The following is a 57,671-nucleotide window of genomic DNA, read 5'->3' as shown; positions in this document are numbered from 1 at the left end:
GTCAGATTCTCAGTCGCAATACCAATATCTGCATCGCCTAAAAGTAACATTTCAGTGATTTCAGTTGGGCTTGCTTGTTGCAAAATCAAATGAACTTTCGGAAATAATTTTTTGAATGAATTTACGATAGGTGGTAATACATATCGCGCTTGAGTATGAGTGGTTGCGATGGTTAATGTACCTTCATCTACACGATTAAAATCATCGGCTAATCTTTTAATATTGTCTGCATCGACCAGCATGCGCTCTACGATACCGAGCAAAGCTTGACCAGGTTCAGTTAACCCTAATAAGCGTTTACCTTTTCGGATAAATAGTTGAACGCCTAATTCATCTTCTAAATCTTTAATATGTTTACTTACGCCTGATTGAGACGTGTAAAGGGCAGCGGAAGCTTCCGTTAAATTAAAATTTTGTCTGACGGTTTCTCGAATAATTCTTAATTGTTGAAAGTTCATAGTCTTTGTTACCTTTAAAATGATGGGGCTATATAAAAGCCCCATCTACACATTTTTATGCGTTTTCTTGTGCAAATAAGTGCAATGTATTAGTCGTTAACCAAACCGATTGATTTGGGCGGAATTGATGCAGTTTAGCTTCATCTGGAGTGAGTAGAATTTCGATGTGATTGCCATCTTGACCTTGAAGTTCGGCAACCACTTTTCCTGCAATCCAAACTTCACGTAAGAACGTTGCTTGAATTGCATTGTCTGTAGGTTGAGCATGAATTTGGAACTCATCTGGTCGAATGAAGGCAATCACTTTACCTTCAGGTGCATCTTTAGCTAAAGGCAGTTGAATGCGATCATTTCCGATCTGTACGATTCCCGCTTGATTATGACCTTCGAACTTGTTGGCTTGACCTAAGAAGTCAAATACAAAAGGCGTTGCCGGTTTTTCATAAACTTCACGAGGTGAGCCAATTTGTTCAACATTACCTTTATTCATTACAATGATTTGATCTGCAACTTCAAGCGCTTCTTCTTGATCGTGGGTTACAAAAATCGAGGTGATGTGGAGTTCATCATGTAAAGTTCTCAGCCAGCGACGTAATTCTTTACGAACTTTTGCATCAAGTGCGCCAAATGGCTCATCCAGAAGTAGTACACGAGGTTCAACTGCAAGCGCACGTGCAAGTGCAATACGTTGACGCTGTCCACCAGACAATTGTGCTGGATAACGATCTGCTAAGAATCCTAATTGAACTAAATCGAGTAGTCGTGTAACCCGTTTTTTTATTTCAGATTCTGAGGGGCGTGTAGAACGTGGACGAACACGTAAACCAAAAGCAATATTGTCAAATACTGTCATATGACGGAATAAAGCATAATGTTGGAATACGAAGCCAACTTGACGTTCACGGACATGAACATTCGTTGAATCTTGACCTTCGAGGATCACTTGACCGCTGTCGGCAGATTCAAGACCAGCAATAATGCGAAGTAGAGTTGTTTTACCGCAGCCTGAAGGTCCTAATAATGCTACGAGTTGGCCATCAGGAAAATCTAGGGAGATATTGTTTAGTGCATGGAAAGCACCAAAGTGTTTTTCAATATTTTTAACTTGAATACTCATCGGATACTTCCTTTAAACTGTAGAATCTTCATTACGTTTGCTTAATTTCTCTTGGCGAATTTCGACCCATGTTTTAAGAATCAATGTCACAATCGCCAATAAAGCCAAGAGGGATGAAACAGCAAATGCTGCACTAAAGGTATATTCGTTGTAGAGAATCTCTACATGCAGTGGCAATGTATTGGTCTCTCCACGAATATGACCCGATACTACAGAGACTGCCCCGAATTCACCCATTGCACGTGCGTTACAAAGAATAACCCCGTATATCAAGCCCCATTTAATATTTGGAATCGTGATTTTCCAAAAAGTTTGCCAGCCTGAAGCACCTAAAACGATTGCCGCTTCCTCTTCTTCTGTACCTTGAGCTTCCATCAGTGGGATGAGCTCACGCGCCACAAAAGGAACTGTAATAAAGATGGTTGCTAGTACAATTGCTGGAACGGCATATAGAATCTTAATGTCGTTATCTATCAGCCATCCACCGAACCAACCTTGAGTACCAAACATCAATACCAACATCAAACCTGCGATTACAGGTGATACTGAGAAAGGCATATCGATAATCGTGGTCAATATGGATTTACCACGGAAATTAAATTTCGCAACAGACCAAGCCGCCGCCACACCAAATACTACGTTGAGCGGTACAGCAATTGCAGCTGTTAGTAAGGTGAGCTTTACAGCCGACAACGTATCTGGATGGACTAAAGCTTGCGTATAAACGCCGACACCCTGTTTGAATGCTTCAACAAAAACTAAAATCAAAGGCAGGATTAAGCAACTGAGGAAGAAAATCATGGCAACGACAATAAGTGTCCAACGAACCCAAGTCGGTTCTCGCGTCGCATCACGAGATTGCAATTTTTCCGCTAAAGCATTGCTATTTGTATTCAAACTCATTGTGCAGTTCTCCCTGTACGACGACTCGCCCATGCTTGTAACAAGTTAATCAAGAACAAGATAGCGAATGAAATAAGGAGCATGACAACGGCGATCGTAGTTGCACCTGCATAGTCATATTCTTCCAATCGAGAAATAATCATTAATGGCGCAATTTCAGTTTCGAAGGGTTGGTTACCTGCAATAAAGATAACTGAACCATATTCACCCACGCCACGGGCAAAAGCGAGAGCAAATCCTGTGATTAAAGCAGGGAAAAGAATTGGTAAAATCACTTTGGTTACAATTTGCAGTCGATTTGCACCCAATGCTGACGCTGCTTCTTCAAGTTCAGTCTCTAAGTCACTCAGTACAGGTTGTACTGTACGAACCACAAAAGGTAAGCCAATAAATATCAGGGCTAATGTAATCCCAATAGGACTATAAGCGACTTTAATGCCTAAGGGTTCAAGATATTGACCAATCCAGCCTGTCGGAGCATATAAAGATGTTAATGCAATCCCAGCAACAGCTGTTGGTAACGCAAAGGGTAAATCAACCAATGCATCAACAATTCGTTTACCAGGGAAACTATAGCGCACGAGACACCAAGCGAGTAATAAGCCAAATACAACATTAATGAAGGCAGCAATAAGTGCAGCACTGAAACTTAGTTGTAATGATTTTAAGATACGCTCAGAGCTTAAAATCTCCCATAAACCTTCCCAGCCAATACCTAAAGACTTAATAAAAACAGCCGACAAGGGTATGAGCACAATTAAAGATAAATACGCTAGGGTAAAGCCTAGAGATAGACCAAATCCTGGCAGCACTCGGGATCGCTGCGACATGACTACTCCTCAAATGAGAGAAAAAGCTTACCGAAATCAATAAGCAATTGAATTGAAAAATTTATCAAGAATAAGTGGCGAACTTTAAATTGCAAATTTGTAATACAACTTGCCATTATCAATACTATTGATATAGTTCGACAGCTTATCATGAATCAAAAAATCGAAGATCTCTGGAAATGGTCCAAATCCTGAATCAACATTAATATGACCAACTTGACCTAAGTTAATCGGTTTTACACCCCATGATTTTGCTAGTTTTTTTGCATCCTCAAAACCTAACCACGGATCATTTTCACTGATGAGCATTTTTGTGGGAACGCTAATCTTAATTTGATGAAAGTAAAAACTATAATCAGTCAAACTCAAACGAGCAAAACCATTCTCACCAAAACGACTTGGATTGGCTGGTGCAACTAAAACCAGTTGTTTAACTTTCTGTGCTATTTCTGGGTACTGATGCAGAGCAGCGACAGACGTTAAACAGCCAAAACTATGTGCAACAATCTGTACGGGTGCATCTATCTGCGAAATTTTTTCTACAAAACGATGGATCCAATCTGAGAGTAAAGGAAAGTTCCAATCATCTTGTTGAACACGTGAGCATGGCATGACTTGACGTTGCAACCATGATTGCCAATGATTTTCATCACTTCCGCCGACGCCGGGTACAATGAGTGTATGTATCATGTCATGCTCCATTGGTTATTTTTTTGTGTTATTTGCTTTGGTAATTTGGTCAAAAATACCATTATTCTCAAAATGAGCTTTTTGTACTTTCGCCCAGCCACCAAACTCTTGATCAATTGTGACCAATCTCAGTGGCTTAAATGTTGATGAATATTGTTTTAATACAGTTTGATTACGGGGACGATAGAAATTCTTTGCGACAATATGTTGTCCTTTAGGCGAGTAAAGGAAATTCAAATAACCTTGCGCCAAATATTTATTGCCTGATTTTTCTGCATTTTTTTCAACGATTGCTACAGGTGATTCAGCAAGTATAGAAAGTGATGGCGTCACGATTTCAAATTTACCGGGTTGTTCACGCAGTGCTAAATGAGCTTCATTTTCCCAAGCAAGCAAAACATCGCCAATACCGCGTTCAGCAAAAGTTGTAGTTGAGCCACGAGCACCTGAATCTAAGACCTTAGTTTGTTTATAAATTTGCTGAACAAATTGTTGTGCTTTGGCGTCATTTCCACCTGGTTGGTGTTTGGCCCATGCCCAAGCCGCTAAATAATTCCAACGTGCGCTACCTGACGTCTTAGGGTTTGGTGTAATAATGTCCACATCCGGTTTTACTAAATCACCCCAGTCTTTAATATTTTTTGGATTGCCTTTTTTGACTAAAAACACGATGGTTGAGGTATAGGGTGTAGAGTTCTGTGGGAATTTTTTCTGCCAGTCTTTTGGTAATAAATTGGTTTTTTCAGCAATCGCATCAATGTCAGCTGCCAGTGCGAGAGTCACGACATCTGCATTTAAACCATCAATGACTGCACGCGCTTGTTTACCTGAACCGCCATGTGACTGACGAAAGTTGACGTTTTGCCCAGTCCGAGATTTCCAATACGCACCAAATTCTTTATTTACTTCTACGTAGAATTCACGAGTAGGATCGTAAGAGACGTTTAATAAATCTTTAGCGGAAGCGCTAAGCGAAGCAGCTGAAACAAAAGCTGCGAGAACCCCAAGTTTTAATTTAGCTGAAAAGCGCATGGCAACCTCAAAAGAAAATATTCTGTTACATGGCGCTAGAATAAATCTAATCTTTATGCATAAAAAATAATAAAAAATGAATTTTATATGAAAAAAAAAGATTTAGGTGTATTGTTAAAAAAATGCCGATCATGAATATGATCGGCAAGCGATAAGTTAATGCTTAAATCTTAATTTATTTATTACTGTTTGCTTTGACAATTTGATCAAATATCCCGCCATTATCAAAATGTTGTTTTTGGACTTTTGTCCAACCTCCAAACTCTTTATCAATCGTGACTAATTTTAAAGGTTTAAACACGGATTGATATTTTGAAAGTACCGTTGCATTTCGTGGTCGATAAAAGTTTTTGGCAGCAATGGTTTGACCAGCTGGAGAATACAGATAATTCAAATAGGCTTTTGCTACATTGAGGTTGCCATCTTTTTGCGCATTTTTCTCAACAATTGCTACAGGGGGCTCAGCAAGAATGGAAAGTGTTGGTGTAATGATTTCAAATTTTCCAGGTTGTTCACGAAGAGCTAAATGTGCTTCATTCTCCCAAGCCAGGAGTACATCTCCAATGCCACGCTCTGCAAAAGTTGTTGTTGCACCACGTGCACCAGAGTCTAACACTTTAGTATTTTTATAAATTTTTCGTACAAATTCTTGTGCTTTAGCATCGTTACCGCCGGGTTGGTGTTTTGCCCAAGCCCATGCTGCTAAGTAATTCCAACGCGCACCACCTGACGTCTTAGGGTTTGGCGTAATAATTCCAACATCATTTTTAATCAAGTCTCCCCAGTCTTTGATCCCTTTGGGATTGCCTTTTTTGACTAAAAACACGATGGTTGAGGTATAGGGTGTAGAGTTCTGTGGGAATTTTTTCTGCCAGTCTTTTGGTAATAAATTGGTTTTTTCAGCAATCGCATCAATATCTGCTGCGAGTGCGAGAGTCACGACGTCTGCATCTAGGCCATCAATGACCGCACGGGCTTGTTTACCAGATCCACCATGAGATTGTTTAAAATTCAATTCTTGACCAGTCTGCTTTTTCCAATATGCTCCAAACTCTTTATTAAAGTTGTCATAAAGTTCGCGAGTTGGATCATATGAAACATTTAAAAAATCTTTTGCGAGTGTAGAAGCAGAAGTGACTGAAAGTAAAGCTGCAATGACCCCAATTTTAAAAGAACGCATCATTATTCCTATGTGTTTGTCGTTTTTTGATGATTTGAGCATAGGGAAATTTTTTAAAATAAAAAAATAAGAAGAAATGAAAAAGTTATGATCAAAACAGCTATTCATTTTGTGAGTGACTTTTTACACTATGAGAACGGAATGAGGTTGCTTGAAATGATCTGTTTAAAAAATGCCAAGCCAATGGATGCAATATCTATTTTTGATCGAGGCTTCCATTATGGAGATGGCTGTTTTACCACGGCGAGAATTCGAAATAATAAAATTGAATTATTTGAACGTCATTTAAAAAGATTGAATACCGCCATTGAGCGATTGTCACTTCAAGCTAATCTTGACTATATTTCTGAGTCTATCCAGTATTTACAGCAAAAGTATGATCAATTAAACGGGACGATTAAAATTGTACTGAGTCGAGGCGAGGGGCAACGAGGATACAGTTTACCTCATCATTCAGCAGATCTTTGGTTGTATTATTATCCGCAAAACGTGACTGATCATCACTATGAAGTCATTGAGAGTGGTTTACTTGAGCGAGTAATGGGTTTAACCATGCCACAATTGGTGGGAATTAAATCACTGAATCGGTTAGAACAAGTGTTACTAAAGCAGGAAGCTGATGAGAAGGGTTTTCAAGAAGCTTTAGTTACAGATGTTCAAGGCTATATTGTTGAAGGAATCAGCAGTAACTGCTTTATACGATTGAATGATACGTGGATTTGTCCTGAACTTCGTTATAATGGCGTTCATGGGGTGATGCGTGCTGAAATTTTGGAGCGTATGAATCATTATGGTATAACGTTCCAAAAAAGAGTAATTGATTTGAATGAACTTCTTCACATTCAAAGTGTATTTTATTGTAATGCGCTCCACCCAATGAAAATCGCCTCTTGCCTTGATGATCGTCGATTAGATACACAAGCGTGTATTGATCTTTTTCACCACCTTCAACTTAATCAGATTTAAAGCTTATGTCCTCTCCTCAGAAATCAACAAAGAAAAAGAACAGCAAGACATCCTTTAAACCTAAAGCGCTTTTATTCATTATTGCAGGTCTAATGTTGCTTGCAACCATGATTCTATCTGCAAGTCTATGGAAGGATTATCCTGTAGAGGGTAAAAAGCAAATGCTCGCGATTAATCATGGTGATACTTACTCACAATTTATTGATCGTTTAGCTAAAAATAAACAAGTTTCATTTCCCATTATTTTAAAGATTTATCAACGATTCATGATTCATGACAGCATGAAAGCTGGAGTCTATGAGGTCAAAGAGGGAATGAGTGTCCGTCAAGTTCTAGACATGATTTCAAATTCTGAAAATGCACAATTGAATCGAATTTTGGTCATTGAGGGTGCAACATTTAAGCAGTTAAAAAATGCGCTTAAGAATGATGAATTGGTGACGAAAGAGCTGGTTCATTTGAGCGATGCAGAAATATTAAAGGAATTGAATATTCCATTTTCACATCCAGAAGGATTGTTTGCGCCAAATACTTATTTTTTTGCAAAGGGTGAAACAGATCGTAAAATTTTAACTGATTTGTATCAACACCAGATGAAGGCGCTAGATAAAGCCTGGGAAAATCGAGCTTCTGATTTGCCGTATAAAAATAAATATGAAGCGCTCATCATGGCATCAATCATTGAGAAAGAAACCAATGTTGATCATGAGTTAGATAAAGTCTCGGGCGTATTCGTTCGTCGATTAAAAATTGGTATGCGTTTACAAACTGATCCAACCGTGATTTACGGTATGGGCGATCAATATACGGGTAACATTACCCGTAAAGATTTAAAAACGCCAACACCATATAACACTTATACGAATTACGGATTGCCACCAACACCGATCGCATTACCAAGTGATAAAGCGATCGAAGCGGCAATGCATCCAGATCATTCTGACTATATTTATTTTGTGGCGACTGGAAATGGAGGTCACAAATTCAGTACCAATCTAGATGACCATAATCGCGCTGTTCAAGAATATCTTGCTGTGATTCGATCTAAAAAGTAAGGGGTAAAATAGACGTGTTTATTAGCTTTGAAGGCACAGAAGGTGTTGGTAAAACGACATTGATTCATAAAATTCGTGACTACTTCCTTGAGCAATCAAAGCAAGTTGTTCTAACTCGTGAACCAGGTGGTACTCCGCTCGCTGAGCAAATTCGTTCCGTACTTCTGACAGTGAATCATGAAGAAAGAATGAGTAATGATACTGAACTATTATTAATGTACGCAGCTCGAGCGCAACATTTGCAACAAGTCATAATACCTGCACTTGAAAATGGTTCGATTGTGTTATGTGACCGATTTTGTGATAGCAGTTTCGCGTATCAGTGTGCAGGTCGTGGATTAAGCCGTGAAAAATTAGCGCTTTTAAACCAAAACTTTGTCCTAAAAATGCCAGACCTGACATTTTGGTTGGATGCTCCGACAGAACTCGGGATGCAACGAGCACGAGCGCGTGGAGCATTGGATCGGTTTGAACAAGAAAAAGCAGCTTTTTTTGAAAAAGTACGTGCAGGATTTGCTGAATTGCATCAGTTAGAGCCGAATCGTGTTAAGCGTATTGATGCAACACAAAGTCCTGAGCAAGTATTTAATGATGCAATTGAACGAATTAGTTCATGGAAAGCTGAGCATAAGTGCTAATTAAAAAAGCAAATATGATTTATATTGAGTCATTGTTTATGGAAAAACGATTAGACTCAATATGATCAGTAATAAAGAAGAAATATTCAAATTCCTACAAACCGAATTTCCACAAAGTCTCCAAAAATGTGAAATAGTGTCAGTAGAGCCACGTGGTGCTACAGTCATTTATCATGTTGATGAAAATGATTTAAGACCTGGAGGGACAGTTTCAGGTCCGACTATGATGACAGCAGCCGATTATGGATTGTATATCGCAATACTGGGAGAAATTGGTATTGTAGGTCTTACAGTGACGACCAATATGAATATAAACTTTCTTAAAAAACCGAAAGGTGGTTGTGACATCAAGGGTGTTTGTAAATTAATGAAAGTTGGCAAAACTCTAGTTGTCGGAGAGGTTTACTTGTACTCTATTGGGGATGATGAGCCGATAGCTCACGTTACTGGGACTTACTCAATTCCTCCCAAAAGGGCATAAAAAAGCGAGTATGAACTCGCTTTTTTTATTTTGAACTTAAACCTCAACTAAAGGTGTTTCCACTTCAAAATTTGGTGGGGTGAGTACGGTTTTTCGTAATTCTTGCGAAGGCTCAGGATAGTCCAAAGTGTAATGTAATCCGCGTGATTCTTTTCTTTGCATCGCACAACGTATAATCATCTCAGAAACGAGTACAAGGTTACGAAGCTCAATTAGATTTTTACTGACATGATAATCTTGATAATATTCGGTGATTTCATGTTTCAGCATTTCAACGCGATGTAATGCACGTTCTAAACGTTTGGTCGTTCGTACAATACCTACATAGTTCCACATGGTCTGACGTAACTCATCCCAGTTTTGCAAAATGACAACGTCTTCATCAGGATTCATGACTTGAGAAGCATCCCATTCAGGAACTTCATAGTGATCTATAATATTTTGATGTTGATCTTGAATATGCTTTGCTGCACTCATGCCATAAACAAAACATTCTAAAAGTGAGTTACTTGCCATACGGTTGGCGCCGTGTAAACCCGTATAAGACGTCTCACCAATCGCATATAGACCTTGAATGTCCGTTTGACTATGTTCATCGACTACGACACCACCACAGGTGTAGTGCGCTGCTGGCACAACTGGGATCATATCTTTGGTAATATCAATACCCAGCTCGAGTAGGCGAGCATACAAAGTGGGGAAGTGCTCTTTAATGAACTCAGGGGTTTTGTGGGTAATATCTAGCCATACATGTCGTATACCCAATCTTTTAATTTCGTAGTCGATAGCTCGAGCTACAATATCACGTGGTGCTAACTCTGCACGTTCATCGAAACGAAGCATGAAGCGTTCGCCGTCAGGTAAACGAAGATAAGCGCCTTCACCACGCATTGCTTCAGTAATTAAGAAGGAACGTGCTTGAGGATGATATAAACAGGTTGGGTGGAATTGATTAAATTCCATATTGGCGACGCGGCATCCAGCACGATATGCCATTGCAATACCATCGCCTGTAGCGATATCAGGGTTAGAGGTATATAAATATGCTTTCATGGCACCGCCACATGCCAGTGCAGTAAATGGTGCTAAGAAAGTATGCACTTGCTCGGTTTGCTCATCTAAAGCATATAAGCCTAAAGCACGATTTTCCTGATTCAAATGCCCCAGCTTATGCGCTGTAATGAGGTCAATCGCAATGTAATTTTCAAAGATGTGAATATTGTTTTTTTCTTGTGCCCGTTCAACTAAAGTGGTTGAAATTGCTTTCCCTGTTGCGTCTGCGGAATGAATAATGCGGCGCTGAGAATGCCCACCTTCACGTGTGAGATGCAAGTTATCTTCATCATCTAGTGTGAATTTAACGCCTTGTTTCAGTAAAAAATCAACAGAGGGTTTTCCTCCTTCAACCGTGTGTTGAACAGCTTGTTTTTCACAGAGATAAGCACCTGCAATGAGCGTGTCATCAATATGTTGTTGAATAGAATCAGCCTCATCAAGAACAGCTGCAACGCCTCCTTGTGCATAATACGTGCTGGCATCTTTCAAATGAGATTTTGCTAACACTGCGATATTAAAATGATCAGGTAATGAGAGTGCTAGACTTAAACCCGCACCGCCACTGCCCACAATAATCACATCAAATTGATGCGTACTTGTATTTTTCGGCATTTCCATTCGCAAACTGAATTTTAAAAGTGCGTTAATATGGCTCTTTTTCAAAGCAAAATTCAAGAGTTTGATTGATCAATTTTTTTTTTATGCACTTGAACTATTAGTTTTTAATCATATTTTAAGTAAAGTATTGTTTTCTATTAATATAGAAACATTTATTTACGCACAGAGAATTTTGATTGTGCTAAAAATTATTTTATCCAAGAATCATAAATGAGAGTTCACTTAACATGAAAAATCGCGTTATAGCATCAGGACTTTTTGCTGCAGTCTTTACTGCGGCAGTACAAACTCAAGCGGCGGCTACTGTTGACTTTTCAAATCTTGTAGAGCGAGTAAGTCCGGGTGTCGTCAGCGTGAATGTTGTTAAGAAAATGACACAAGAAGAAATTCTTCAACAACAAGTACCTGAACTACTGAAACGATTCTTCGGCAATCAAATTATTATTCCGCAGCGCCAAGCTCCTCAAGAGAAAACGGGTTTTGGAAGTGCATTTTTTATTAGCCGTGATGGTTACCTGATTACCAACCATCATGTTGTAGAAAATGCTTCACAAATCACCATCATGTTAAATGATCGTCGCGAGATTGATGCCAAAGTTATTGGTAGTGATGAACGTACTGATGTGGCATTACTGAAAGTTGAAGGTACGAACTACCCAGCACTTTCAACGGGGAATATCGACCAATTAAGAGTTGGGGAACCTGTTCTCGCCATTGGCTCACCGTTTGGTTTTGAGTACTCGGCATCTGCAGGGATTGTCAGTGCCAAATCAAGAAATATGTTGGGTGAAACATCAGTTCCGTTTATTCAAACCGATGTCGCATTAAACCCTGGTAACTCTGGGGGACCATTGTTTAATCAACAAGGTCAAGTGATTGGTGTGAACTCTCGTATTTTCAGTGGTACTGGCGGATATATGGGATTGTCGTTCTCCATTCCAATCGATGTAGCCATGGATGTGGCGGATCAATTAAAGAAAAATGGTAAAGTTACTCGCTCATATCTTGGTATTCATTTACAAGAGATTGATCGTAACCTCGCAGAAGCTTATAAACTACCAAAACCTGAAGGTGCTTTAATCACAGAAATTGCGCCAAATTCCCCAGCAGAGCGCGCTGGCTTAAAGCAAAATGATATTATTTTGAAGTACAACGGAACTGCAATTTCAAGAACGAGTGAGCTATTAAATTACTTAAATAGAACACAGCCAAATCAAAAAATTCAGTTAGAAATATTGCGTGATGAACGTGTACGTACGATTACAGCAACACTTGCATCAGCACCAGATGAAACACCAGCACAAGCGCAAAATGTAAGTGAAGCCAAAAAACGCGGACCTACACTAGGTGTTGCGATTCGCGAACTTGCACCTGTTGAAAAAACACGTCTTGGTGTTAAAGGTGGTGTCTACATTCAAGAGGTTGTACGCGGAGGTTTGGCGGCACAATCTCGTATTATGGCTGGTGATGTGATCACCTCGATTAATGGTAAGAATGTAAGTACAACACAAGATTTTGTGGAAGCGGTGGCTAATCTTAAAACGAATACAGTTGCACGAGTGGGTATCATCCGTGAAGGGCGAAATGCCATGATCGGATTGAGAATCAAGTAAACATGAATTGAATAAAAGGCCTTGCGACAGCAAGGTCTTTTTTATTTAACCCTAAAATTATATTAAACTCTTTTCGAATGTTGATGATGAATACGCAATACAAGGGAATACAGTGAGTACAATCTTTGACCTTAAAATAAAAGCAACAGCACAAGACATTGATATTTTAGGTCATGTGAATAATGTGGTGTATGTAAAATGGATGCAAGATGTTGCAACAGCACATATTGAACAACTGGGTTTAGGGGTTGAGCAATATCTAGAACTCAAACATGCCATGGTTGCAGTTGAGCATCACATGAATTACAGAAAGGCGTGTTTTGAAAATGATGAAATTATTTTAAGAACTTGGCTTAATGATTTGAATGCGATGTATTCATTCCGTCAGTACGCTTTTTTTAGACCTTCAGACCAATCATTATTATTTGTGGGAAATACCAAATGGGCCTGTGTAGAGATTGCGACAGGCAGACCTAAACGATTATCTCCAACATTTACTCAAGCTTATCAGCCTATTTCTGAGGTAGTAAATCCTTTGGATTTCACTCAAGATTATTCTTTACCCGCTAACTAAAGAATTGCTTGAGTCGAACGAATTAAATATTTCACCACATGGTGTTCATTATTATGAATACTTTGAAAAATCCATCTGCTATAATCGTCCGCAATTTGTTAAACAGCTTTTGCTATGTAGTTTTTATTTCATGCATAGCGCAATTTATTGTTCAAGGTAACCCATGGCGCAAGCTAAAAAATCCGTAAATATCAAAAATATACGTAACTTTTCGATCATTGCTCACATTGATCACGGGAAGTCAACTTTAGCTGACCGTTTTATTCAGACCTGTGGTGGTTTGCAAGATCGCGAAATGCAAGCGCAAGTTCTAGACTCAATGGAGCTTGAGCGTGAGCGCGGGATTACCATTAAAGCTGCATCTGTGACGCTTTATTATACACACCCAAATGGCGAAGAATATCAACTGAACTTTATTGATACACCTGGGCACGTTGACTTCTCATATGAAGTTTCGCGCTCACTTGCTGCTTGTGAAGGTGCACTTTTAGTTGTTGACGCAGCTCAGGGTGTTGAAGCTCAGTCAGTTGCAAACTGTTATACAGCTATTGAGCAAGGTCTTGAGGTTCTTCCAGTACTTAATAAAATTGATTTACCTCAAGCTGAACCAGAGCGTGTTATTCAAGAAATTGAAGACATTATCGGAATTGAAGCAACTGAAGCACCTACGTGTTCAGCTAAAACTGGATTAGGAATCGAAGGTGTTTTAGAAACACTTGTGAATACCATTCCTGCTCCGACGGGGGACCGTGAAGCGCCGCTTCAAGCTTTAATTATTGACTCATGGTTTGACAACTATTTAGGTGTTGTATCCTTAGTTCGTATTAAGCAAGGTCGGGTGCGTAAAGGCGATAAAATGTTGATGAAATCAACAGGTCAAACGCACATCATTACCTCTGTCGGTATTTTTAATCCTAAACATACAGAAACTGATATTTTAGAAGCAGGTGAAGTTGGCTTTGTGATTGCTGGTATCAAAGATATTTTTGGTGCGCCAGTTGGAGATACGATTACACTTGCTACAACGCCGGAAGTAGAAACTTTACCTGGATTCAAAAAAGTTAAACCACAGGTATATGCTGGTTTATTCCCAATTGATTCGAGTGAATTTGAACCTTTCCGTGAAGCCTTACAAAAATTGCAAATTAACGATTCAGCATTATTCTTTGAACCTGAAAGTTCAGATGCATTAGGATTTGGTTTCCGTTGCGGTTTCTTGGGTATGCTGCACATGGAGATTGTTCAAGAGCGTTTAGAGCGTGAATATGATCTAGACCTGATTTCATCGGCACCGACTGTAATTTATGAAGCTGTCATGAAAAGTGGTGAGACAGTTTATATCGACAGTCCATCAAAAATGCCAGATGGATCTACTGTAGAGGATCTTCGAGAGCCGATTGCAGAATGTAATATCCTTGTGCCACAAGAATATCTTGGTAATGTAATGACGTTGTGTGTTGAACGACGCGGTGTTCAAAAAGATATGAAGTTTATGGCAAACCAAGTAGCCATTACATTTGAGATACCAATGGCTGAAGTCGTGATGGATTTCTTCGATAAATTGAAATCATGTTCACGTGGTTTTGCATCATTAGATTACAACTTCGTCCGTTTTGAGTCTTCTTCTCTTGTAAAAGTAGATGTCTTGATCAATGGTGAAAAAGTCGATGCATTGGCAATGATTTGTCACCGTCAAGATGCGCGTCATCGTGGTATTGCACTTGTAGAAAAAATGAAAGATTTGATTCCTCGTCAAATGTTTGATGTGGCGATTCAAGCTGCGATTGGTGCTCAAATTATCGCGCGTTCAACAGTAAAAGCAATGCGTAAGAACGTATTGGCAAAATGTTATGGTGGTGACGTTTCACGTAAGAAGAAACTTCTCGCTAAACAGAAAGAAGGTAAGAAACGTATGAAGCAGGTGGGTAGTGTAGAGATCCCACAAGAAGCTTTCTTAGCTGTTTTAAAAGTAGAGCGATAACAACAAGGAATATCCCATGGATTTTGATTTTAACCTCATTCTCGTACCAGCAACCCTAATCTTTTTTGGATTATGGTTGCTGGATAAATTGGTGCTCAAACAAAGAGCAACCAAAGGAAAAGGGAATGAAAATTTCATTATTACATGGGCATATGATTTTTGGCCTGTACTTGCAGTTGTGTTAGTGCTGCGTTCATTCTTCTTTGAACCTTATAATATTCCTTCTGAATCCATGGTTCCGGCATTGGAAACGGGTGATTATATCTTGGTGAACAAATATCAATATGGTGTTCGTTTACCGATTAGCAACACCAAAGTCTTGAATGTCAATGAGCCTGAACGTGGTGATGTGGCGGTATTTAGATATCCACCAAACCCATCAATTAGCTATATTAAGCGTATTATTGGTTTACCTGGTGATCATATCGTTTTTGAGAATAATCAATTAACCATCAATGGTGAAAAAGTTGTAACGGAACCGGCTGAATTTAATCGTGCAAAAGATGTTTCAGACACGCCAAATTCAATTTATCATTATGAAACTTTAGGTGATCATAAGTATTTGGTTCGTAATTTGGAAGGTCAAAACCCGATTATTGCGCATTTCAATTATGCACAAACCAAACAAGATCTTCCTTATGTTGCCACTGCGAATGATCGCTTTGTGAGAACAAATGGTCAAAGCTGGGAAGTAACTGTTCCGAAAGGATATTATTTTGCCATGGGTGACAACCGTGATCAGAGTGCTGATAGTCGAATCTGGGGATTCGTACCTGAGGCAAATTTAACAGGACAAGCAATTTATGTATGGATGCATAAAGAAGCTGGTTTGAAATTGCCATCATTCAGTCGTAATGGTCAAATTCAGTAATCTTCAAATATATGGATAATAAAAAATGCGTAACACTCAACGTGGTGCATCGTATACAGCGATTTTATTAGGGGTAATTGTTGCGGCATTTGGACTTAAAGTGCTCGTAACATTGTGGCAGCCTTATTGGGATGACCGACTAATCAATCAATTGATTGAAGAACAAGTTGCAATCAGCTTAAAGGCGACAACACCACAACAGTTTGCTTCAACAATGGGGCAGAAGTTTAGCATGAACAATATCCGTGACATTGAGTTCAAAGATATTGCGACTGTCAAATCTAAACAAGGTTTACAAGTGACAAAGAAATATGAAGTAAGAAAGCCATTCTTATTTAATATTGATTTAGTCCTCACATTCGAGAAAAGTTTTGATCAAAGGTCAGTTCAAAGTAAGTGATTCTCGCTTACTGAGTCGCATCGGTTATCAGTTTAAGAAAATTGAATTACTTCAACTTGCGTTGACACACCGATCGGTTAGCCATAAACATAACTATGAACGCCTAGAGTTTCTAGGCGATTCATTGTTAGGTATGATTATTGCCAATTACCTTTATCATGCTTATCCACATGAAAACGAAGGTCGTCTGACGCGTATGCGAGCTACTTTGGTTCGACAAGAAGCGTTAGGCAAAATTGCAACAGATTTGAAACTTAGTCAGAGTTTAATACTCAGTACTGGTGAATTAAAATCTGGTGGTCATCATAGAGAGTCGATACTCGCTGACACAGTCGAAGCGATTATTGGTGCAATCTATACTGATAGCCAAGATTTAAAGTTGTTAGAATCAATTGTGTTGAAATGGTATGAACCTTATTTAGATCATATTGAACCAACAGATCAATTGAAAGATCCTAAGTCCCGTTTACAAGAGTATCTTCAAGCTCGTAAAAAACCTCTCCCAGTGTATGAGGTTGTTGATATTCAGGGTGATGCACCAAACCAACATTTTAAAGTGGAATGTATGGTTGAAGGCTTGCCAAAATGTATGGGTGAGGGTTCAAGTCGTCGTTTTGCTGAGCAAGCAGTAGCGGCGGAAATTTTAAAATTTTTGGAGCAAAAGTCTTCATGACTACTCATTCCGATCACATCGATGCTGATCACGAGTCGCAAGACAGCGGCAATGATTTAATCAATCAATTTTTTAGTTCTCAAGGTACTACAATTCCCTCAGACTACAAAAGTGGCTTTGTAGCAATTGTAGGTCGTCCGAATGTAGGTAAATCTACATTAATGAACCATATTTTGGGTCAGAAGCTTTCGATTACGTCTCGTAAGCCTCAAACAACTCGACACAAGATTGTGGGCATTGATACGCGTGAGAAATCTCAGGCAGTATTTGTTGACACCCCTGGAATGCATAAGAAAGAAGTCCGTGCTATCAATAAAATGATGAATCGTGCAGCTCATTCAGCCTTGCGTGATGTAAATCTGGTACTGTTTGTTGTAGACGCTGACAAATGGACTCAAAATGATGAATTAGTCCTTGAGAAGCTCAAAAATGCCGAAATGCCTGTCATCTTGGTCATTAATAAATTGGACACATTTGAGAATAAAAATCAGGCATTACCACTAATTCAAGAACGTACTAAATTAATGAATTTTGCTGAGATCGTTCCGGTATCGGCATTGCGTGGCGCTAACCTTGATCATCTTCGAGATACGATCGAAAAATACTTACCGTTTCAACCACCATTGTATGCACTAGATCAACTCACAGATCGTTCTGAACGCTTCTTAGCTTCTGAAATTATTCGTGAAAAAATCATGCGTCAACTGGGTGAAGAGCTTCCATATGATTTAACGGTTCAAATTGAATCGTTTAAAACAGAAGAAGCGACTTTAAATGAGAAAACTGGTCGTATGAAGCCTGCTTGTACCTATATTGATGCTACGATTTTTGTTGATCGCCCTGGGCAAAAAGCCATTGTCATCGGTGAAAAAGGATCAAAGTTGAAAAAAATTGGTATGGATGCACGTGCTGATATGGAAAAAATGTTCGAAGAAAAGATCATGCTCACCCTTTGGGTTAAAGTCAAAGGCGGTTGGTCTGATGATGAGCGTGCATTAAAAAGCCTAGGGTATAGTGATATCTAAGGATTAAACGGTTATAGGAGCTGATGATGATGAAGATGGTTGCGATAATTGTATGTGCTTTGGTTTTACAAGGTTGCATTCATAAAGTTGTCACAGTTCCTGTAAAAGTTGCGTATAAAACCACCAAAGGAGTCGTCAAAGGTACTGCAGCAGTAGTTGGGGCTGTTATTCCCGATGGTGATGACGATGATGAAAAAGAACTAAAGAAAGATAAATAATAAGATTAGTCGATGCGAAATGAACTTTTGCATGGATACTTAATCCATCATCGAAAGTATCGAGAGCGGAGTCATATTGTCCATTTATTCACTGAAGAGTATGGACGAGTTGACGGCATACTAAGACAACCTCCACCACCGCAATATCAGCCTATCGCACTCCAAGCGACAGGTAAGTCTGAATTAAAAAATTTCACAAAATTAGAAATTGTTAATCATCCTATTTTTTTTCATGGAGATGCATTCTTTTCAGGATTTTATTTAAATGAAATCTTATTGAGATTATGTCCATTAGAAGAGGCAATGCCAGATACTTTTGCACAGTACCACAAGACATTAGAAAGTTTACAAAAATTAGCTCAACATTCAAATCCTAACGAATTCTTGAAGCAAATTCTTCGTCAATTTGAATACGTACTTCTAGAAGAGCTTGGTTATGCGATTGATTACTCGATAGATGCACACCAAAATGAAATTTTAACTTCACAAAAATATCAATTTCAATTAAACGAAGGCTTCATACCAGTTCAGTATTCAAGTGCCGCTACACTGACAGGTGAGCAAATTCGCAGCATGATAAATTATGAAAATGGTACAGATTTCAACGTTGAACAGTTACAATTACTGAATAAATTATATCGTCAAATGATTACTTCATTATTGGGTGATCGCCCACTAAAAAGTCGTCAATTGTGGATTCAAAACGCTCAATCAAAATCAAATTAGGAAAATGTTATGGCTGCATTGCTTGGTGTGAACATTGATCATGTTGCAACTCTAAGACAGGCTCGAGGCACACGCTACCCGGATCCAGTACAGGCAGCACTAATTTGTGAAGAGGCAGGGGCTGAAGGCATTACATTACATTTACGTGAGGATCGTCGTCATATTCATGATGATGATGTCCGTCGCATGCGCCCTGTACTTAAAACACGCATGAACCTTGAAATGGCAGTGACAGATGAGATGGTGGCATTTGCTAAAGAAATAAAGCCGCATCACGTGTGTTTTGTGCCTGAAAAGCGTCAAGAAGTCACGACCGAAGGTGGCTTAGATGTTGTTGGTAATTTTGTGGCTGTTAAGTCTGCTACACAGGAATTAGCAGCGATTGGATGTGATGTATCGTTATTTATCGATGCTGATATTGAACAAATTGATGCTGCAATTGCCTGTGGTGCGCCAACTATTGAGATTCATACAGGTGCTTATGCAGATGCTGAAACAGAAGAAGCACAGCAGGTAGAGTTACAACGTATTATCCGTGGAACAGAATACGCTGCTGCTAAAGGTTTGGTCGTAAATGCTGGGCATGGACTTAATCTTGACAATGTTGCTCCTATTGCAGCAATTCCTCAAATACACGAATTGAATATTGGACATGCTCTGATTGCCGATGCTGTTTTCAAAGGACTTACGCAAGCAGTTCAAGATATGAAAGCAGCAATCAAAGCTGCACGATAAGATTGATGAGTACTATGTCAAATATTGATTATGATGAATTAATGAAGCCTGTCATAAGCTTCCTTGGTTGCGAAACTCCACAAGCTTGGTTAGATGAGGCTGTAAATAATCTTGATATTTTGATGCAAGATCATGCGAACTGTGAAAAGAAAGCAGCCAGTACAGCCATGAATCTCATGTTTAGATACAGCTTTTTTGTAGATTTACAAGTTAAGCTCGCTCAATTAGTGCGTGAGGAAATGCTGCATTATGAGCAGGTTTTAGAGTTTATGAACAAGCGCGGGCAGCAATGGGTCGGTTTAAGTGCTGGGCGTTATGCGGGTGGCTTACGCAAAGAAATTCGGACGTATGAACCAGAAGCGCTAATTGATGTTTTAATTATTGGTGCGTTTGTGGAAGCACGCTCATGTGAACGTTTTTATGCATTAGCGCCTAGAGTCGATGAGGAATTAGGGCGCTATTATCGCTACTTACTAAAATCTGAATCACGCCATTACGAGGATTATTTGGCTCTAGCTCTGGATGTGGCTAAAACTGCGAAATTGAAAGATCCTGAGGAGGATATTCAAAGTCGTATAGAGCACATTCGTGAAGTTGAAAAGCAACTCATCTTAACACCTGATGAAACCTTCCGTTTTCACAGTGGAGTTCCAGCAAAAGCAGCTTAAAATATGGTTGAGAAAATCCTCCCAAGTGGGGGATTTTTTTTGCATAAAAAAAGCCCAAGTCTTAAATGCTTGGGCTTTTTAGTATTTGGCTCTCCAACCTGGGCTCGAACCAGGGACCTGCGGATTAACAGTCCGTCGCTCTACCGACTGAGCTATTGGAGAATCTGAATGCGATTATAAGGGGATTTAAGATTGGGTCAAGTGTAAATTGCCATACAATTGTCACTTTTGAGCCGCATGTTGTTTATTTGCTCAAATAAAATGTTTTTTTAAAATTTACTTGCCAATTTAGAATGAGCTTGTTAGATTTATTTAACAACAGAGCGCTTGAAACAGAGTTTTAAGCAGTGTGGATTTATACCAACTTGCCAGCACTAAATGGCTAAAATAGGAGAAAGCGAATGAATACGCTTACCATTTCTCAGATCTTTTCCAATCTTGAATTCTATAAACAAAATTACCTGTCTATCTTGAATTCGCCTAGTTCTTATTTTATTGAAGTAGAGGGCGCGGTAATTGATGTATTTCCTTTTAAAAAACATCATCTGGTTTTGGGTGAGCTATTACAGCTGTGGTTTTCTGAAAAATGGTCTGTTGATTACGATCAATCATGCACGCTTGAACAATATTTGGCAGCAAATGACTTAACACCTAACGTAAATAAACTCTATATCTACTCCATAAAAGGGAATGCCATTCTTGGCACGAATAAATCGTTTGCTTGGGTAAATGAGTCGAATGCGGTGAGCGAGATTTTATTAAAGTCACCACTTAAATATTATGTTGAATGCCTAAGTTGTTCTCGTCCTTCAAAGCATTTGTTTAATAAACAGCTTGCAGTTTAGGCAAATTTTCACAAGTCAAATCTGAAATTGTTGAATGAATTGATTTTTTTTAAATATAGTCCAAGTTAGCCTGTGTCATTTTATCTTCTTTAGTAGGGTGAATTGGTGTTTCTAGAAGTTTTTTTTATTAATTAAATCCTATATTGTGGTTGTTTAGATCGGTTTTATCTTCTATATGATGGTGCAAAGCATATCTATAAATGGGATTTTTCAGTGATAAATATGATGTTTCAGATTGGGCTATCGATACTATGAATAGTGTATAAAGCTTAATTTATCAGCGGGCTACTTAGACAACTGTTGGATCATGTTTGAGTTGCTTTTTAAAAAATCTCTGACTTTTATCCAATCCTAAAAGCACACTTTTTCCGCTTCAGTGAGCGAATTAACCAAAAGGTTTTATGTTGCGTATTGGGTTATGTAGGTGCATGAAGGGGTTTAGATTTAATAAAAAAAACCCGCGAAAATCGCGGGTTTTTGATCTGATTAATTTATCAGATTATTTTTCAGCTGCGATAGAAGCAATTGCTGCATCTACGCCTTCGATTGAGTCAGCTGCTTTTTTGATACGTTCAAGCGCATCAACCAATACTTCATCTGCTGTTGCATATGAAATACGCATATAACCGCCTAAACCGAATGCATCACCAGGAACAACCGCAACACCAGTTTCTTCCAATAACCATGCAGAGAATTCTGTGCAAGATTTTAAACCTTTTGCACGGATCAATGGACGAATGTTTGCATAAGCATAGAATGCACCGTCAGCAGGTAAGCATGTAATGCCTTTGATATCATTCAAGCCATTAACAACCAAATCATGACGGCGTTTGAAAGCTTCAATCATTGGTTTAAGTACATCTTGAGGACCATTCAATGCAGCTTCTGCCGCAACTTGCGAAATTGAAGTTGGGTTAGAAGTAGATTGTGATTGAATTTTCTTCATTGCGCCGATTAATTTAACAGGACCTGCTGCATAGCCGATACGCCAACCTGTCATTGCATATGCTTTAGATACACCGTTGAGAACGATTACGCGATCGTAAAGATCTGGTGCAACTGTAGCAATGTTATAAAACTCGTCGTCCCAACGAATTGGTTCGTACATATCATCAGAAGCAACATATACTTCAGGATATTTACGAAGAACTTCAGCTAATGCTTCTAATTCTTCTTTGGTATAAATCATACCTGTTGGGTTAGAAGGGCTGTTTAAAACAACTAGGCGAGTTTTATCAGTAATTGCAGCTTCTAATTGAGCTGGTGTGATTTTGAAACGTTGTTCTTCACCACATTTAACAATAACTGGCACACCTTCTGCGATAATCACCATATCTGGATAGCTTACCCAGAATGGAGCAGGGATGATTACTTCATCGCCTTTATTTAACAATGCAAGCGCAAGGTTAAAGAATGATTGCTTACCGCCACAAGAAACGAGAATCTGGTTAGCAGCATAATCAAGGTTATTATCACGTTTTAATTTAGCGATAATTGCTTTTTTAAGACCTGGCGTACCGTCAACTGCGGTGTATTTAGTAAAACCGTTGTTAATCGCTGCAATTGCTGCATCTTTGATGTGTTGTGGTGTATCGAAATCCGGTTCGCCTGCACCTAAACCAATAACGTTTTTACCAGCAGCTTTAAGTTCTGCAGCTTTATTGGTCACAGCAAGCGTTGGGGACGGTTTGATGGCATTGACACGATCAGAGAGACGTACGTCCACGGCAGTATTCCTTCTTATAGGGATTAAAAAATAAAAAGCACACTATCTTAGCTTAAATTGAATGTTTTAGTCGTCCAATATCTAGGCAAATTAGCAAAAAATCACGAAATTCACCGAATTTTAATGCAATGATACATATCCACATTAAACAACGTGGGTCGCATAAAAAAACAAATTTCCGTACAATAGCGTTAGATTGAAATGAGTAGTCTCAAATGAGTTCGGAAAATTCTCCCAAAAAGAAGCCTGTAGTGAATCTTCCATTTCCTATCAAGCAAGTGAATGACGCAAAGCAAGCTGATGAAGAAATCGAAGATCTACGTCCAAAGCCTCAGCGCTATGCTGATCGCACATGGATGCCGCCACGTGGTACACGTCGCTCAATGGGTAAAAGATAAAAAATAGGTGCTTTAAGCACCTATTTTTTTGCGGTTAAGAATTACACGTAACTTAAGTTTTGATCTAGAGTCAGTAAGTTGAATGTAGAACCGTCTTTAAATACGATTGATTCAACTTGATGTGCTTCACCTTTTGCCCAATCTTTAATAGTGATTTGATCAGCTGAATCTTTAAGTTTGATGATACGATCATTCCCAGAGTCTTGAACGAGTAAATCATCAATTGAGATACCAGCACCAAATTGAATGGTATTTTGACCACCTTTTTCATAGATTGTATCTACTCCAAAGCCTTGATCAAAATAGTATGTCTCGTTACCAAGATCGCCATACAATTTGTCGTTACCAATACCACCATTTAAGATGTTAATTAGACCCCCGTTTGCGATTAAGGTGTCATCTCCAGCGAGGCCTTTTAATTCGTTATTTACGAATTTGCTACCTGTGATAATGTTGTCAGATTGGTTACCCGTACCACTTTGTTGAATTTCTGATCCAGCAATCAAAAGTTCTTTGATTGGATTGATCAGCGTAAGGTTTTCAATATTTTCGGTTAATTGATACTGATCTGCAGAACTAATGACAGTGTCTGTACCTTCATAGTTGTGTTCAAGTACGAAGTCATATTTTGATTGTACATAATAGGTATCGTCACCACGACCACCTACGAGGACATTGATACCTTCACCACCTTTTAGAATGTCATTGCCCCAACCACCAAAGAGCAAGTCATCACCTTTACCACCTACAAGCGTATCGTTGCCGACACCGCCTTTTATGATGTCATTACCATCTTTACCGTTTAAGGTACGTCCGAAAACTGAGTAAGTGGTAATAATGTTGGTGTTAGGATTAAATAAGTTTGTCGCTACAGCTACAGAACCAGCCAAATCACCTGCATATGCGTAAGCAAGTTGAGTCAATGTATTTACAAGTTGATCACGTGAAGAGAAGCCATCATCAAATATTTCACCTTTGATGAATTGTCCAACGAAGTTTAAGCCCTCAGTCACGATCTGATTCACAACATCAAAGATACTCGCACCAGCTTTTAAGTTGGCTTTAACTACATCACCCAATAGCTCTAAATACCAAGTAAACGGACGGCTATCACCACCATTCAATTGTGAAGTATCAACACCTAAATAGTGATCAAGAATACTTAATGGTGTGATACCTGTCCAATCACCTAGCTCGCCACCCAAGTTTTCAAGAGCTTGCGTTGCATCCATAAGTACCAATCCAAACTTACCATCAGAGCTTGGTAAATATCCTGCTGGAACAACAGTCTCGCCATCAGCATTTTTAACGCCATTCAAGAAATTGTCAGCTAAAGTTTTGATCAATACATTTGATGCTTGCCAGAATTGTTCATCCGTAATATAGATGCCTTTATCTGCAAGTGATTTACCTGTTCCTAAGCGAACATATTGATAAAGGAAGCTCTGAGGATCAGCTATTGCAACAGCTTCAGCAACTTTTAACCAGTTTTTAGTACCCTGATCAACTGCGTCATTTGATGCTAAATCTTCTTTGATCACGGTATAAATAGGGCGCCAGAAATTTTTACCTTGTAAAGAACCAGATGAGATAAACTTGTTATATAGTTCTTGAACTTGTTTAAATGCAGATTCACTTACGCGGTAACTGAATTGATTGTCAATTTTGTAGAATTTAGGACGACCGTCATCTGATGGATTAGATTGATCTGGTTGTTTTGGTTGCCCCCATTCTCGATCAAAATGTGAGTCTGAAGGTGGAAGAGTGGCACCAATATCCTTACCAATATTTACGATAATGTCTGAAATTTGATCAATGATTGCATCACCGGCTTTATGAATTTCTTCGAAACCAGGAATGAATTTATCACCAACTTTAACCAATGGCGCAACGCTATCTAATAAATCATTCACGATGCCATCTTTGCCGATAATCAAATTTCCAACCAGCTCACTTGGAATTTTTAAAATTGAATCAAGGCTAAGTTCGCCATCTTTCCATTCATTTTTGTGGTGTGTATCTTTTGCTTCTACATTTGAGCCGAGGGCTTCACCAGCACCACTGAGTAAATTCGATGCTGCATCGATAATGCGGTCACCTAACTCATGAACAACTTCAAATGGTTTACCAAGTAGAGCATTACCTGCTAGGCCAATAGGAGAAGCCACATCTAAAACTGTATTGACTAAATTTGTTGTTGTGACTAAACCATTACCTAGTAACTGAGCTGGAATAGAAAGTACTGAGCTAAATTTGAAATCAGGAACATAATCGAAAATAGGTTCAAGTGCATTTTCAACTTGATTTGCAACTGTATTCACAATTGATTTTAGGTTTTCAGTAGCTGATGGAAGCTCTTGAGACCATTCATTATCATAATGCGTATCTTTAGGTTCAATAGTCCCGCCAATCGCTGAGCCAATGTCATGAGCCACATCAGAGACAGCATCAATAATCGTATCACCTGCTTTATGAACAACATCAAAACCAGGGATTAGCGCATTTCCTGCAATAGCAATCGGTGCAGCAGCATCAAGAATATCATTGGCAATATTGGTTGCACCGATAATGGTGTTTCCAATTAAATCCCCAGGAAGGCTTAAAATGTTATCTAAGCTGAGTTCTTTGTCTTCCCACTCATTTTTATGATGAGTGTCATTCGGTTCGATGGTTGCACCAAGTGCTTTACCCACTGAATTCACTGCATCTGAAGCTGCATCAATAATTTTATCACCAAGTTCGTGCACTGCTTCGAAGGGTTTGCCAAGTAAAGCATTACCTGCTAAACCAATAGGAGAAACTACATCAAGAACAGTATTCACAGCATTGGTGGCAGCGATTAGACCATTACCAACGAGTTGAGCTGGAATTGAGAGAACTGAACTTAATTTAAAGTTAGGTAAGTAATCGAATGATTTATAATTGAACAAAGCCATTGTTATAGTCTCTTATAAAAATAAAGTGTTTTTAATCATTATTCGTGATTAAAGTGTGATGAGAATCACATTTTATTAATTTAAAATCAATTGCTTTTGTTAGACAAGATCATGAATTTTTTGTCATAATTTAATGAAAAATATAGTAAAGCTTATATGAGAACTGAATAAGATTGATTTTTTCAAAAAAAAAACACCAGTGCAATGACTAGTGTTTCAAGAGCAAATAAAATGTATGATCTAAAAATATAAATATTATAAACTATTGATTTTTATTGGATAAATATTTGTAGTATTGTCTCTTATGATCATACATGGATTGATCTGCACGCTTTAACATATCCTCAATTGTTTCATTCTCAAGGCTTGTAGCAAATCCCATTGATGCACTGATGATATGGTTAGAATAATATTGATTATCGATATTCAATAATTTTTGAATGGTCAAAATCGTCGACTGAACGGTAGTTTCATTTGCACCTTGCATCAAGATAACAAATTCATCACCTCCAATTCGAGAGGCTGTATAACTGGTATTGTGAATCGTTCTACTTAAGATATTACCCATTCTGCGTAAAATCTCATCACCTGCATCATGACCAAAGTGATCATTAATCGGTTTAAGGCCATTCATATCAAGAAAAATTGCAGAAACTGGGCGAATAAGTGCGCGTTCTAATCGGTGGATTTCTTCAGTGTAGAACGAGCGATTTTTGAGTTTGGTTAAAACGTCGTGTTTACCTAAATATTCTAAATAGCTCTCAGCTTTTTTTCGCGCTGTAATGTCCGTTAGGGCAAGTTGTACAAGTCCCCAATCTTCTTCATAACCTGGAAACACAGTGAATTGAAGTAAAACATAACGAATTGAACCATCCAAAGCGTAGTTGATTGCTTCACGACTATGATGAATTTTCCCATTCCATAGTTCGATTAATTGTTCCTTAAAAGTTTGATGCATTTCTTTTGAGAAAACCTTTTTTAGATTTTGAAATAAATCAGATTTCGTCGATGCCTTGAATAAATCCAATGTTGCTTGATTGACATCTAGTAATACAATGTCTTCAATGCATTGTTGTACGAAATCTTGATGCACATCTAAAAAAGTTCTGAAATCATCAATACCAATTGATTTAAGATGATCGAGTCTTAATTTAATGCGACTAAAGTCTTCAACCCATAATGATGTGGGTGAATAACTAAATCTTGCTTCAGCTAATCGACGATTTTTTTCTTCTAAACGCCGAGCTTGCATATAACCACTAATATCTTCTGTAGTAAGCAAAATACGGTCTAAACTTTGTTCTGAACCAGGTAAAACGACAGCTCGCAGTTTTATGTCTAAGGGTTGACCACTCAAGGTGAAATTAGTGGTTGTACTTGTAAACTCTAATTCACCCTTCCAAAGTGCAACTAATTCCGCTACATGTGCATCAAACATTTGATGTTGGAAAATGGTGCTTAAATTTTGGGTGAGATGTTTAAGGCTTTGTGCTTCAAAAAGATCGAGTGTTTTTTGATTTACTTTAACAATCTTAATTTGATGTGCGCATAAAGTCACAAGATCTGGATTTTGCTGCAGATGTAAAGCTAAATCAGTAACCCCATCACTACGCCATTGGTTAAAGATGGTTTGAATGGCACTAAAATCTTCCAACCACATTGGGATAGGAGATAAATCAAAAATTGATGAATCAAGTATCTCCATAACTATCCTTGAACTTTTCTTTTAAAACAATAAATTGTGGATAATATAGCACTAAATTATTTTGATATAAAATTCAAATTTTTTATTATTTACGTGATTTAAGACACTTTTTTAAGCTAAGCTAAGCTAACGTTGAGCTCAATTCGTTAGATTTTTATTTTGATAAAAATGATGCTTGTTAATATACATGCATTTATCTGCACGGCGTAACATATCTTCTAAGGTTTCGCCTTTAAGTCTTGTGGCATGTCCGAGTGAAACGCTGATAGAAAGATGAGGGTGATCTAGATTATGTTGATGTATTTGAGTTTCAAGATCATGAACAAGGATTTTAACTTGCTCAACATCGGCATGAGGCATCAATAATACAAATTCATCGCCACCTATTCTAGAAATTGAAAAATCTTTTTTGTGAGTGACAAATTGAAGAATTTCGGCAAAGTTTTTTAGATACTGATCACCGACATCATGTCCGAACTGATCATTGATGATTTTTAAACCGTTCATGTCAATGTAAATACAAGACACTGGATAGAGATCAAGTTGCTCAATCCGTTCAATTTCTTCATTAAAATAAGTTCTGTTATGTAAATCAGTTAAAATGTCATGTTGACCCAAATAATGTAAGTGATTTTCTAATTTTTTTCGCTCAGTGATATCTGTAAGGGCGACTTGTATCACCGCCCAATCATCTAAATTATGTGGAAAAATATTTAATTGTTCTAAAACGAAGATTTGTTCTCCATTCGCGTTGTAGAAACTACTTTCTCGCTGTTGATATTCTTCATGATTCCACAATTGTAGTAACTGGCTTTTAAAATTTTCCAAACGTTTAATATCAAATAAATCATGAGAATGATGTAAAAATTGAGATTTATCTTTCACAGCAAAAAGTTTGAGCGCCGCTTCATTGACATCAATGAAATTTATTTGCTCAAAGCATTCCACAACAAATTCTGGATGTTGATGAATGTGTTGGTCTAAATTCTCAATGTTTTGCAAACGGAGCAGCTCAAATCTTTTTTTAATTTGGCTAAAATCCATGATCCATAGTGCTGTTGGATTATAAGTAAATAAAGATTCGGCAAAATGACGTGCTTTTTGATATTGGGAAATATCTTCGGTGGTCATGAGTAGGCATTTCCAATTATCCTCATAACCTTTTAATTTCATACCGCGTAATTGAACATCTAAACGCTTTCCATTGGTCGTATAATTGATCACTGGAATATGATGTTCAGTATTCTTCCAAACTGATACAAAAAATTGGATTTGGAAAGTGCTGACTTCAGGATGAAGGAACTTCTGAAAACTTTCTAAAATTTCTTCTAAGTTTTTTGCTTCATACAGTTTAAGCGTACTTTGGTTAACACGTAAGGTATGAATCGTACTCAAGCAAAGGTGGAGACGACTGTGATCCTCCATTAAATATGCTTCAATATCTTCAATACCTTCAGCAGTCCATTGTTCGAAAATTTGTTTAACACCGCTGAAGTCTTGTAGCCACATCGCAATTGGAGATAAATCAAAGATGGTCAGATCTAAATGATCCATAGATGCGAGCCTTGGTGTTTAAAATTCATTCATTTATACAATATAAGTGAATGAATCTTATAAAATCAACATCTTATTAAACTGATTTTTTTGCTCGATGCTCAGGTTTTGGCGCAGAAATTGACTTAAGCCCTTGCCAAACATCAACAAAATCTTGTTCATTAATTTGGTAGAGTTCAAGTAAAGCCAATACCACACCACCCATCATGAATGCACGATCGGACTTCGGTTCATATTGGAAGGTTTGATCTTTTAGATGATAGAGGATATCTTCGATTTCAAATATGCGTTCACGTCCATTACTATCCACGGGGAACATCGGCGTTTCAATCAAAATATTGGCTAGTTTCTTTTCAGATTCATTTAAATTAAGTTGCTCAAATGCCGTTTCTAAAGAATCCGCGAACAGTAGTTCGGAAGAAAAAATGGCATGTAATAAAGGTTGGTTTAATTTAGGAAAGGTTCGTTCAACGAAAGGTTTAAACGAAATCGGGAAAATCACATTTTTTGATATACCTTTGAACATGGGGGCTATTTCAGCAACTTTGTAACCTGCTACACCACAACCAACGGCTGTAATAAAATACTTAATCTTGGGGTGGTTTTTTGTATAGATCTTAAAATCATTGATGTAGTGTTCAATCTGGGATAGAGGCATTTGTTGCAAATGCTCATTCATGGTGGGTATTGCATAGCTCTGTCCAGCCCATCCGCGGCCAGCACCTTTAATCGCACCGAAATGTTCAAGTGCAATTTTTGCAGCACCACCTGCATGAGTGCCTGCTAAATTACTACCAAATACAAATACTGTATCTTCATTTAAACTGTTGATAATCGTTTCATCGTGATATTGGTAAGTCATAGTTTTTTACATCAACATGCAATTTAAGTTCATGGTGCAATTGATTGCTGTAAGGGTCAAGTAAAATTGATTGAATTTATGGTTTTCACCCTCATCATCAGATGAGTAAATCATAAAGATTTGAGCAAGCAAGCCATGCATTACCAGTGTTATTGCATATTTTCATCATCTGTATAGCGAGAATTATCGAGTGAGTGACAGTCGTCCATTTGAATTAGTAACTAATTACGAGCCTGCAGGTGATCAACCTCAAGCGATTGAGAAACTTGTTAAAGGAGTAGAACAAGGTTTTAAGGATCAATTGTTATTAGGGGTAACAGGCTCTGGTAAGACCTATACGATGGCGAATGTGATTATGCAATTACAACGTCCTACTATTGTAATGGCACACAACAAAACCCTTGCGGCTCAACTCTATGGAGAATTTAAAGCTTTTTTTCCACATAATGCTGTTGAGTATTTTGTAAGTTATTACGATTACTATCAGCCAGAAGCATACGTACCGTCATCTGATACTTTTATTGAAAAGGATTCTGCTATTAATGATCACATCGATCAGATGCGGTTGTCCGCAACGCGTGCTTTGCTTGAGCGTAAGGATGCCATTATCGTTGCTTCGGTGTCCGCCATTTATGGTTTAGGTGATCCTAACGCATATATGAATATGCTCTTACATATTGTGACAGGTGATCGAGTCAGCCGTGATGAGTTGATTCGTCGATTGGTAGAAATGCAATATACGCGTAATGAACTCGAATTTTTACGAGGTACTTATCGAATTCGTGGAGAAATTCTTGATATTTTCCCCGCAGAGTCAGAACAAAATGCAGTGCGGATTGAGCTATTTGATGATGAAGTGGATTCGATCCGCTGGTTTGATCCTTTGACTGGAAAAATGATTCGTAAAGTCCCACGAATCACGATTTATCCAAAAAGTCACTATGTGACGCCTAAAGATAACTTACAGCGTGCCATCGAAACGATTCGTGAAGAACTCAAAGAGCGCTTGGCATATTTCAGAGCTGAAGATAAATTGCTTGAAGCTCAACGTATCGAACAGCGTACTCGATATGACCTTGAGATGATGCAACAGCTTGGTTATACCAATGGTATTGAGAATTACTCGAGACATTTATCAGGTCGACCAGCTGGAGAGGCCCCGCCAACGCTTTTCGACTACCTGCCTGAGGATGCATTACTTATTATTGATGAATCGCATGTTACGGTTCCTCAAATTGGTGCGATGTATAAAGGAGATCGATCACGTAAAGAAAATCTAGTGAATTATGGTTTCCGCTTGCCAAGTGCATTGGATAATCGACCAATGAAGTTTGAAGAGTGGGAACGTATTATTCCTACTACAATTTATGTCAGTGCGACGCCTGCCAATTATGAATTAGAAAAATCAGAACAAATTGCCGAGCAGGTGGTGCGTCCAACAGGTTTGATTGACCCCGTTATTGAGATTCGTCCAGTATTGACTCAGGTGGACGATGTCCTTTCGGAGATTAATCAACGTAAAGATAAAAATGAACGTGTCTTGGTCACAACGTTAACCAAACGCATGGCTGAAGATTTGACGTCATATTTAAAAGAGTACGGGATCAAAGTGGCTTATCTGCACTCTGATATCGATACTGTTGAACGTGTGAAGATCATTCATGAATTACGAACAGGTGTCTACGATGCATTGATTGGAATTAACTTACTCCGTGAAGGTTTAGACATGCCTGAGGTATCTTTAGTCGCAATTTTAGATGCCGACAAAGAAGGCTTTTTACGCTCAGAACGTTCACTTATCCAAACCATTGGTCGTGCTGCTCGAAATGTTGAAGGAAAGGCTATTTTATATGCAGATCGGATTACGGATTCAATGCAAAAAGCAATTGATGAAACGGAGCGTCGCCGTACCAAACAAATTAATTTTAACTTAGAACATGGCATCACTCCGCGTTCAGCAGTCCGCCAAGTCATCAAAGAAATTGATACTGGTGAAGAGTATGATGATGAGTCAATTGATGAGAGTGTATCGGGACAAGCACGTGCATTAAGTGCGGATGAGCGCCATATAGTTTCCGATCCAAAACTATTGGCAAAACATTTGGCTAAATTAGAGAAGGAAATGCTCAAAGCTTCGAAAGAGCTTCAGTTTGAGCAAGCAGCGCGTTTCCGTGATGAGATCGTGCGTTTAAAAGCACAGTTAATTCAGTGATTTAATTTACAGAAAACACTGTAAAATCATCACATAACGTAACATTAAGCCGAAAAATAACCGTTATTGTTGAAGAGTAAATGAATACTCACAAACAAATTCAATAAATAGGGGTTATTTAGATGATCAAGAGTCTCCCATCTGCTGGTTTCAATGTTAGCAAGATTGTATTGGGTGGTGCCTTATTGGTTGGTTTAGGGGCAGCAACGATGGTTTATGCTCAGGACAAGCCACTCAATACTGTTGAAAAAGTTGAACTCGATAAATACTTAGGTGTTTGGTATGAAGTAGCACGTAAGCCACTTTATTTCCAAAACAAGTGTGATCGTGATGTAACTGCGACATATACATTAAATGAAAATGGTAATGTGACTGTTGATAACCGTTGTTTTACTGCTGACGGTAAAGTTACCCAGTCAGTGGGTGAGGCATTTGTACAAAATCAGCCATTTAATACAAAATTGAAAGTTAGTTTCTTGCCGAGTGCTATTCGATGGTTACCAGTTGGTCGTGGCGATTATTGGGTGCTGAAACTGGATGAGGATTATCAAACTGTACTTGTGGGTGAGCCTAAACGTAAGTATATGTGGGTGCTTTCTCGCACGCATAATCCTGATCAAGCAGTTGTGAATGAGTATCTTGATTATGCTAAATCCGTTGGTTATGACTTAAGCGATGTGATACGTACAAAGCAAACGGGTCAAGCACCTGGTTCAACAAAATAATGTTGAAAATGATGAGAACCACGCTAAGGCGTGGTTTTTTTATGCATCAACATCTATTACTACGAATTCTAGCTATAATATCGTTTGGTAAAATTTAGGTTCAGATATGTTAAAAGGTATAGCATTGTCAGTTATGGCATCAGTGACATTTGGGGTGCTATATTTTTATACGTATTTTCTTAGACCACTAGACAGCGAGCAAACCTTTGCTTGGCGAATGTTAGCCACGTTACCTTTCTTAACGCTGTTTATGTGGTGGTCGGGTGATCTAAAATATGTTCGAGAAATTTATAATAAAATTTGCAAACAACCCTCTATTTTAATTTGGCTCTTGATCAGTTCATTTTTGTGTACAACTCAACTCTGGTTATTTTTGTGGGGACCAATCAATGGTCGGGGGCTTGAGGTTTCTTTAGGATATTTTTTGTTGCCTCTGGTGATGGTTCTCTTTGGTTGCGTTCTTTACAAAGAAAAGCTCTCAAAGTGGCAAATTGCAGCAGTGTTTTTTGCAATTCTTGGTGTCAGCCATGAAATCTGGCGCATCGGTACTGTGGCATGGGAGACCATGTATGTTGCTGTGGCTTATCCGATCTACTTTTTTTTAAGAAGAAAATTTGGAACAGATCATTTAGGTGGATTCTGGTGGGATTTATTGCTGGTGATTCCAGTTGCTATTTTTCTAGCATTTTTTTATTCAAACACATTGCCCCTGATTATTGAGTTTAAATATCTCATTTTAGCCGTACTAGGTCTAGGTTGCTTAAGTGCCTTAGGGCTTGGAAGTTACATCTTGGCGAGCAGATATCTTCCATTTGTGATTTTTGGGTTATTGAGTTATTTAGAGCCAATTTTGTTGGCAGGAGCATCAATAGCAATGGGTGAACGCGTGGAAGCAGGAGAATGGTTGACTTATATTCCAATTTGGTTTGCTGTATTGCTCCTTATTTTGGAAGGTACAATTTATCTCTATCGTCAAAGAAGAAATGAAAAGTTACTTCAATATCAACATAAGAAACTACAATCGCGTCTAGCCCAAAAAGATGAGCACTAAGTTTCATATCATTACATAAGCATGAGTTGTACATAAGAGTTTTTGACTGAATGATAAGAATAATTACTTATTCTTTAAAAATATTTGTGACACAATTAACTAAAATATAAAAATGTGATAAATTTATTAAATCAATAATAATTCTAATTTAATAATCATGATTCAGTACCAAACAAGAGCAGCATTATTACAGATGGAGCCTAGTCTGGATTTAAACTGGCAAAGACTCTTAGAGCGTATATTTCAACATTCTGATAGTGATGTTCGCGAAGAAATTGATCGTCAAATTCTAAAACCTAAAGATATATTTTGGAATCGTGTGAATAACACGTTCGAATATAAAGTCACGACGTCGCTGGGAATTTTAAAGCACAGTTTTTCTAGTGAAAGAATGCGCTCCATTGCAGCAAAGTTATGTCAATCTATCCAATGGTTGAAGGAGATGACGGATTGCGTACAAGTGGCGGACTATTTGGAAAATGCGCTGTATCAAATTGACCAAATTGCTGTTGAGGATAATTTAAAATTACAACGCGAAAAAATGTTAATGCGTCGGGTTTTTTTGCAAGATGTTGCTAAGTTAATTCGTGAATTAAATCTTGAAACACCAGTTGGAACTCGTCAGTTAACTTCAGCTCAGATTAAGAGCTTTATGATAGAAGTATTTATTAAGCAACAATTATTGGGGTATTGGTTTAAACCCCTTCTACCTAGAAGCTCATCGATCATGGAGCATCCTTTTTTTGCACAATGGTTGTTGAAAGAACAGTCCATTCGACACTTTGATATTGTTAAAACCTCTGAATTTCTATTCGTCATCGCACCAACCAGTCAGTTTGAACAAAATCCATTTTCGATCCGTCGTTTTTTATTTGAAGATCGAATGGAATACAACCAGCAAATTTATCTCAATGGGTTAGTTCTGGATATGCGCCGTTACAATGAAGAGGGGTATATCAAACAGTATATGGAACACGTGCAGATGATGGTTACTATTCAGCATCAAGTGCATAAAGATGTCATTCAAATTGTGCAAGAATTTGAAGATGTTGCTGAACAGAAGATATTACCGCTTTTGACACAAAATTTAGGGATGGCTGGAAATAATAGTGATTTTGTAGCCAAACAGCATTTACGGAAGATTGAGCAAGCATTGACTCTCGAATTGCTACAACCTCTCGTGGTGGCTTTAGAACAGCATTTATCACATATTGAAGAATATGAGCATCTGTTTAAAAGTGTGCATCGCATATTTTCAGATATTCTGGCGAATTATAAAGATTTTAAACAACAGCCTTCATTATTTTTTAATTCCTCAGTCCAATTATTTGAATACAAGTTGTTAGCCTATTTAAAACTACTTGAAAAGCGTAAAGATGAAATATTTGTACCATTGAATATGTATGAGCGTGGAGTCATGCATGAGCGCTCCAAGAAACCGTTAAATGCATTACAAGAAGATTTAAGCCAACATATTCAAGATTACCGAGAAATGCTGTCTCATACGATGCGTTTGAAACGAGATTATGCTGAAGTTCAAGGCTCATTTTTAAAAAGAATGGTGGCTGGAGAAAAGTTAGAAAAAGAACTTCAACAAACTTCATTGGCCATGGTGAAAATCAAGAAGCAGGCTTATCTAGATATTTTAAGTGTGCCTAAAAACTATCGAAAATATAGTGTATTTATTGAATTTGAAAGTTTTTCAGCTACAAGTGAGTTTGAACGACATTATGCATTCCCTTCGGGGCAAAATGGTTTAACTAAGCTTCCAGTATTGGTCAAACTCCCAGAAAACTTAGAAGATTTTAATTTAGAAGATTTAAATATGATGTTGAGTCAGGATATTTCGGCTTCACCAGTATTTAGTTGAACAGGCTGTAACTCAGTGACGAAATTGGATTTGTAGGCTTAATGATCAGTATTTGATATCTAAATGAAATCATTTACTCAAAAAATTATATTGTAATTCAATTGCTAAAATATATTTTTTACAAAGAGAAAATTGCTTTAGTAAAAAATAAAACGAGTTTTCATTTCAACTCTGAGTTAATTCCTTTACAATTATGGGGTTTTGAAATTTATGCTTAGATTTACAATTAATTAGAGGACGTATCTGTGAGCAAAGACACTATCGTTGCCCTACATGCAGAGCACCAAGGTCGCTGGAAAAACCGTGAAGAACTCGCGGAACGTATGATTGCCCTTGTTGGTCAGTTATACCGTGAAAAAAACATCGTAGCTACAGTATACGGTCGCTCTTTAATTAACCGCTCGGTTATCCAAATTCTTAAAGCTCATCGTCGTACACGTGTTTTAGACGTTGAACTTTCTGCTGTAGATACTTTCCCAATCCTTGAAGCATTGGTTAAAGTACAAAATATCGGCACAGCTGAAATCGATTTAGGCAAACTTGCTGTAGAATTTAAAGCAAAAGGTGGCGATGTAGATGCATTCGTTGCTGACGCTGTTAAATCACTACAAGGCAATGCCGCATCTGTTGAGCATAAAGATGTTGTGCTTTATGGTTTTGGTCGTATTGGTCGTATCCTTGCACGTCTTATGATTGGTCAGTCTGGTCTTGGTCGTGGTCTAAACCTTAAAGCGATTGTTGTTCGTAAATCATCTGATGGTGATTTAGAGAAACGTGCTTCTTTACTTCGTCGTGACTCTATTCATGGTCCATTTGCAGGTACGATTTCTGTAGATGAAGAAAACGAAGCAATTATTGCGAATGGTCAATTCATCAAAGTGATCTATGCATCTAACCCATCAGAAGTGGATTACACTGCATATGGTATTGAAAATGCATTGGTGATTGATAACACTGGTAAATGGCGTGACGCTGAAGGTCTTGCTCAGCACCTTAAATGCCCAGGCGCTGCACGTGTAATCTTAACTGCACCTGGTAAAGGTGATATGAAGAACGTTGTGTTTGGTGTTAACCAAGCTGACATTCTTGATGAAGATACAATCATCTCTGCTGCAAGCTGTACTACAAACGCGATCACACCGACGTTGAAAGTACTTCATGACAAATATACAGTGATTAATGGTCACGTTGAAACAGTTCACTCGTTCACGAACGACCAAAACTTGATCGACAACTACCATAAAGCTGACCGTCGTGGCCGTGCTGCAACGTTGAACATGGTGATCACTGAAACGGGTGCTGCTAAAGCAGTTGCTAAAGCGCTTCCAGCGCTTAAAGGCAAATTAACTGGTAACTCTGTACGTGTACCAACACCTAACGTGTCTTTAGCAATCCTTAACCTGACTTTAGACAAAGAAGTTGATCGTGATGAAGTGAACGAATATATTCGTCAAATTTCTATCAACTCTAATCTCCAAGGTCAAATTGGTTATACAAACTCTACTGAAGTTGTATCATCTGACTTTATCGGTTCACGCACTGCAGGTGTTTTTGATGCACAAGCAACAATTACGTCTGGTAACCGTTTAACAGCATATGTATGGTACGACAACGAAGTAGGTTATAGCTGCCAAGTTCTGCGTATCGCTGAACAAATGGGCGGCGTAAGCTATCCAAAAGTACCTGCTGAAACAAATGCATAATTTGTAAAGCATAAAAAGAGCCTCTTTCGAGGCTCTTTTTTATTTGCCTAAATTTACGTAATTAAGACTTTAGAGCAATATGGTTTCTTCAAAATAAGTGGTTTAATATTGAAAAATTGCGTATTTGTTCACATAAAATATGGATTGTGAGCAGGTGATTAAAAAAATAAGTGTTAAAGGATTATATTTTTGCGCATCAAATATCTTGTCATTGGCTTCGTGCTGATTGCTTTGGCTGCCGCGAGTGGTATAGCAATTGCCTTATGGGTTTTTCAACATTTTAAAATTTACATTCCACTTGAAGATCAAGCCGTGAATATTGATCTTCAGGAGCCATTGCAAGCGAAAGTTCAAATCCATGATGCTTTGGATGTAAATGTGACAGGTCGTGTGAAAACGACCATTCCAATACGAGAAAATCTTTCTATTCCTGTACAACAAACATTGAATCCTATGGTTCATTTCGACAATCAAGTACCAATTAAAACGGTTATTCCAGTCCGTGAAAATTTGATTGTAGATCAAAATTTAGCAGTAGATACTAAAGTAAAGGTTCGCATTTTGGGCAAAGATATTACATTGCCATTGAAAGGGACGATTCCAATTAAACTTGATGTACCTGTTGAAATGGATGTTCCCTTAGATCAAATGGTTCACTTGAAATTTCAAGCACCTGTTCAAGCGGATTTAAAAGAGAATCTACGCATCCCATTAAAAACGGATTTAGATGTGGATATACCAGTAGAAGGTCATTTGAATGCACCAATTAAAACTGCGTTAGAGGCTTCAGTCAACGTACAAAATACTTTGCCAATTAAAATACAAAAAGGTGAGTTGGTTATCCCACTCAATACCTTAACATTACAAAAAAATCAAAAAGTGGAAGCAGCATCACCCATTAAATTTCAGAAGGATGATCAATCTGCTGAATCGGTGAAAGCCCAGTGAGCTCGAGAAGCATGAGTGCTAAAAAAATCGTGGGATATGGTTCGCTCGTATTTATTGTCGTGGCAAGCATTGTCGCCGTAGGTTTTTGGCTATATCTCAATATTCAAGCATCTGTTCAAGTCAGTGCGAAGAATGCAAGTGTACAGTTGTCAGAATCATTGCTGACCAAAATTGATGTTGGGAATTATCTTGAGGTACAAGCGATTGGCGCATTAAATACAGAAATTAAAGTACAGGAAAATATTGATTTAGATTTGCAGGGTAAATACAAAACCAATCTCAAGTTTAAAATCGAAGTCCCTGTTTCTGTGAGTGTGGATTATCAAACGAAAGTAAAAATCGATCAAACGATTCCAATTAGTGCAACAACAGATTTGGTGTATAAAACACGATTTTTACCTAAATTTCCGTTAAATTTAGATTTGCCTATTCAGCTTGAAGTTCCATTTCATTTAAAGCGTACTTATCAGGTTCCGATTACGATTGATTTTGATGGTCCTGTGTATTTAGATTTGCATGAGCAGCTTGATGTGGATATTGATCATGTTTTCAAACCTGTATTGCATTTAAATGATCCAATTTTGATGAAGGATGTATCTAGTTTTAGAGCAACAATGTACAACTTGGAGCGTGAAACAAAAGCAAATTTAGATATGAACTTGGATTTACCTCTGCGCAATATTAAAAAGTAAAAACTCCCCTTTAAGGGGAGTCTATTCTCTAAGCATTCAGGGCTTGCTGAATGCTTTCACGAATCGATGTAGTTTTTCGACCAATTAAATGTTCAAGATCTTTGCGTTCACTGTACATCGCACCATGGGCGGTGTGAAGATCTGCATCTACAATGACGTCAATGAGACCTAGTGGTAAACCAGCTTGAGTTAATCCTTGACGATAATCTTCTGGAGATAAGTTTTGATATTTCACAGGCTGTTGTGAAAACTCAGAAAGTAGGGTCGCAAAATCATTTAAGCTAAAGCTTTCGCTACCAGCAAGCTCGTAAATTTTGTTCAAATGTTGAGCTGATTCATCATTTAATATTTGAGCTGCAGCAGTGGCATAATCCAAACGAGAAGCTGAACTAATTAAACCATCTTGAGCCGCTCCGTACACAATGCCTGTCTCGATTTGATGGGTGAGCGCAGATAAATAGTTTTCGCTATACCAATTATTTCTTAAAAAGGTGTAGGTAATAGAACTTTCACGTATTAATTTTTCCGTTTCTCGATGTTCATTGGCTAAGCCAAGCGGAGAATGATCTGCGTTCAGTAAGCTGGTATAGATTAAGTGAGGAACTCTAGCTTTAATTGCAGCATCAATAACAGCCTTATGTTGTGGAGTGCGACGACCAATTTCATTGGCAGAAATGAGCAGGAGTTTATCAACATCCTGAAGAGAATTTGCGAGATCATTTGGCTGATCATAATCAAATTTGCGTACTTGAATATCTTCAGAAAATAAAATTTTAGCTTTTTCTGGGTTGCGAACCAAAGCAATAATTTCATGCTTGCTATGAAGTTTTTTAAGTTCTTGAACAACTAAACGACCTAATTCACCAGTTGCACCTGTAATCGCAATTTTCATTTTAATTTCCTCTTAATGTGGCTAAAAAATAAACTTGATGCAAGCATATTAATCTGTTAACTTACTTAATGAAAGTACATACCTAAAAGTAAGTTATTAACTGTTAAGAGAAAAATGATGAGTACATATGCGCATAGTGATTTATTAGGTCAAGTTTTATCCAGTGAATGTCCTTCTCGTGAAATTTTAGAGCATCTCACCAGTAAATGGTCAGTTCTCGTCCTAAGTTGCTTGAGTGATGGTGTGCATCGTTTTAGTGAGCTAAAACAAAGAATTGAGGGGGTGAGCGAAAAAATGTTGGCTCAGACACTAAAAACCTTAGAAAAAGATGGTTTTATTTTGCGCACTGTTTATCCAGTAGTTCCTCCAAAGGTGGAGTATCAACTCACTGTATTGGGTTCAAATGCAGCGATGAAATTAAATGAGTTGATCCATTGGATAGAGCGAAATTTACCCGAGATTTTGGAAAGTAAGGCACTTATTACGCGATAGTTATACTTCATCATTTCGTTATCGCTCAGTTTAAAGTGTGTACTGAGCGAGATGTTTATATGGTTTTCATGATCTTAAAATCATAACGATCAATACATAAAATTAAAATTGAGAAAAACAGTCCCAAAGCAACGCAACCAATCCATGCATAATGTTCCCAAGCATAGACAGCACCTAAAGAACCTAATGCAGCGCCTGAAAAGTAAATGGTCATATATACAGCATTAATTCGTGAGCGTGCTTGACCATCAATACGATAGACTAGATTTTGATTCAAAACATGAAATGCAGTGAGACCAAAATAGCTCATCAATACGCCAAGTGCATAAATGAAGATGTTCTGTTGCGCGAAATATAATGGAATACAAGAGAACAGCATCAAGGTGATACATAATTGAGCGACAATTTCTTCTTTCCCTTTGCCAACTGTTTTACCAGACCAACTCGAGGAATAAATTCCGATAATACCTAACAGACCAAATAGACCAATTTGAAAATCAGTAAATTGATATGGGGCACTCCCTAAAACAAAAGTCATCGATGTAAACACCATTGAGAGAATGCCAAATCCTAGGGCACCCGCGCAGGCACGGCGTATGAGATGCGGATTATGCTTTGCGATGCTCCAAAGTGATTTGTAAATATCGGTGACTTGTAAATGCGAAGCAGGTTGAGTGTTGGGGAGTTTTTTCCACATTAAACATGCAAAACATAAAGTCAAAATACCACTACTAAAATAAACGCCTTCCCAAGACCAATAAGTTGAAACAAAGCCGGCAAATGTCCTAGATAAAATAATCCCCATGACCAGTCCGCTCATGAGTTTACCTACAACTGCTGAGCTTAATTCAGGTGGGCTAATGGAAGAAGCAAAAGGAATTAATACTTGTGCTGATATGGCTCCAAATGTTGCACAGAGTGTAAAGATATATAAAGTGCTGATATCTGAGCTGAAAGACAAAAGGATCTGCGAAATTGCCGCAAATATCATTAAACTCACAATGAGTTTTCGTTTATTAAAAAAATCTCCAAGGGGTACCAAAAGCATGAGTCCGAGCATATAACCCACTTGAGCGATAACCACGGTAAATCCAGCTTGGCTGGTCGAAATTTCTAAACTTCTTTCGATTGAATAAATCAGTGGTTGATTGAAATAAGCTGAACCTGCACAGACACCACAGGCCAAAGCCATAACAAGCACGAATTGTGAGGATAAAGGGGTAGCAGAGCGATCCATGTCAAAATCTTAGAGTGCAATTTAATGCACTATAGGCATTATTTTATGGTTTCAGAAATAAATAAAACCAATGATGTCATTTGATAAAACAATGAGTAATGAATAAATCAAATTTAATGCAGTGATACACCAAAATATTAAAGACTCAATTTATGAAAAAAGTCGCTAACTTATTCTCAACCTGCATAAATATAGTCGAGAAATACTTTAAAATATGGCAGAATAGGCGGTTTTAAAGTTTTTAGAGGATTGGCATTATGCGCTTTGTTGATGAAGCAGTCATTACCGTAGAGGCTGGCGACGGTGGCAATGGCGTAGCCAGTTTTCGCCGTGAAAAATTCGTACCATTTGGTGGTCCAGATGGTGGTGATGGTGGTCGTGGTGGCAGCGTATATATTCAAGCTGATGACAACACCAGTACGCTTGTAGATTATCGTTATACCCGTAGATTTCGTGCTGAACGTGGTAAAAATGGTGCTGGCGCAAACTGTGCAGGTCGCGGTGGTGAATCCGTAACACTATATGTTCCAGTAGGAACAACAATTGTAGATACTGAGTCTGGCGACATCATTGGTGATTTAATTGAAAATGGTCAACGTGTTCTTGTTGCTCAAGGTGGTGACGGTGGTTTAGGTAACACTCACTTTAAGTCATCAACGAACCGTGCTCCACGTAAATGTACACATGGTAACAAAGGTGAGTTCCGCGAAATTCGCCTAGAGCTGAAAGTTTTGGCAGATGTTGGCTTATTAGGTATGCCAAATGCGGGCAAATCAACATTTATTCGTGCTGTCTCTGCAGCAAAACCAAAAGTAGCAGATTACCCATTTACAACTATGGTACCTAATCTTGGTGTTGTAGATGCAGATCGTCACCGTTCATTTGTAATGGCTGATATTCCAGGTTTGATCGAAGGTGCTGCAGAAGGTGCAGGTCTTGGTATTCGCTTCTTAAAACATTTGGCGCGTACTCGTATTCTTCTACATATCGTGGATGTACAGCCAATTGATGGATCAGATCCAGCTTATAATGCTAAGGCAATTTTAAATGAACTTTTAAAGTTCTCTCCAACATTGTCAAAACTCCCAGTGGTGTTGGTTTTAAATAAAGTAGATCAGTTGCCTGAAGACTCAAGAGATGAATGGTGCAATCACATCCTTGAAGAGTTGAAATGGGAGGGTCCAGTATTTAAGACTTCAGGCTTGATGTCTGAGGGAACCAAAGAAGTCGTTTATTATTTAATGGATCAAATTGAACAACAGCGCGAACGTGAAGTTGAAGATCCAGAGTATGCAGCAGAAATGCAAGCATTCCGTGATCAGCTTGAAGCTGAAACACGTGAACAAACCATTGCCGCTAAAGAGGCTTATCGTGAAATGCGTCGTAAACAACGTCTTGCCAGTCAAGAGGATGACGATTTTGACGATGATGAAGATGATGGCGAAATGGAAGTGTACTACGTACGTTAATCTCTTTATATAAGAGACAGAGGACAAGATGATAGAAGTGGTAGATGGGCAACGTCAGCTCAAGGGTTGCAAAAGAATCGTTGTTAAAATCGGATCATCTTTACTCACAGCAAACGGAAAAGGTTTAGATATAGATGCAATCTCGCATTGGGCGGGGCAAATTGCAGATCTACACAATGCAGGGCATGAGATTATTCTCGTGTCTTCCGGTGCTGTGGCTGAAGGTATGGTTCGAATGAAACTTGAGAATCGACCCACGGATCTACCCAGTCTTCAAGCTTGTGCTGCCATTGGTCAAATGGGGCTCATACAAACTTGGTCAAGTGTATTGTTGAATCACAATATTCAATCTGCCCAAGTTTTATTGACCCATGATGACTTGGCTGACCGTCGCCGTTATTTGAATTCTTGTGATGCTTTACAACATTTAATCGATTGGAAAGTGATTCCAGTGATTAATGAAAATGACACTGTATCTACTGATGAGATTCGATTCGGAGACAATGATACTTTAGCTGCAATGGTTGCAGGCCAAGTTCATGCTGATTTATTGATTATTTTGACAGACCAAGAGGGGATGTTTGATTCAGATCCTCGCTCAAATCCTAATGCGAAGTTGTTTCATACAGTTCGCGCATTAGATGAAAGTTTGTTTGATATGGCAGGTGGTGGTGGTAAGTTTGGTCGAGGTGGAATGCTGACCAAAGTACGCGCTGCTCGTTTAGCTGCGAAATCAGGATGTCCTACACTGATTGCCAGTGGAGACAGTAATCATGTGTTAACTCGATTAATGTCGGGTGAGATGCTAGGTACGTTGTTTATCACTGATAATGATCGAATCACTGCTCACCAACAATGGTTAGCTGCGCATTTGCAAACTGCAGGGCGATTGGTGATTGATGATGGTGCTGTGAAAGCGATCAAAGAAAATCATCGGAGTTTATTGCCTGTAGGTGTGAAAGCAGTTGAAGGGCATTTCGAGCGTGGTGATGTGGTGGAGTGTGTGGATCAGCAACGGCATCGCGTCGCAGTTGGTCGTGTTAACTTTAGTTCACGTAGCGCTGAAATTGTCAAAGGCTTACCCTCAGATAAGGTACACCAAGTTCTAGGTGAAGCACGTTCATTAGAAATGATTCATCGCAATCATATGGCGATCTATTAATTTCTTATTAAAAAAAGCTCGCTTAGGCGAGCTTTTTTTGTGGGTCAAGATCGGGTAATTGATGAGATGATCCGACCATATAAGGATAATCAGCCATATCTAACATCGCTTGATCCTCATAAGAATTTCCATAAGCATAAATTGATTGAAATTCGTCTACATCATATTGCTTGAGTATGCGCTGTCTTTTTTCTTCGCCACTACAATCAGGAGAAGAATAATGACCCGTATAAAACTGATTGAGCACTTCAGTTTCAGTACAAATCAAATCAACATTTAAAATCTGAGAAATGGGTTTTAAATAAATATCAATGGATGCAGAGACAATCGCAATGCGGTCACCACGGAGTTGATGCTTGATCAATTGTTCATAAATGGGTGAGTTTAAGTGTTGTTGTAATGAATGGGCGTATTCAAGTGCAATCGGATCTGCATCAGACCTAGAAAATCCAGTAAACATTGCCTTGAATAGCTTAGGGCGCATTGCGTGCGCGGGGTAAATATTTAAAAAATAGGCTTGAATCCAAGGCAAGGTTTTTAGTCCTTGCTTAACAATATGTCGTTTTGATAAGGCGTAAAAGATAAAGCTAGTAAAACTATCTTTATCACATAATGTTCCATCAAAATCAAATAATGCTAGGTTTTGATTCTTTTTGCTTTCTGCATACATGTTTGATATCGACCGTTAACTCGCGTAGCAAACCAGTTGGTATTGTAGTCGCGACTAAGCTTAGGACCTGAAATAACCACTTCAGGCATAATGGCATAAAATTTTTCTTTTCCAATTTTCTTTTCGTAAAGCTCAGTCACAGCTTTATAGGTTTGCGTATCTTCAAACTTTTTCTCTTTTTCTTTCTTTAAATCAGCTCGAATTTGACGAGGTGTAATAAATACATTATTTGCGGCAAATACATTGATAAGTTCTTGTTCAGATTGACTCTTTTCAGCTTTTGGATTGCCATTTTTATTGTACAGTAATAGGTCGCCATCAAGCGTTAACTCCGCTGCTGTTAATTCATTGAGCATGCTTTGGAAAGCGGCGTTACGACTTGAATACATGCCTGAATTGTAGTCTGCAAAGCGATATATGGGTTGATCATAATCTGCTGGATACATCATCAGGCGGTGAATACCATAATAGAGTCCGCCATATTGACTATAAAGGTCTGATCTTAGATCAGCGATACTTCCACCTTGGCGCTTATGATCTTTTGCATAGCTAATATGAACTTGCATAGAGCCTAAAGTGGTAATGGGATTTAGTTTTTCACCAATATCTTGACCAACGAGTTTAGCTGCACCAGTGAGTGCACTGACATGGTAGTGTTTTGCCATGTGAGCAAAAATCTCACGATACAATTCATCTAATTCTCGTTCGGTAGAAACGTTCCGCATTTGTTTCAGATAATTGTCTTCAGGTGTTGGCTGATTTTTTAAGACCTCTTGGAAATACCCAGCAACGGTGCCTCCGATACTATCTCCTAATTTATCTTTGAATTTTTCATCTAAACGATCTTCAATTTCTTTAACTGCTTTGGCACCTAGTCCGGGTACATGGGGATCTGCAACAAAATTAGATTCTTGATCGACTACAGCAATAATGGTACACACATTTTCTTTCGTTTGGGGTATACCGAGTTGCTCTGTTATTTTATAAATATCCTCGGCCCATGAACCACGATTATTAACGCGGCCAGGAATGAGTTTTGAGATTTGTTCTGCATCAATCGTTTTATGTTGTGTGTTCCACCATGATGAGTCACCACAAGCACTCATGAATAAACTTAATGTAGCAACACTACAGGCTTTAAAAATTACATTAGAGCGAAAGCTATTTTTCATAAATGCAAAGTATCAGGGATAAAGATTCTAGCGAAGTATACTATTTCATTCACGATTTGTGAGAACTTATATGTATACGAGATAATGGCAGCATGCTTCAAATATAAATCTAAGTGTTGAGCTTAAGTTCATCCATTAACATTCAAGCAAAATGAGATAAAACATATTTTTAGTTTCAAACGTTATATAATTTAATGCTTGTATCTAATTTCAATCTCTCAATGAGTGCAGATTTAAAAAGTTAAGCATTCTGAAACTGTTTCATCATCATTGGTATTATTCATGTCTCAACATCCTGTGATCCGTGATTTATTTGATCGCGAAAAAACAACTCCTGTTTTTGTAGCACCCATGGCAGGTGTAACGGATCGACCATTTAGAACCTTGTGTAAATATTTTGGTGCAGGACATGCAGTTAGTGAAATGATGACTTCTGACAAAACGCTGCGTATGAGCAAGAAAAGTCTCTACCGAGCCAACTTTGATGGTGAAATTGCTCCAATTTCAGCACAAATAGCAGGATCAGACCCACGGGATTTAGCTGAAGCTGCACGATATCAAGTGTCAAATGGTGCTCAAATCGTTGACATCAATATGGGGTGTCCAGCGAAAAAGGTGTGCAATAAATTAGCAGGTTCTGCACTGCTACAGGATGAAGACTTGGTAGCCAGAATTTTAGATGCGGTGGTCGAGGCAGTGGATGTCCCTGTAACACTTAAAACGCGCTTAGGATTTTTAAACGGACATGAAAATATTATGCGTGTGTCGAAGCGCGCAGAACAAGCGGGTATTGCAGCTTTAGCATTGCATGGTCGTACACGGGAAGATATGTATTTAAATACTGCACGTTATGATCTAATTAAAGAAGTGAAGCAAAATATCTCTATTCCAGTCATTGCAAATGGAGATATTGATAGCCCAGAGAAAGCCAAGTATGTATTAGATCATACTGGTGCTGATGCCGTGATGATTGGCCGAGCAGCACAAGGTCGTCCATGGATTTTTAGAGAAATTGCTCATTATTTAAAAACGGGACAGCCACTTGCAGCGCCATCGATTGCTGAAGTAAAAGAAGTTCTATTGGGTCATCTGAATGAGCTATATGAATTTTACGGTGAGTATTCAGGCTGTCGCATTGCACGTAAACATATCGCGTGGTACACCAAAGGTCTCCACTCAAGTAATGAATTTCGTCAGAATATGTACAAAGTAGAAAGTACAGCGGAACAAGCCAAGGTCGTAGCCAATTATTTCGATTTACTTTTGTCAGAAGGGCAAATTATGAGTGATGTTCAAGTGGAATCTGTGGATTTATTAAAATCAGGTTGAGTTTCTATATGTCAGCACTTAACTGAAATAAGTTATTCATAGATTCTACTGTTTAAATTCAAGAGGTTGTAAATTTATTTCAGAATCCGATTTTTTCTCTTCAGAAGAATGTGATTGATCTTGATTTAAAATTTGAGCATCTAGCTGCTCAACATTATGTTGAGTGGACTGATCTTTATCTTGAGCATGTGAATAGGTGTCTATTCCGAATCCAAACGCCATAAGTGCTAATAATACAAAACCCATACTTTTCGCTACATAATTTAACAATTCATTGTAAATTAAAAAACTACAGCTCGGTATGGGTTTTATCGATTATTTAAGCATCATATTGATCAATTTCTAATATGATTTGATTGATTAAATCAGGTGCTTCTAAAACTCTGATTTGATTTACATTACTTCCTGCCCAGAATGCACCAAAACTTTCATCTTTGTTGGTTAATGCTGCTGCATTTAGTTGTTTACCTAAATCATATGCATAAGGGTAGGGAGCAACTAACTCACGCTGAGGTAAATCTACGAGAGTTGACCAACTGTTGATTATCCCTCTCGCTGGTCGCCCAGAGATGCTTGATGTAATTTGAGTTAAAGGCTTACTTAATAATGCATTACGATAAGCTGCATTTGCAGCTGAACTCTTGCATTGTACAAATGCAGTACCGAGTTGTACGGCTGAAGCTCCGAGATTCATCATATATTTAGCTTGAAAGCCATTCATGATTCCACCAGCTGCTACGACAGGTATCTTGCAGGTAGGAACAAGTAATTTTATTAAATCTGCTGTTTTGATTGCACTGTCAAAATGCTCATTAAAAATACCACGGTGTCCTCCCGCTTCAATACCTTGTGCAATGATGATATCAATCCCAGCGTCTTCAATTGCTCTAGCTTCCGCTAAGTTCGTTGCTGATACCATCGTAATAATACCAGCCTCTTTGAGGGCAGCTATTTGATGTGCATGAGGTATCCCAAAGTGAAAACTCACCGCCTTAGGTCGAGTTTCTAAGACTAAATCTAAAAAATCATCATTATCTAAAAAACTGGGGTAAATACATTTTAATTCTTTGGGTGGTTCAGTATTAAAGTTATCAAAGTGGGGTTTTAGATAATTTATCCAATTTAGATTCCGTTCAGAATCAAGTTCAGTTGGTTTGTGGCAAAAGAAATTCACCTGAAAGGGTAAATCTGTTAATTTTTGAGTTGCAACTATTTGTTGTCGAGCATTTTGGATACTGGCTGCACCTAAACCAAGAGACCCCAATCCACCTTGATTGGATACTTCAGCTGCCAGTTCTGGTGTGGATACCCCAGCCATTGGCGCTAAAAAAATGGGGTGCTGAATGGATAATTGTTCGAGTAAAGACATAATCAAGCTCCATAATTCAATTTCACTTTGCACAATCATGGTCAGAGAATCAAATTATATTCATTATTTAGTGCGAAAATGCAAAGCGTCAAACTGTGTCGCATGAGTGATCACTGACATTTGGTAGAATAAATAAACAATTATAATATTCGAAATCCCATTGCTTCCCCATACATATATGTCTGATCGTATCCGTGAAAAATTACAGATTTTAGCTGATGCTGCCAAATATGATGTGTCTTGTTCCTCAAGTGGTAGTAACCGCAAGAACAAAGATAAAGGTCTTGGTAATACAGGTTCCGGAATTTGCCATAGCTATACCGAAGATGGTCGCTGTGTTTCATTATTAAAAATTTTATTCTCAAATGTCTGTATTTATGATTGTGCGTATTGTGTCTCTCGCCGTTCAAATGACGTAAAGCGAGCAGCATTTACCGTCCAAGAAGTGGTAGATCTGACCATTAATTTTTATCGTCGAAACTATATAGAAGGGTTATTTTTAAGTTCAGGAATTTTTAAATCCGCGGATTACACCATGGAGAGAATGCTTCAAGTCGTAAAAAAATTAAGACTGGAAGAAAATTTTAATGGGTACATTCATCTCAAAACTATTCCGGGCGCTTCGCAAGAAATTATTCATGAGGCTGGACTGTATGTCGATCGGATGAGCATTAACTTGGAAATGCCGACAGAAGAAGGCTTGGTGAAATTTGCACCTGAAAAGTCGCATGCAGAAGTGCAGAAAGATTTAGGTATTGTGAGAGACCGTTTGATTGAATTGAAAGATGAGAGAAAACTAATCAAGTCGGTTCCTAAATTTGTGCCTGCTGGTCAGACAACACAAATGGTGGTCGGTGCGCATCACGAAACAGATCGTGATGTAATCTTGATGGCTGACAAGCACTATAAAGATTTTAAATTAAAACGGGTGTATTACTCAGGGTATATACCTATCAATCCAGAAGAGTCTGCTTTACCTGCTGTAGGTTCTGCACCGCCGTTATTGCGAGAAAATCGCTTATATCAATCAGATTGGTTAATGCGTTTTTATGGATTTGAAGCCAACGAAATTGTGGATGAAGCACATCCCAATTTAGATTTAGAGGTTGATCCTAAATTAGGTTGGGCTTTAAGACATCCAGAGCAGTTTCCAGTGGATATTAATACTGCTGAATATAAAATGATTTTACGTGTTCCTGGCATTGGTGTGAGATCTGCTAAGAAAATTGTACAGGCTCGCCGTTTTGGAAAAATTCATATCGATCAGTTAAAGCGCTTAGGCGTTGCTTATAATCGTGCTCAACATTTTATTCGATGTGCTGATACACCTAAGTTTAAAAGAGAACAGCATGCTCATCAGATCCGCCAGCAAATTTTACAAAGTGGGCAATCAAAATATGTGAAACAACTGTCACCTCAACTAGGATTTGGGTTTTAAATGGCTGTGTATGTTTTTGATGGTACGATGACCGGGTTGCTGTGCTGTGTTTTTAGAGCTTTTCAATTCAAAGAGTTCGACGTAAAAGTTCAAACTGAAGGAAACGCTCACCAGAATTTATTTGATGAGTCAGTCCGAGTTTACAGTGAAGAAAAGCAAGCTGAACGAGTCTGGCAAGGTTTAAAATCTAAAATTTCTGCTTCAAGTTTGCGTAATTGGTATTTTACTTTTTTGTCTGAGCAGGAAGTGGCATACCAACATCTATTTGATTATTCCATTTATATCTTTAAGCACCAATATGCCGTTGAAAAAAATTTCGGTCATCATGATGTTTTAGCGCTTGCACAATGGGCTAAACAAGTTGGTCGTGAAAAGCACCGAATGGAGGCATTTGTTCGCTTTAAAAAGTGTAAGGATGGTTTATTTTTATCATTAGTAAGACCAGATTTTAATGTTCTGCCTTTAATCTCTAAGCATTTCAAAGCACGTTATCAAGATCAGCGTTGGTTAATTTATGATGAAAAGCGACGCTACGGAATTTACTATGATTTGAAGCAAGTCCATCAAGTTAATTTGAATGCGGCCGAAATTGATCAAAATATCCATATAGGTTCTAGTCAATCATTCATGATTGAACTCGATGATCAAGAAGAGCTATATGATCAACTTTGGAAGGATTATTTTAAGAGTGTAAATATAGTGGCACGTGATAATCCTAAGTTGCATGTTCAATACGTACCTAAAAGGTATTGGAGATATATGAATGAAAAACGGGTTTAGTATGATTTTTTAAAAATAAGCTGTTGAATTTATTTGATAAAATATAATAAAAACAATTTTTTAAGAGTGTTTTAAATTTATACTACTAAAATTATTAATATTTTTTGATTATATTTCTTTAAGGGTTATTTACATAAGATATTGAATTATATATTTATATATATTGTTCTTAGATTGCATTGAAATTTAATTATACTTTATAGGTATATATTAGGTCATAAAATAAAATTATTTGTATTTTTAATATTCAAAATTAACTTATGAATTTTTAATTTTCATTTTTTTTCTAAAAATATCAAAACTTAATTTTATATGAGTTAATTTTTATGACGATTCATATTTAGTCATCTCAGCCCAATTGGACTCTATAAATCTTTTTTTCTTAGACTAATAGTTAAGCCCGACTTTTTCATTCAAAAAGTGAATGTCACTAGAATTTCGACCTTTGAAATTATTTAACGCGCAATTCATTTTTGAGTGTGAAATTTATTGCATTTAACAATGGATTCACTTTTTTGAATTAGAAGGGTCTTCCATGGATATTCACGTTGATGAGCAATCTCAACCACCTAAGAAGCAAAAGTTTTATCAAATTTTATATGTTCAAGTCATCTTTGCAATTATTGCGGGTGTCACACTTGGACATTTTATGCCGGAGTTGGGGGCAAGTTTAAAACCTCTTGGCGATGCTTTTATTAAAATCGTCAAAATGATCATTGCACCCGTTATTTTCTTGACTGTGGTCACGGGTATTGCTGGTATGACGAATATGGGCGCAGTGGGGCGAGTGACGGGTAAAGCAATGGCTTACTTTTTAACTTTCTCTACGCTTGCGCTGATTGTGGGCATGATTGTTGCTAATCTTATTCAGCCGGGTAAAGGTCTTAATATCGATCCTGCTGCTTTAGAAGGTGACAAAGTTTCAACTTATGTTGAAAAAGCTCAGGATGCCTCTATTGTTGACTTCTTCATGAATATCATACCAAAGACTTTAATCAGTCCTTTGGCGGGTGGTGATATTCTTCAGGTTTTATTTGTTGCTGTTCTATTTGGTTTAGCGCTTGCAGCGGTGGGTGAAAAAGGGAAACCAGTTACAGACTTCTTAACGACACTGACCGCTCCGGTATTTTACCTTGTCGGTATGTTGATGAAACTAGCTCCAATTGGTGCATTTGGTGCGATGGCGTATACGATTGGTGCTTTCGGTATTTCGAGTATTGGAAATTTACTATTATTAATCGTAACGTTCTATATTACTTCACTTTTATTTGTTCTGCTTATTCTGGGAGCAGTTGCACGATACAATGGATTTTCTATCATTGATCTCATCCGCTATATCAAAGATGAATTATGGTTAGTATTAGGCACGAGCTCTTCTGAAGCTGCACTGCCAACGCTGATGAATAAAATGGAAAAAGCGGGTTGTGAAAAGTCGGTCGTTGGTTTGGTCATTCCAACTGGATATTCATTTAATTTAGATGGTACAAATATCTATATGACGATGGCTGCTCTTTTTATTGCTCAAGCCTGTAATATCGATTTGACCATTTGGGAACAGATCACAATTTTGTTGGTTGCGATGATTAGTTCAAAAGGGGCTGCAGGTGTAACGGGTGCGGGCTTTATTACTCTGGCAGCTACATTATCCGTTGTTCCTGCATTACCTGTTGCAGGGATGGCGCTTATTTTAGGTATCGACCGTTTTATGTCTGAATGCCGCGCATTAACTAATCTTGTTGGCAATGCTTGTGCAGCAATTGTTGTAGCACGTTGGGATAATGCATTAGATAAAGAACAATTAGATGCAACTTTGAAAAAGAAAGTAGAGGCTTGACTTCACTTTTAACATCTTAAGCCCATCTTCGGATGGGTTTTTATATAGATGATGCAGCATTTATCAAACTTAGAGTAAGCGCATTCAGATTTATTATAAGAACAAACTTTGGTGGCGTAGCTGATTTCAATCGGCTAAAAATTTAATACTCCTTTCTTTTTCTTTCTTATCCTCTTGAATGGTTGTAATTGCACTATAGAAAGATAAAAAAACGCCCAATTGAAATTAGGCGTTCTTAAATATCGATATTTGCTGATTAGCAACCTGTAAGTTTTTCAGGCTGAGGCTTTTCACTCGGGAAAAATATTGGACGAAGTTTCACACCTATACCATTACCAATAAAAGCGAAAATGAGCCATAACCAACCATGTAAACTGCCTGATGCAATGCCGCTGAAATAAGCACCGATGTTACAGCCGTATGCTAATCGAGCGCCATAACCCAACATGATCCCCCCAATGACTGCTGCTAGAATTGAGCGTTTAGGGATATTGAGACTCGGTGCAAATTTTCCAGCGAGACCTGCTGCAAGTAAAGCGCCGAGCATGATGCCAAAATTCATCATAGAGGTGATATCAAACCACAACGAATTTGCTAAAGCTTTAGCATTTCCAGGTTGTTGCCAATAGTCCCAAGCTGTTACATCAATTCCGACTAATGTTGCACCTTTCGCTGCCCATACTGCAAGCGCAGATGTGACACCCCATGGGCGACCAGCCAATGCAAGCGTGGCGAAATTAAGCAGGGTGAGAATAATACCACCCCAAATTAAAGGCCATGGTCCCTTTAGGAAACGTTTCCAGCCTTGATGTGCTGCAACAGGTTCTTGTTCAAGCTGACCGTGGCGTTTTTTCTCGAAGTAGACTGTTGCTAATGCGATCAAACCAAATAGCACGAAATTGAGTATTAGCGCTGGAATAACACCAAAGCTTTGTACTACTGAAATAGGGGCTAAGTGTGGCAGTGCAAACCACCATTCAATATGTGAAGTAGCGATCAGTGAGCCTAAACAGAAAAAGAATAGAGTGATCAGCATACGTGAGCTACCACCACCGACTGTATAGAGTGTCCCAGATGCGCAACCACCACCCAGTTGCATGCCAATTCCGAAAATAAATGCACCAATCATCACGGACATCGATACGGGATTGACGTTGCCTTTAACTGGTTGACCAAATAATTCACCTGCACCTAAAGCTGGGAAGAAGAGCAGCACTGCCAGTGCGAGCATAATCATTTGTGCACGTAAACCACGACCTTTGCGTTCTTTAATAAAAACGCGCCAGCTCGATGTAAAACCAAATGATGCATGGTAGAGCGTCATACCAAGCGCACCACCAATAAGGAATAACAGGGCTTGATTAATTCCCACAATTTGATAAGCACTAAGGGTGCCTACAATCAATAAAACAATAGCGATCCAGACCGATGAGTGTGATCGGTCAGATTGAGCTGCAATAATGGACATGAAGATAAGAAAAGCTGATAAAACACATCAGTATTTTAATTGATTGATTGTGGGTTGATAGTCCTACACTGCATTTATGCATTAAATGCTGCTGAGTAATATTGATTTTATATATTTGTAATTCTTATATGTTAGCCGACATGTACATTAAACAGTGAGCCAATCCAACTTGAAAATGCCATCGCTGCGATTCCCCAAAGCGTAATTCGCAATGCAGATTTTACTTTAGACGTTCCAGCAAAATATCCAGATAAAGCCCCTAGAATAAATAACGCTAAAATGCAAAAAAAGGCAACACTGTATTCTAAATATGCAGGAGGACTGATCAGTATAGCGATCATAGGGCAAGCTGCACCTATTGAAAAGGCGGTGGCAGAAGACCAAGCGGCTTGAAAAGGTTGAGCTGTTGTATTTTCATGAATACCAATTTCATCGCGTGCATGTGCAGCTAACGCATCATGCTCGCTCAGTTGTATAGCAACTTGATGAGCAAGTTCGGGTGATAATCCTCTTTGTACATAAATATGCGTTAATTCTTTCAGTTCGATTTGTGGATTGCGTGCTAACTCACTTGCTTCAAACTTTAGATCAGCTTCTTCAATATCAGACTGAGATTTTACCGAAATATATTCACCAGCTGCCATGGACGTTGCGCCTGCAATCAAACCAGCAATACAAGTGATTAAAAGGGTATGTTGATTCGCGCCACTTGCTGCCATCCCCATGATTAAACTAGTGACTGAAATTATACCGTCGTTGGCACCAAGAACAGCAGCTCTTAACCAACCTGTGCGATGTATATAATGTGGTTCTGTATGGTGCGAATAGCTCATAGGATTTTGTCTTATTATCTGAAAATGTTATTCAAAAATGAGTTGTTATTCATACAGTATATGCTTGATTCGTATCTTGGGGCTGTAAAATTGAACTATTTGAGAAAAAATTAAAGCCTCTAAAGAGGCTTTAATTGGTAAAACTCAAATTAATGTTGAGCTTTTTCTTTTACATTCGCTGCACCTTCTTCTACAGCTGCCGCAGCATTAGCAGTTGCTTCTTTAGCCGCTTCTGAAGCGTTGTGCGCAGCGTTTTCAGCATGTGCAGCAGCATTATCTGTAGCTTGTGCTGTCGCATCAGCAGCATTGTCGACTGCAGTTGCAGTTGATTGAGCTGCATCTTCAGTCGCATTTTGAATATCTGCACCTGCTTGTTCAGCAGCATTTTCTAAATGTTCACCAGTTGTCGCGCCAGTTTCAGGAGCTTTATCCTTATTACACCCAACCAAAGCAACTGTAGCAGCAAGACCTAAAGCAACAAGAATCTTATTCATTTTATCTTCCTTTTTTAATTCAATGAGTATCCAAGTAGCATGGATGAGAACAATATAAGCAGATTTTAAATAAAGTTTTATTCAAAAATTGTAAAGATAATATTGGCTTATAAAAACGCCCCGAGAAAGAGTTTTCTCAGGGCTACACTTTAATGCGGTATATTAAGGCTGAAATTACTGTCCAGAACGAATGATGTAATCAAACGCTGACAGTGATGCTTTCGCGCCTTCACCAGTGGCAATGATGATTTGTTTATAAGGTACTGTTGTACAGTCACCCGCAGCGAATACACCTTTTACATTGGTTTCGTTGCGATCGTTAATCACAATCTCACCACGGTTGGTTAATTCAACTTGAGTTTCTTTTAAGAAATCCGTGTTGGGTAACAAACCGATTTGTACGAAGATCCCCGCCAATTCGACAGTGTGTTCTTCATCCGTCGCACGATCTTTGTATTTCAGTGCAGTGACTTGTTTGCCATCACCCACAACTTCTGTAGACAGCGCATTTTTGATGACAGTCGTGTTAGGTAAGCTGTTCAATTTATCTTGAAGGACTTGGTCAGCACGTAGTTTGGTATCAAACTCAACTAAAGTGACATGCTCAACAATACCCGCAAGGTCAATTGCCGCTTCTACACCAGAGTTACCACCACCGATCACAGCCACACGTTTACCTTTGAACAATGGACCATCACAATGTGGGCAGTACGCAACACCACGTGTTTTGTATTCTTGCTCACCTGGTACATTCATTTCTCTCCAACGTGCACCTGTAGACAGGATGACCGTTTTCGATTCAAGTTTTGCACCATTCTCTAAAGTCACTTCAACTAAACCGTTGGCAGTTTCATCCGCACCTTTGATGTCAGACACACGTTGTAAGTTCATGATGTCGACACCGTATTCACGAACATGTGCTTCCATTTCAGCCGCAAACTTAGGACCTTGCGTCTTTTGCACTGATGTAAAGTTTTCAATGTCCATGGTGTCCATGACCTGACCACCCATGCGCTCAGCAACGATTCCTGTACGGATGCCTTTACGTGCTGCGTAGATTGCAGAAGTGTTGCCTGCAGGGCCACCACCAATCACAAGCACATCAAATACATCTTTGGCATTGAGCTTTTCAGCATCTTTCGCAGCAGAATTAGTATCAAGCTTCGCAAGAATCTCTTCCAATGTCATACGACCTTGACCGATATGTTCGTTGTCTTGGAACACCATTGGTACAGCCATGATTTTGCGTTCTTCAACTTCGTCTTGGAAGAATGCACCATCAATCATGGTTGCTGTT

54 protein-coding genes and 1 tRNA gene (1 of these 55 running past the window's edge) are annotated in these 57,671 nt (G+C 38.4%); 31 read left to right on the top strand and 24 right to left on the bottom strand.

Annotated features, from left to right (window positions below):
- The 7 genes from FTV32_RS08820 to FTV32_RS08790 all read right to left on the bottom strand — a co-directional run.
- Window positions 1–458: the 5' end (the start) of a CysB family HTH-type transcriptional regulator gene (locus tag FTV32_RS08820; RefSeq protein WP_092767071.1), read on the bottom strand. Its footprint begins 472 nt before the window's first position; the window shows 458 of its 930 coding nt (coding positions 1–458); the start codon lies at window positions 456–458; its stop codon lies off the left edge, out of view.
- Window positions 459–513: 55 nt separating this feature from the next.
- Window positions 514–1,575: a sulfate/molybdate ABC transporter ATP-binding protein gene (locus FTV32_RS08815; RefSeq protein ID WP_180028445.1), complete on the bottom strand. Its 1,062-nt coding sequence runs from the start codon at window positions 1,573–1,575 to the stop codon at window positions 514–516.
- Window positions 1,576–1,587: 12 nt separating this feature from the next.
- Complete coding sequence (gene cysW, locus FTV32_RS08810) at window positions 1,588–2,478, bottom strand: sulfate ABC transporter permease subunit CysW (protein WP_180028444.1); 891 nt, start codon at window positions 2,476–2,478, stop codon at window positions 1,588–1,590.
- Window positions 2,475–3,308, bottom strand: a complete 834-nt coding sequence (gene cysT, locus FTV32_RS08805; RefSeq protein ID WP_035267202.1) for a sulfate ABC transporter permease subunit CysT — start codon at window positions 3,306–3,308, stop codon at window positions 2,475–2,477. Before cysT ends, cysW begins: the two co-directional genes overlap by 4 nt.
- Window positions 3,309–3,392: 84 nt before the next feature.
- On the bottom strand, window positions 3,393–3,998 hold the full coding sequence (locus tag FTV32_RS08800) for an alpha/beta hydrolase (RefSeq protein ID WP_180028443.1): 606 nt from the start codon (window positions 3,996–3,998) through the stop codon (window positions 3,393–3,395).
- Window positions 3,999–4,013: 15 nt separating this feature from the next.
- A complete protein-coding gene (locus tag FTV32_RS08795) occupies window positions 4,014–5,030 on the bottom strand; it encodes a sulfate ABC transporter substrate-binding protein (protein ID WP_180028442.1) in 1,017 nt (338 codons plus the stop codon).
- A 175-nt stretch (window positions 5,031–5,205) separates the two neighbouring features.
- Window positions 5,206–6,213 (bottom strand): sulfate ABC transporter substrate-binding protein, encoded by a 1,008-nt coding sequence (locus tag FTV32_RS08790; protein WP_306669937.1) that lies wholly within the window; start codon window positions 6,211–6,213, stop codon window positions 5,206–5,208.
- A gap of 153 nt (window positions 6,214–6,366) precedes the next feature.
- Between FTV32_RS08790 and pabC the strand changes: the two genes are divergently transcribed.
- From pabC to FTV32_RS08770, 4 genes are all read left to right on the top strand, one after another.
- Window positions 6,367–7,176, top strand: a complete 810-nt coding sequence (pabC, locus tag FTV32_RS08785) for an aminodeoxychorismate lyase (protein WP_180028461.1) — start codon at window positions 6,367–6,369, stop codon at window positions 7,174–7,176.
- 5 nt (window positions 7,177–7,181) lie between these two features.
- Window positions 7,182–8,231, top strand: a complete 1,050-nt coding sequence (gene mltG, locus FTV32_RS08780; protein WP_180028440.1) for an endolytic transglycosylase MltG — start codon at window positions 7,182–7,184, stop codon at window positions 8,229–8,231.
- 14 nt (window positions 8,232–8,245) lie between these two features.
- On the top strand, window positions 8,246–8,869 hold the full coding sequence (gene tmk, locus FTV32_RS08775; RefSeq protein ID WP_180028439.1) for a dTMP kinase: 624 nt from the start codon (window positions 8,246–8,248) through the stop codon (window positions 8,867–8,869).
- Window positions 8,870–8,930: 61 nt separating this feature from the next.
- Window positions 8,931–9,350: a PaaI family thioesterase gene (locus FTV32_RS08770; protein WP_035267192.1), complete on the top strand. Its 420-nt coding sequence runs from the start codon at window positions 8,931–8,933 to the stop codon at window positions 9,348–9,350.
- Window positions 9,351–9,386: 36 nt separating this feature from the next.
- On the opposite strand, the gene nadB is transcribed toward FTV32_RS08770, so the two are convergent.
- Window positions 9,387–11,018: an L-aspartate oxidase gene (nadB, locus tag FTV32_RS08765; RefSeq protein WP_373683328.1), complete on the bottom strand. Its 1,632-nt coding sequence runs from the start codon at window positions 11,016–11,018 to the stop codon at window positions 9,387–9,389.
- Window positions 11,019–11,251: 233 nt separating this feature from the next.
- Here nadB and FTV32_RS08760 point away from each other — a divergent pair, with 233 nt between their 5' ends.
- The 11 genes from FTV32_RS08760 to FTV32_RS08710 all read left to right on the top strand — a co-directional run bounded on the left by FTV32_RS08760 (window position 11,252) and on the right by FTV32_RS08710 (window position 20,508).
- Window positions 11,252–12,637, top strand: a complete 1,386-nt coding sequence (locus tag FTV32_RS08760) for a Do family serine endopeptidase (protein WP_179997898.1) — start codon at window positions 11,252–11,254, stop codon at window positions 12,635–12,637.
- Window positions 12,638–12,749: 112 nt separating this feature from the next.
- Entirely contained in the window at window positions 12,750–13,211 is a 462-nt protein-coding gene (locus tag FTV32_RS08755) for an acyl-CoA thioesterase (RefSeq protein ID WP_180028437.1), read from the top strand.
- 163 nt (window positions 13,212–13,374) lie between these two features.
- Window positions 13,375–15,192: a translation elongation factor 4 gene (gene lepA, locus FTV32_RS08750; RefSeq protein ID WP_180028436.1), complete on the top strand. Its 1,818-nt coding sequence runs from the start codon at window positions 13,375–13,377 to the stop codon at window positions 15,190–15,192.
- Window positions 15,193–15,208: 16 nt separating this feature from the next.
- Entirely contained in the window at window positions 15,209–16,063 is an 855-nt protein-coding gene (lepB, locus tag FTV32_RS08745) for a signal peptidase I (protein WP_180028435.1), read from the top strand.
- Between the two features lie 25 nt (window positions 16,064–16,088).
- Window positions 16,089–16,463: a DUF4845 domain-containing protein gene (locus FTV32_RS08740; protein WP_180028434.1), complete on the top strand. Its 375-nt coding sequence runs from the start codon at window positions 16,089–16,091 to the stop codon at window positions 16,461–16,463.
- Window positions 16,435–17,136 carry a ribonuclease III gene (gene rnc, locus FTV32_RS08735; protein ID WP_035267179.1) on the top strand — a complete coding sequence of 234 codons (702 nt, stop codon included), beginning with the start codon at window positions 16,435–16,437 and terminating at the stop codon, window positions 17,134–17,136. Before FTV32_RS08740 ends, rnc begins: the two co-directional genes overlap by 29 nt.
- Entirely contained in the window at window positions 17,133–18,161 is a 1,029-nt protein-coding gene (era, locus tag FTV32_RS08730; RefSeq protein ID WP_035267178.1) for a GTPase Era, read from the top strand. Before rnc ends, era begins: the two co-directional genes overlap by 4 nt.
- Before the next feature lie 26 nt (window positions 18,162–18,187).
- Window positions 18,188–18,379 (top strand): NF038104 family lipoprotein, encoded by a 192-nt coding sequence (locus FTV32_RS08725; RefSeq protein ID WP_180028433.1) that lies wholly within the window; start codon window positions 18,188–18,190, stop codon window positions 18,377–18,379.
- Window positions 18,380–18,391: 12 nt separating this feature from the next.
- Complete coding sequence (locus FTV32_RS08720) at window positions 18,392–19,105, top strand: DNA repair protein RecO (RefSeq protein WP_180028432.1); 714 nt, start codon at window positions 18,392–18,394, stop codon at window positions 19,103–19,105.
- 9 nt (window positions 19,106–19,114) lie between these two features.
- On the top strand, window positions 19,115–19,840 hold the full coding sequence (pdxJ, locus tag FTV32_RS08715; RefSeq protein ID WP_180028431.1) for a pyridoxine 5'-phosphate synthase: 726 nt from the start codon (window positions 19,115–19,117) through the stop codon (window positions 19,838–19,840).
- 14 nt (window positions 19,841–19,854) lie between these two features.
- On the top strand, window positions 19,855–20,508 hold the full coding sequence (locus FTV32_RS08710) for a tRNA-(ms[2]io[6]A)-hydroxylase (RefSeq protein ID WP_180028430.1): 654 nt from the start codon (window positions 19,855–19,857) through the stop codon (window positions 20,506–20,508).
- A gap of 86 nt (window positions 20,509–20,594) precedes the next feature.
- Here FTV32_RS08710 and FTV32_RS08705 read toward each other — a convergent pair.
- Window positions 20,595–20,670, bottom strand: a tRNA-Asn gene (locus FTV32_RS08705).
- Window positions 20,671–20,909: 239 nt separating this feature from the next.
- Between FTV32_RS08705 and FTV32_RS08700 the strand changes: the two genes are divergently transcribed.
- Window positions 20,910–21,353, top strand: coding sequence for a hypothetical protein (locus FTV32_RS08700; protein ID WP_092767055.1), 444 nt, complete (start codon window positions 20,910–20,912; stop codon window positions 21,351–21,353).
- Between the two features lie 499 nt (window positions 21,354–21,852).
- Here the strand turns inward: FTV32_RS08700 and FTV32_RS08695 are convergent, their stop codons facing one another.
- Window positions 21,853–23,079 carry a pyridoxal phosphate-dependent aminotransferase gene (locus FTV32_RS08695; RefSeq protein ID WP_180028429.1) on the bottom strand — a complete coding sequence of 409 codons (1,227 nt, stop codon included), beginning with the start codon at window positions 23,077–23,079 and terminating at the stop codon, window positions 21,853–21,855.
- Between the two features lie 215 nt (window positions 23,080–23,294).
- Between FTV32_RS08695 and FTV32_RS08690 the strand changes: the two genes are divergently transcribed.
- Window positions 23,295–23,477: a hypothetical protein gene (locus FTV32_RS08690; protein ID WP_179997905.1), complete on the top strand. Its 183-nt coding sequence runs from the start codon at window positions 23,295–23,297 to the stop codon at window positions 23,475–23,477.
- A gap of 41 nt (window positions 23,478–23,518) precedes the next feature.
- Here FTV32_RS08690 and FTV32_RS08685 read toward each other — a convergent pair whose 3' ends face one another.
- The 4 genes from FTV32_RS08685 to FTV32_RS08670 all read right to left on the bottom strand — a co-directional run bounded on the left by FTV32_RS08685 (window position 23,519) and on the right by FTV32_RS08670 (window position 30,534).
- Entirely contained in the window at window positions 23,519–26,413 is a 2,895-nt protein-coding gene (locus FTV32_RS08685) for a calcium-binding protein (RefSeq protein ID WP_180028428.1), read from the bottom strand.
- A gap of 262 nt (window positions 26,414–26,675) precedes the next feature.
- Window positions 26,676–28,118: a sensor domain-containing diguanylate cyclase gene (locus FTV32_RS08680; protein WP_180028427.1), complete on the bottom strand. Its 1,443-nt coding sequence runs from the start codon at window positions 28,116–28,118 to the stop codon at window positions 26,676–26,678.
- A gap of 138 nt (window positions 28,119–28,256) precedes the next feature.
- Complete coding sequence (locus FTV32_RS08675; protein ID WP_180028426.1) at window positions 28,257–29,672, bottom strand: sensor domain-containing diguanylate cyclase; 1,416 nt, start codon at window positions 29,670–29,672, stop codon at window positions 28,257–28,259.
- A 76-nt stretch (window positions 29,673–29,748) separates the two neighbouring features.
- Entirely contained in the window at window positions 29,749–30,534 is a 786-nt protein-coding gene (locus FTV32_RS08670; protein ID WP_180028425.1) for a hypothetical protein, read from the bottom strand.
- A 190-nt stretch (window positions 30,535–30,724) separates the two neighbouring features.
- Here FTV32_RS08670 and uvrB point away from each other — a divergent pair, with 190 nt between their 5' ends.
- The 7 genes from uvrB to FTV32_RS08635 all read left to right on the top strand — a co-directional run bounded on the left by uvrB (window position 30,725) and on the right by FTV32_RS08635 (window position 39,735).
- Entirely contained in the window at window positions 30,725–32,746 is a 2,022-nt protein-coding gene (gene uvrB, locus FTV32_RS08665) for an excinuclease ABC subunit UvrB (RefSeq protein ID WP_180028424.1), read from the top strand.
- A 122-nt stretch (window positions 32,747–32,868) separates the two neighbouring features.
- A complete protein-coding gene (locus FTV32_RS08660; protein ID WP_180028423.1) occupies window positions 32,869–33,471 on the top strand; it encodes a lipocalin family protein in 603 nt (200 codons plus the stop codon).
- A 106-nt stretch (window positions 33,472–33,577) separates the two neighbouring features.
- A complete protein-coding gene (gene rarD, locus FTV32_RS08655; RefSeq protein ID WP_180028422.1) occupies window positions 33,578–34,522 on the top strand; it encodes an EamA family transporter RarD in 945 nt (314 codons plus the stop codon).
- Between the two features lie 157 nt (window positions 34,523–34,679).
- Window positions 34,680–36,392 carry a hypothetical protein gene (locus FTV32_RS08650; protein WP_180028421.1) on the top strand — a complete coding sequence of 571 codons (1,713 nt, stop codon included), beginning with the start codon at window positions 34,680–34,682 and terminating at the stop codon, window positions 36,390–36,392.
- Between the two features lie 245 nt (window positions 36,393–36,637).
- Entirely contained in the window at window positions 36,638–38,095 is a 1,458-nt protein-coding gene (locus tag FTV32_RS08645; protein ID WP_180028420.1) for a glyceraldehyde-3-phosphate dehydrogenase, read from the top strand.
- A 189-nt stretch (window positions 38,096–38,284) separates the two neighbouring features.
- Window positions 38,285–39,043, top strand: a complete 759-nt coding sequence (locus tag FTV32_RS08640; RefSeq protein WP_180028419.1) for an MFS transporter — start codon at window positions 38,285–38,287, stop codon at window positions 39,041–39,043.
- 11 nt (window positions 39,044–39,054) lie between these two features.
- The gene (locus FTV32_RS08635) at window positions 39,055–39,735 is read left to right on the top strand and encodes a hypothetical protein (protein ID WP_180028418.1); all 681 of its coding nucleotides are present in this window, start codon (window positions 39,055–39,057) and stop codon (window positions 39,733–39,735) included.
- 28 nt (window positions 39,736–39,763) lie between these two features.
- On the opposite strand, the gene FTV32_RS08630 is transcribed toward FTV32_RS08635, so the two are convergent.
- A complete protein-coding gene (locus tag FTV32_RS08630; RefSeq protein WP_180028417.1) occupies window positions 39,764–40,627 on the bottom strand; it encodes an SDR family oxidoreductase in 864 nt (287 codons plus the stop codon).
- 117 nt (window positions 40,628–40,744) lie between these two features.
- Between FTV32_RS08630 and FTV32_RS08625 the strand changes: the two genes are divergently transcribed.
- On the top strand, window positions 40,745–41,119 hold the full coding sequence (locus tag FTV32_RS08625) for a helix-turn-helix domain-containing protein (RefSeq protein WP_180028416.1): 375 nt from the start codon (window positions 40,745–40,747) through the stop codon (window positions 41,117–41,119).
- 55 nt (window positions 41,120–41,174) lie between these two features.
- On the opposite strand, the gene FTV32_RS08620 is transcribed toward FTV32_RS08625, so the two are convergent.
- The gene (locus tag FTV32_RS08620) at window positions 41,175–42,356 is read right to left on the bottom strand and encodes an MFS transporter (protein WP_180028415.1); all 1,182 of its coding nucleotides are present in this window, start codon (window positions 42,354–42,356) and stop codon (window positions 41,175–41,177) included.
- A gap of 257 nt (window positions 42,357–42,613) precedes the next feature.
- On the opposite strand from FTV32_RS08620, the gene cgtA reads away from it, so the two are divergent.
- On the top strand, window positions 42,614–43,825 hold the full coding sequence (gene cgtA / locus FTV32_RS08615; protein ID WP_092767039.1) for an Obg family GTPase CgtA: 1,212 nt from the start codon (window positions 42,614–42,616) through the stop codon (window positions 43,823–43,825).
- 28 nt (window positions 43,826–43,853) lie between these two features.
- The gene (gene proB / locus FTV32_RS08610; protein ID WP_035265485.1) at window positions 43,854–44,987 is read left to right on the top strand and encodes a glutamate 5-kinase; all 1,134 of its coding nucleotides are present in this window, start codon (window positions 43,854–43,856) and stop codon (window positions 44,985–44,987) included.
- A 22-nt stretch (window positions 44,988–45,009) separates the two neighbouring features.
- Here proB and FTV32_RS08605 read toward each other — a convergent pair whose 3' ends face one another.
- Both FTV32_RS08605 and FTV32_RS08600 read right to left on the bottom strand, forming a co-directional pair.
- Window positions 45,010–45,657, bottom strand: a complete 648-nt coding sequence (locus tag FTV32_RS08605) for an HAD-IB family hydrolase (protein WP_180028414.1) — start codon at window positions 45,655–45,657, stop codon at window positions 45,010–45,012.
- Window positions 45,624–46,829, bottom strand: a complete 1,206-nt coding sequence (locus FTV32_RS08600; RefSeq protein WP_180028413.1) for a DUF1615 domain-containing protein — start codon at window positions 46,827–46,829, stop codon at window positions 45,624–45,626. The genes FTV32_RS08605 and FTV32_RS08600 overlap by 34 nt, the downstream gene beginning before the upstream one ends.
- 282 nt (window positions 46,830–47,111) lie before the next feature.
- Here FTV32_RS08600 and dusB point away from each other — a divergent pair, with 282 nt between their 5' ends.
- On the top strand, window positions 47,112–48,158 hold the full coding sequence (gene dusB, locus FTV32_RS08595) for a tRNA dihydrouridine synthase DusB (RefSeq protein ID WP_180028412.1): 1,047 nt from the start codon (window positions 47,112–47,114) through the stop codon (window positions 48,156–48,158).
- A gap of 45 nt (window positions 48,159–48,203) precedes the next feature.
- Here dusB and FTV32_RS08590 read toward each other — a convergent pair whose 3' ends face one another.
- The gene (locus FTV32_RS08590) at window positions 48,204–48,404 is read right to left on the bottom strand and encodes a hypothetical protein (RefSeq protein WP_180028411.1); all 201 of its coding nucleotides are present in this window, start codon (window positions 48,402–48,404) and stop codon (window positions 48,204–48,206) included.
- 73 nt (window positions 48,405–48,477) lie between these two features.
- Window positions 48,478–49,527, bottom strand: coding sequence for a nitronate monooxygenase family protein (locus FTV32_RS08585; RefSeq protein WP_180028410.1), 1,050 nt, complete (start codon window positions 49,525–49,527; stop codon window positions 48,478–48,480).
- 178 nt (window positions 49,528–49,705) lie between these two features.
- Here FTV32_RS08585 and FTV32_RS08580 point away from each other — a divergent pair, with 178 nt between their 5' ends.
- The 3 genes from FTV32_RS08580 (at window position 49,706) to FTV32_RS08570 (ending at window position 53,579) form a co-directional block, all read left to right on the top strand.
- On the top strand, window positions 49,706–50,965 hold the full coding sequence (locus FTV32_RS08580; protein WP_180028409.1) for a putative DNA modification/repair radical SAM protein: 1,260 nt from the start codon (window positions 49,706–49,708) through the stop codon (window positions 50,963–50,965).
- The gene (locus FTV32_RS08575; protein WP_180028408.1) at window positions 50,966–51,745 is read left to right on the top strand and encodes a TIGR03915 family putative DNA repair protein; all 780 of its coding nucleotides are present in this window, start codon (window positions 50,966–50,968) and stop codon (window positions 51,743–51,745) included.
- A gap of 535 nt (window positions 51,746–52,280) precedes the next feature.
- Entirely contained in the window at window positions 52,281–53,579 is a 1,299-nt protein-coding gene (locus tag FTV32_RS08570; protein WP_035265514.1) for a dicarboxylate/amino acid:cation symporter, read from the top strand.
- Between the two features lie 256 nt (window positions 53,580–53,835).
- Here FTV32_RS08570 and FTV32_RS08565 read toward each other — a convergent pair whose 3' ends face one another.
- The 4 genes from FTV32_RS08565 to ahpF form a co-directional block, all read right to left on the bottom strand.
- The gene (locus tag FTV32_RS08565; RefSeq protein ID WP_180028407.1) at window positions 53,836–55,047 is read right to left on the bottom strand and encodes a YeeE/YedE family protein; all 1,212 of its coding nucleotides are present in this window, start codon (window positions 55,045–55,047) and stop codon (window positions 53,836–53,838) included.
- Between the two features lie 131 nt (window positions 55,048–55,178).
- Window positions 55,179–55,880, bottom strand: coding sequence for a VIT family protein (locus FTV32_RS08560; protein ID WP_180028406.1), 702 nt, complete (start codon window positions 55,878–55,880; stop codon window positions 55,179–55,181).
- 149 nt (window positions 55,881–56,029) lie between these two features.
- The gene (locus FTV32_RS08555; RefSeq protein ID WP_180028405.1) at window positions 56,030–56,374 is read right to left on the bottom strand and encodes a hypothetical protein; all 345 of its coding nucleotides are present in this window, start codon (window positions 56,372–56,374) and stop codon (window positions 56,030–56,032) included.
- Window positions 56,375–56,548: 174 nt separating this feature from the next.
- Window positions 56,549–57,671 (bottom strand): alkyl hydroperoxide reductase subunit F (ahpF, locus tag FTV32_RS08550; protein ID WP_180028404.1); only part of this gene is annotated, 1,123 nt, incomplete at its 5' end.

This window comes from Acinetobacter sp. YH16032 (assembly GCF_013417345.1).
GTDB lineage: Bacteria > Pseudomonadota > Gammaproteobacteria > Pseudomonadales > Moraxellaceae > Acinetobacter.
The sequence above is the reverse complement of the archived record's forward strand: the minus strand, read 5'-3'. Positions and strand labels throughout refer to the sequence as shown.

What these genes read in the sequence shown, in the direction of transcription:
- FTV32_RS08815 (WP_180028445.1), bottom strand. Translation starts at nt 1,575, where the DNA reads ATGAGTATTCAAGTTAAAAATATTGAAAAACACTTTGGTGCTTTCCAT.
- cysW (WP_180028444.1), bottom strand. Translation starts at nt 2,478, where the DNA reads ATGAGTTTGAATACAAATAGCAATGCTTTAGCGGAAAAATTGCAATCT.
- cysT (WP_035267202.1), bottom strand. Translation starts at nt 3,308, where the DNA reads ATGTCGCAGCGATCCCGAGTGCTGCCAGGATTTGGTCTATCTCTAGGC.
- FTV32_RS08800 (WP_180028443.1), bottom strand. Translation starts at nt 3,998, where the DNA reads ATGATACATACACTCATTGTACCCGGCGTCGGCGGAAGTGATGAAAAT.
- FTV32_RS08795 (WP_180028442.1), bottom strand. Translation starts at nt 5,030, where the DNA reads ATGCGCTTTTCAGCTAAATTAAAACTTGGGGTTCTCGCAGCTTTTGTT.
- FTV32_RS08790 (WP_306669937.1), bottom strand. Translation starts at nt 6,213, where the DNA reads ATGATGCGTTCTTTTAAAATTGGGGTCATTGCAGCTTTACTTTCAGTC.
- pabC (WP_180028461.1), top strand. Translation starts at nt 6,367, where the DNA reads ATGATCTGTTTAAAAAATGCCAAGCCAATGGATGCAATATCTATTTTT.
- mltG (WP_180028440.1), top strand. Translation starts at nt 7,182, where the DNA reads ATGTCCTCTCCTCAGAAATCAACAAAGAAAAAGAACAGCAAGACATCC.
- FTV32_RS08770 (WP_035267192.1), top strand. Translation starts at nt 8,931, where the DNA reads ATGATCAGTAATAAAGAAGAAATATTCAAATTCCTACAAACCGAATTT.
- nadB (WP_373683328.1), bottom strand. Translation starts at nt 11,018, where the DNA reads ATGCCGAAAAATACAAGTACGCATCAATTTGATGTGATTATTGTGGGC.
- FTV32_RS08760 (WP_179997898.1), top strand. Translation starts at nt 11,252, where the DNA reads ATGAAAAATCGCGTTATAGCATCAGGACTTTTTGCTGCAGTCTTTACT.
- lepA (WP_180028436.1), top strand. Translation starts at nt 13,375, where the DNA reads ATGGCGCAAGCTAAAAAATCCGTAAATATCAAAAATATACGTAACTTT.
- lepB (WP_180028435.1), top strand. Translation starts at nt 15,209, where the DNA reads ATGGATTTTGATTTTAACCTCATTCTCGTACCAGCAACCCTAATCTTT.
- FTV32_RS08740 (WP_180028434.1), top strand. Translation starts at nt 16,089, where the DNA reads ATGCGTAACACTCAACGTGGTGCATCGTATACAGCGATTTTATTAGGG.
- era (WP_035267178.1), top strand. Translation starts at nt 17,133, where the DNA reads ATGACTACTCATTCCGATCACATCGATGCTGATCACGAGTCGCAAGAC.
- FTV32_RS08725 (WP_180028433.1), top strand. Translation starts at nt 18,188, where the DNA reads ATGATGAAGATGGTTGCGATAATTGTATGTGCTTTGGTTTTACAAGGT.
- FTV32_RS08720 (WP_180028432.1), top strand. Translation starts at nt 18,392, where the DNA reads ATGCGAAATGAACTTTTGCATGGATACTTAATCCATCATCGAAAGTAT.
- pdxJ (WP_180028431.1), top strand. Translation starts at nt 19,115, where the DNA reads ATGGCTGCATTGCTTGGTGTGAACATTGATCATGTTGCAACTCTAAGA.
- FTV32_RS08710 (WP_180028430.1), top strand. Translation starts at nt 19,855, where the DNA reads ATGTCAAATATTGATTATGATGAATTAATGAAGCCTGTCATAAGCTTC.
- FTV32_RS08700 (WP_092767055.1), top strand. Translation starts at nt 20,910, where the DNA reads ATGAATACGCTTACCATTTCTCAGATCTTTTCCAATCTTGAATTCTAT.
- FTV32_RS08690 (WP_179997905.1), top strand. Translation starts at nt 23,295, where the DNA reads ATGAGTTCGGAAAATTCTCCCAAAAAGAAGCCTGTAGTGAATCTTCCA.
- FTV32_RS08685 (WP_180028428.1), bottom strand. Translation starts at nt 26,413, where the DNA reads ATGGCTTTGTTCAATTATAAATCATTCGATTACTTACCTAACTTTAAA.
- FTV32_RS08680 (WP_180028427.1), bottom strand. Translation starts at nt 28,118, where the DNA reads ATGGAGATACTTGATTCATCAATTTTTGATTTATCTCCTATCCCAATG.
- FTV32_RS08675 (WP_180028426.1), bottom strand. Translation starts at nt 29,672, where the DNA reads ATGGATCATTTAGATCTGACCATCTTTGATTTATCTCCAATTGCGATG.
- FTV32_RS08670 (WP_180028425.1), bottom strand. Translation starts at nt 30,534, where the DNA reads ATGACTTACCAATATCACGATGAAACGATTATCAACAGTTTAAATGAA.
- FTV32_RS08660 (WP_180028423.1), top strand. Translation starts at nt 32,869, where the DNA reads ATGATCAAGAGTCTCCCATCTGCTGGTTTCAATGTTAGCAAGATTGTA.
- rarD (WP_180028422.1), top strand. Translation starts at nt 33,578, where the DNA reads ATGTTAAAAGGTATAGCATTGTCAGTTATGGCATCAGTGACATTTGGG.
- FTV32_RS08650 (WP_180028421.1), top strand. Translation starts at nt 34,680, where the DNA reads ATGATTCAGTACCAAACAAGAGCAGCATTATTACAGATGGAGCCTAGT.
- FTV32_RS08635 (WP_180028418.1), top strand. Translation starts at nt 39,055, where the DNA reads ATGAGTGCTAAAAAAATCGTGGGATATGGTTCGCTCGTATTTATTGTC.
- FTV32_RS08630 (WP_180028417.1), bottom strand. Translation starts at nt 40,627, where the DNA reads ATGAAAATTGCGATTACAGGTGCAACTGGTGAATTAGGTCGTTTAGTT.
- FTV32_RS08625 (WP_180028416.1), top strand. Translation starts at nt 40,745, where the DNA reads ATGAGTACATATGCGCATAGTGATTTATTAGGTCAAGTTTTATCCAGT.
- FTV32_RS08620 (WP_180028415.1), bottom strand. Translation starts at nt 42,356, where the DNA reads ATGGATCGCTCTGCTACCCCTTTATCCTCACAATTCGTGCTTGTTATG.
- cgtA (WP_092767039.1), top strand. Translation starts at nt 42,614, where the DNA reads ATGCGCTTTGTTGATGAAGCAGTCATTACCGTAGAGGCTGGCGACGGT.
- proB (WP_035265485.1), top strand. Translation starts at nt 43,854, where the DNA reads ATGATAGAAGTGGTAGATGGGCAACGTCAGCTCAAGGGTTGCAAAAGA.
- FTV32_RS08605 (WP_180028414.1), bottom strand. Translation starts at nt 45,657, where the DNA reads ATGTATGCAGAAAGCAAAAAGAATCAAAACCTAGCATTATTTGATTTT.
- FTV32_RS08600 (WP_180028413.1), bottom strand. Translation starts at nt 46,829, where the DNA reads ATGAAAAATAGCTTTCGCTCTAATGTAATTTTTAAAGCCTGTAGTGTT.
- dusB (WP_180028412.1), top strand. Translation starts at nt 47,112, where the DNA reads ATGTCTCAACATCCTGTGATCCGTGATTTATTTGATCGCGAAAAAACA.
- FTV32_RS08590 (WP_180028411.1), bottom strand. Translation starts at nt 48,404, where the DNA reads ATGGGTTTTGTATTATTAGCACTTATGGCGTTTGGATTCGGAATAGAC.
- FTV32_RS08585 (WP_180028410.1), bottom strand. Translation starts at nt 49,527, where the DNA reads ATGTCTTTACTCGAACAATTATCCATTCAGCACCCCATTTTTTTAGCG.
- FTV32_RS08580 (WP_180028409.1), top strand. Translation starts at nt 49,706, where the DNA reads ATGTCTGATCGTATCCGTGAAAAATTACAGATTTTAGCTGATGCTGCC.
- FTV32_RS08575 (WP_180028408.1), top strand. Translation starts at nt 50,966, where the DNA reads ATGGCTGTGTATGTTTTTGATGGTACGATGACCGGGTTGCTGTGCTGT.
- FTV32_RS08570 (WP_035265514.1), top strand. Translation starts at nt 52,281, where the DNA reads ATGGATATTCACGTTGATGAGCAATCTCAACCACCTAAGAAGCAAAAG.
- FTV32_RS08565 (WP_180028407.1), bottom strand. Translation starts at nt 55,047, where the DNA reads ATGTCCATTATTGCAGCTCAATCTGACCGATCACACTCATCGGTCTGG.
- FTV32_RS08560 (WP_180028406.1), bottom strand. Translation starts at nt 55,880, where the DNA reads ATGAGCTATTCGCACCATACAGAACCACATTATATACATCGCACAGGT.
- FTV32_RS08555 (WP_180028405.1), bottom strand. Translation starts at nt 56,374, where the DNA reads ATGAATAAGATTCTTGTTGCTTTAGGTCTTGCTGCTACAGTTGCTTTG.